At 64.3% G+C, this 57,671-nt stretch carries 46 protein-coding genes, 1 pseudogene and 1 riboswitch (2 of these 48 cut by a window edge); of the genes and pseudogenes, 24 read left to right on the plus strand and 23 right to left on the minus strand.

Annotated features, from left to right (window positions below; translation table 11 throughout):
* A protein-coding gene (locus tag CH266_RS13605; RefSeq protein WP_176457084.1) for a non-ribosomal peptide synthase/polyketide synthase crosses the window boundary here: on the plus strand, positions 1-5,980 show its end. The gene continues 20,774 nt to the left of window position 1, outside the view; 5,980 of the gene's 26,754 nt are visible here — the last part of the coding sequence; its start codon lies off the left edge, out of view; the stop codon is at positions 5,978-5,980.
* A 99-nt stretch (positions 5,981-6,079) separates the two neighbouring features.
* Positions 6,080-6,676, plus strand: coding sequence for a hypothetical protein (locus CH266_RS13610; RefSeq protein WP_032365824.1), 597 nt, complete (start codon positions 6,080-6,082; stop codon positions 6,674-6,676).
* Positions 6,677-6,730: 54 nt separating this feature from the next.
* On the opposite strand, the gene pabB is transcribed toward CH266_RS13610, so the two are convergent.
* The 3 genes from pabB to CH266_RS13625 all read right to left on the minus strand — a co-directional run bounded on the left by pabB (position 6,731) and on the right by CH266_RS13625 (position 9,820).
* The gene (pabB, locus tag CH266_RS13615) at positions 6,731-8,806 is read right to left on the minus strand and encodes an aminodeoxychorismate synthase component I (RefSeq protein WP_032365825.1); all 2,076 of its coding nucleotides are present in this window, start codon (positions 8,804-8,806) and stop codon (positions 6,731-6,733) included.
* Positions 8,807-8,816: 10 nt separating this feature from the next.
* On the minus strand, positions 8,817-9,206 hold the full coding sequence (locus CH266_RS13620) for a chorismate mutase (RefSeq protein ID WP_094715430.1): 390 nt from the start codon (positions 9,204-9,206) through the stop codon (positions 8,817-8,819).
* A 275-nt stretch (positions 9,207-9,481) separates the two neighbouring features.
* Positions 9,482-9,820: an RNA polymerase-binding protein RbpA gene (locus tag CH266_RS13625; RefSeq protein ID WP_027497120.1), complete on the minus strand. Its 339-nt coding sequence runs from the start codon at positions 9,818-9,820 to the stop codon at positions 9,482-9,484.
* Positions 9,821-9,850: 30 nt separating this feature from the next.
* On the opposite strand from CH266_RS13625, the gene CH266_RS25390 reads away from it, so the two are divergent.
* The 4 genes from CH266_RS25390 to CH266_RS13640 all read left to right on the plus strand — a co-directional run bounded on the left by CH266_RS25390 (position 9,851) and on the right by CH266_RS13640 (position 12,769).
* Complete coding sequence (locus tag CH266_RS25390) at positions 9,851-9,991, plus strand: hypothetical protein (protein ID WP_155288453.1); 141 nt, start codon at positions 9,851-9,853, stop codon at positions 9,989-9,991.
* Between the two features lie 6 nt (positions 9,992-9,997).
* On the plus strand, positions 9,998-10,330 hold the full coding sequence (locus tag CH266_RS13630) for a hypothetical protein (RefSeq protein ID WP_027497121.1): 333 nt from the start codon (positions 9,998-10,000) through the stop codon (positions 10,328-10,330).
* A gap of 142 nt (positions 10,331-10,472) precedes the next feature.
* Complete coding sequence (locus CH266_RS13635; RefSeq protein WP_027497122.1) at positions 10,473-10,928, plus strand: tellurite resistance TerB family protein; 456 nt, start codon at positions 10,473-10,475, stop codon at positions 10,926-10,928.
* A 203-nt stretch (positions 10,929-11,131) separates the two neighbouring features.
* Positions 11,132-12,769 carry a cation:proton antiporter family protein gene (locus tag CH266_RS13640; RefSeq protein ID WP_094715431.1) on the plus strand — a complete coding sequence of 546 codons (1,638 nt, stop codon included), beginning with the start codon at positions 11,132-11,134 and terminating at the stop codon, positions 12,767-12,769.
* 51 nt (positions 12,770-12,820) lie between these two features.
* On the opposite strand, the gene CH266_RS13645 is transcribed toward CH266_RS13640, so the two are convergent.
* The 7 genes and pseudogenes from CH266_RS13645 to CH266_RS13675 all read right to left on the minus strand — a co-directional run bounded on the left by CH266_RS13645 (position 12,821) and on the right by CH266_RS13675 (position 20,475).
* Complete coding sequence (locus CH266_RS13645) at positions 12,821-14,419, minus strand: TPM domain-containing protein (RefSeq protein WP_094715432.1); 1,599 nt, start codon at positions 14,417-14,419, stop codon at positions 12,821-12,823.
* Positions 14,420-14,861: 442 nt separating this feature from the next.
* Positions 14,862-15,308, minus strand: coding sequence for a VOC family protein (locus tag CH266_RS13650; protein ID WP_094665152.1), 447 nt, complete (start codon positions 15,306-15,308; stop codon positions 14,862-14,864).
* 139 nt (positions 15,309-15,447) lie between these two features.
* Positions 15,448-16,287 (minus strand): SDR family NAD(P)-dependent oxidoreductase, encoded by an 840-nt coding sequence (locus CH266_RS13655; RefSeq protein WP_094715433.1) that lies wholly within the window; start codon positions 16,285-16,287, stop codon positions 15,448-15,450.
* Entirely contained in the window at positions 16,284-16,628 is a 345-nt protein-coding gene (locus CH266_RS13660) for a nuclear transport factor 2 family protein (RefSeq protein ID WP_032387419.1), read from the minus strand. The genes CH266_RS13655 and CH266_RS13660 overlap by 4 nt, the downstream gene beginning before the upstream one ends.
* A gap of 113 nt (positions 16,629-16,741) precedes the next feature.
* On the minus strand, positions 16,742-17,959 hold the full coding sequence (locus CH266_RS13665; RefSeq protein WP_094715434.1) for a benzoate/H(+) symporter BenE family transporter: 1,218 nt from the start codon (positions 17,957-17,959) through the stop codon (positions 16,742-16,744).
* 15 nt (positions 17,960-17,974) lie between these two features.
* Positions 17,975-18,062, minus strand: a riboswitch (ZMP/ZTP riboswitch).
* A 223-nt stretch (positions 18,063-18,285) separates the two neighbouring features.
* Positions 18,286-19,383: pseudogene (locus CH266_RS13670) on the minus strand (hypothetical protein).
* 147 nt (positions 19,384-19,530) lie between these two features.
* Positions 19,531-20,475: a hypothetical protein gene (locus CH266_RS13675; protein ID WP_032387545.1), complete on the minus strand. Its 945-nt coding sequence runs from the start codon at positions 20,473-20,475 to the stop codon at positions 19,531-19,533.
* 373 nt (positions 20,476-20,848) lie between these two features.
* On the opposite strand from CH266_RS13675, the gene CH266_RS13680 reads away from it, so the two are divergent.
* The gene (locus tag CH266_RS13680) at positions 20,849-23,044 is read left to right on the plus strand and encodes a sensor domain-containing protein (protein WP_094715435.1); all 2,196 of its coding nucleotides are present in this window, start codon (positions 20,849-20,851) and stop codon (positions 23,042-23,044) included.
* Between the two features lie 217 nt (positions 23,045-23,261).
* Entirely contained in the window at positions 23,262-23,669 is a 408-nt protein-coding gene (locus tag CH266_RS13685; protein WP_094715533.1) for a hypothetical protein, read from the plus strand.
* Between the two features lie 215 nt (positions 23,670-23,884).
* Here the strand turns inward: CH266_RS13685 and CH266_RS25185 are convergent, their stop codons facing one another.
* Positions 23,885-24,151 carry a hypothetical protein gene (locus CH266_RS25185; protein WP_141214525.1) on the minus strand — a complete coding sequence of 89 codons (267 nt, stop codon included), beginning with the start codon at positions 24,149-24,151 and terminating at the stop codon, positions 23,885-23,887.
* Positions 24,152-24,245: 94 nt separating this feature from the next.
* Between CH266_RS25185 and helR the strand changes: the two genes are divergently transcribed.
* Positions 24,246-26,408 carry an RNA polymerase recycling motor ATPase HelR gene (helR, locus tag CH266_RS13690; RefSeq protein ID WP_094715436.1) on the plus strand — a complete coding sequence of 721 codons (2,163 nt, stop codon included), beginning with the start codon at positions 24,246-24,248 and terminating at the stop codon, positions 26,406-26,408.
* On the opposite strand, the gene CH266_RS13695 is transcribed toward helR, so the two are convergent.
* The gene (locus CH266_RS13695; protein ID WP_094715437.1) at positions 26,364-27,284 is read right to left on the minus strand and encodes a LysR family transcriptional regulator; all 921 of its coding nucleotides are present in this window, start codon (positions 27,282-27,284) and stop codon (positions 26,364-26,366) included. The two genes, helR and CH266_RS13695, sit on opposite strands and share 45 nt — an antisense overlap.
* Positions 27,285-27,357: 73 nt before the next feature.
* Here CH266_RS13695 and dapA point away from each other — a divergent pair, with 73 nt between their 5' ends.
* From dapA to CH266_RS13720, 5 genes are all read left to right on the plus strand, one after another.
* Positions 27,358-28,302 carry a 4-hydroxy-tetrahydrodipicolinate synthase gene (gene dapA / locus CH266_RS13700; RefSeq protein ID WP_094715534.1) on the plus strand — a complete coding sequence of 315 codons (945 nt, stop codon included), beginning with the start codon at positions 27,358-27,360 and terminating at the stop codon, positions 28,300-28,302.
* A gap of 71 nt (positions 28,303-28,373) precedes the next feature.
* Positions 28,374-30,755, plus strand: coding sequence for an ATP-binding cassette domain-containing protein (locus CH266_RS13705; RefSeq protein WP_094715438.1), 2,382 nt, complete (start codon positions 28,374-28,376; stop codon positions 30,753-30,755).
* Between the two features lie 32 nt (positions 30,756-30,787).
* A complete protein-coding gene (locus CH266_RS13710) occupies positions 30,788-31,348 on the plus strand; it encodes an isochorismatase family protein (RefSeq protein ID WP_027497135.1) in 561 nt (186 codons plus the stop codon).
* A 98-nt stretch (positions 31,349-31,446) separates the two neighbouring features.
* Positions 31,447-32,247: a HugZ family pyridoxamine 5'-phosphate oxidase gene (locus tag CH266_RS13715; RefSeq protein ID WP_094715535.1), complete on the plus strand. Its 801-nt coding sequence runs from the start codon at positions 31,447-31,449 to the stop codon at positions 32,245-32,247.
* A gap of 112 nt (positions 32,248-32,359) precedes the next feature.
* Positions 32,360-33,763, plus strand: coding sequence for an NAD(P)/FAD-dependent oxidoreductase (locus CH266_RS13720; protein WP_032366182.1), 1,404 nt, complete (start codon positions 32,360-32,362; stop codon positions 33,761-33,763).
* Positions 33,764-33,854: 91 nt separating this feature from the next.
* Here CH266_RS13720 and CH266_RS13725 read toward each other — a convergent pair whose 3' ends face one another.
* The 8 genes from CH266_RS13725 to CH266_RS13760 form a co-directional block, all read right to left on the minus strand.
* Complete coding sequence (locus CH266_RS13725) at positions 33,855-34,514, minus strand: urease accessory protein UreD (protein ID WP_094715439.1); 660 nt, start codon at positions 34,512-34,514, stop codon at positions 33,855-33,857.
* A 3-nt stretch (positions 34,515-34,517) separates the two neighbouring features.
* Positions 34,518-35,222, minus strand: a complete 705-nt coding sequence (gene ureG / locus CH266_RS13730; RefSeq protein ID WP_032370566.1) for an urease accessory protein UreG — start codon at positions 35,220-35,222, stop codon at positions 34,518-34,520.
* A 61-nt stretch (positions 35,223-35,283) separates the two neighbouring features.
* The gene (locus CH266_RS13735; protein WP_052060889.1) at positions 35,284-35,973 is read right to left on the minus strand and encodes an urease accessory protein UreF; all 690 of its coding nucleotides are present in this window, start codon (positions 35,971-35,973) and stop codon (positions 35,284-35,286) included.
* Positions 35,973-37,694: an urease subunit alpha gene (locus CH266_RS13740; protein WP_027497140.1), complete on the minus strand. Its 1,722-nt coding sequence runs from the start codon at positions 37,692-37,694 to the stop codon at positions 35,973-35,975. Before CH266_RS13740 ends, CH266_RS13735 begins: the two co-directional genes overlap by 1 nt.
* Entirely contained in the window at positions 37,694-38,326 is a 633-nt protein-coding gene (locus tag CH266_RS13745; protein WP_094715440.1) for an urease subunit gamma, read from the minus strand. Before CH266_RS13745 ends, CH266_RS13740 begins: the two co-directional genes overlap by 1 nt.
* Before the next feature lie 50 nt (positions 38,327-38,376).
* Positions 38,377-39,648, minus strand: coding sequence for a DUF6986 family protein (locus CH266_RS13750; protein WP_094715536.1), 1,272 nt, complete (start codon positions 39,646-39,648; stop codon positions 38,377-38,379).
* Between the two features lie 5 nt (positions 39,649-39,653).
* Positions 39,654-40,115, minus strand: coding sequence for a PaaI family thioesterase (locus CH266_RS13755; RefSeq protein ID WP_027497142.1), 462 nt, complete (start codon positions 40,113-40,115; stop codon positions 39,654-39,656).
* 222 nt (positions 40,116-40,337) lie between these two features.
* On the minus strand, positions 40,338-41,060 hold the full coding sequence (locus CH266_RS13760; RefSeq protein WP_255175916.1) for a hypothetical protein: 723 nt from the start codon (positions 41,058-41,060) through the stop codon (positions 40,338-40,340).
* 222 nt (positions 41,061-41,282) lie between these two features.
* On the opposite strand from CH266_RS13760, the gene CH266_RS13765 reads away from it, so the two are divergent.
* From CH266_RS13765 to CH266_RS13775, 3 genes are read left to right on the plus strand one after another with little or no spacing between them, the layout of a single operon-like run.
* Positions 41,283-42,758: an iron chelate uptake ABC transporter family permease subunit gene (locus CH266_RS13765; RefSeq protein ID WP_094715442.1), complete on the plus strand. Its 1,476-nt coding sequence runs from the start codon at positions 41,283-41,285 to the stop codon at positions 42,756-42,758.
* Positions 42,759-42,805: 47 nt separating this feature from the next.
* Positions 42,806-43,858 carry an iron chelate uptake ABC transporter family permease subunit gene (locus CH266_RS13770; RefSeq protein WP_176457095.1) on the plus strand — a complete coding sequence of 351 codons (1,053 nt, stop codon included), beginning with the start codon at positions 42,806-42,808 and terminating at the stop codon, positions 43,856-43,858.
* Positions 43,855-44,724 carry an ABC transporter ATP-binding protein gene (locus CH266_RS13775; RefSeq protein WP_027497146.1) on the plus strand — a complete coding sequence of 290 codons (870 nt, stop codon included), beginning with the start codon at positions 43,855-43,857 and terminating at the stop codon, positions 44,722-44,724. The genes CH266_RS13770 and CH266_RS13775 overlap by 4 nt, the downstream gene beginning before the upstream one ends.
* A 9-nt stretch (positions 44,725-44,733) precedes the next feature.
* Here the strand turns inward: CH266_RS13775 and CH266_RS13780 are convergent, their stop codons facing one another.
* Together CH266_RS13780 and CH266_RS13785 are read right to left on the minus strand one after the other, a co-directional pair.
* Positions 44,734-47,256: a bifunctional lysylphosphatidylglycerol flippase/synthetase MprF gene (locus tag CH266_RS13780; RefSeq protein ID WP_094715538.1), complete on the minus strand. Its 2,523-nt coding sequence runs from the start codon at positions 47,254-47,256 to the stop codon at positions 44,734-44,736.
* 101 nt (positions 47,257-47,357) lie between these two features.
* Complete coding sequence (locus CH266_RS13785; protein ID WP_094715443.1) at positions 47,358-48,659, minus strand: alpha/beta hydrolase; 1,302 nt, start codon at positions 48,657-48,659, stop codon at positions 47,358-47,360.
* A gap of 194 nt (positions 48,660-48,853) precedes the next feature.
* Here CH266_RS13785 and CH266_RS13790 point away from each other — a divergent pair, with 194 nt between their 5' ends.
* From CH266_RS13790 to gndA, 4 genes are all read left to right on the plus strand, one after another.
* Positions 48,854-49,270, plus strand: coding sequence for a BlaI/MecI/CopY family transcriptional regulator (locus tag CH266_RS13790; protein WP_032366177.1), 417 nt, complete (start codon positions 48,854-48,856; stop codon positions 49,268-49,270).
* A 23-nt stretch (positions 49,271-49,293) separates the two neighbouring features.
* Complete coding sequence (locus tag CH266_RS13795; RefSeq protein ID WP_032370570.1) at positions 49,294-50,250, plus strand: M56 family metallopeptidase; 957 nt, start codon at positions 49,294-49,296, stop codon at positions 50,248-50,250.
* Between the two features lie 281 nt (positions 50,251-50,531).
* A complete protein-coding gene (locus CH266_RS13800; protein ID WP_032370571.1) occupies positions 50,532-52,295 on the plus strand; it encodes a DEAD/DEAH box helicase in 1,764 nt (587 codons plus the stop codon).
* Positions 52,296-52,459: 164 nt separating this feature from the next.
* Entirely contained in the window at positions 52,460-53,911 is a 1,452-nt protein-coding gene (gene gndA, locus CH266_RS13805; RefSeq protein WP_032388365.1) for an NADP-dependent phosphogluconate dehydrogenase, read from the plus strand.
* A 71-nt stretch (positions 53,912-53,982) separates the two neighbouring features.
* On the opposite strand, the gene CH266_RS13810 is transcribed toward gndA, so the two are convergent.
* Positions 53,983-54,510, minus strand: coding sequence for a DUF4262 domain-containing protein (locus CH266_RS13810; protein WP_052060886.1), 528 nt, complete (start codon positions 54,508-54,510; stop codon positions 53,983-53,985).
* 87 nt (positions 54,511-54,597) lie between these two features.
* Between CH266_RS13810 and CH266_RS13815 the strand changes: the two genes are divergently transcribed.
* The 3 genes in view from CH266_RS13815 to CH266_RS13825 are tightly spaced (at most 11 nt apart) and all read left to right on the plus strand, a layout consistent with a single transcriptional unit that may run on beyond the window.
* Positions 54,598-55,926, plus strand: coding sequence for a DEAD/DEAH box helicase (locus CH266_RS13815; protein WP_032370572.1), 1,329 nt, complete (start codon positions 54,598-54,600; stop codon positions 55,924-55,926).
* The gene (locus tag CH266_RS13820) at positions 55,923-56,822 is read left to right on the plus strand and encodes a DMT family transporter (RefSeq protein ID WP_032388364.1); all 900 of its coding nucleotides are present in this window, start codon (positions 55,923-55,925) and stop codon (positions 56,820-56,822) included. Before CH266_RS13815 ends, CH266_RS13820 begins: the two co-directional genes overlap by 4 nt.
* A gap of 11 nt (positions 56,823-56,833) precedes the next feature.
* Positions 56,834-57,671 carry the 5' portion of a GuaB1 family IMP dehydrogenase-related protein gene (locus CH266_RS13825; RefSeq protein ID WP_032366171.1) on the plus strand. Its footprint extends 599 nt past the window's final position, so 838 of the gene's 1,437 nt are visible here — the first part of the coding sequence; the start codon lies at positions 56,834-56,836; its stop codon lies off the right edge, out of view.

A 57,671-nucleotide genomic window follows, 5' to 3' on the forward strand; every position in this document is an offset into this window, starting at 1 on the left:
TGCAGCGCACTACCCGCTGACTCTGGTCTCGTCGGTCGACGAACGCCTGAACCTGAAGGCTAAGTACCTGCCGGAACTGTTCGACGTCGATGCCGTGCACGCCATCGTCGATCGCGTCGAGCGTGTCCTCGACGCCGTGCTCGAGGACGAACAGCAGCCACTGGGACGGCTGCGACTCCTCGGTGACGCCGAGTTCGCCTCGCTGGCACCGGTGTTCGGACCCGATGGACGCTCGGCCCGGCTGCTGCCGGAGATCTTCTCCGACGCTGCCGCGGTGAACCCGGACGCTATCGCACTGCGCAGCACCGACGGCGAAATGACGTACCGGGAGTTGGACCGTCGGTCCAACCGACTCGCTCGAATTCTGCTGGGCCACGGCGTGCGCACCGAGACCTTCGTGGCACTCGGCATCGCACGATCGATCGAATCGGTGCTGACGGTCTGGGCCGTCGCAAAATCCGGCGCGGCATTCGTACCGGTGGATCCCAACTACCCGGCCGATCGCATCGAGCACATGTTGGCCGACTCCGGAGCAACGTTCGGCGTCACCACCCGCGCCCATCTCGACGACCTGCCGTCGACCGTCCCCTGGATCGTCCTCGACGATCTGGCGACGGACGGCCCGAACGCAGTCAGCGACGAGCCGATCGGCGCCACCGAGCGGAACGGACGCATCGCCTTCGAAAGCGCGGCGTACACCATCTACACCTCGGGTTCGACGGGTGTGCCCAAGGGTGTCGTCGTCACGCACTCCGGTCTCGACAACTTCGCAACCGAGCAGCGCGAGCGATACCGAATCACCAAAGACTCACGCACACTGCACGTCTCGTCCCCGAGTTTCGATGCATCCGTGCTCGAGTACCTACTCGCCTTCGGCGTCGGCGCGACGATGATCATCGTGCCGCCCACCGTGTACGGCGGCGACGAACTCGCGGCACTGTTGGCAGCGGAGTCGGTCACCCACGGCTTCATCACCCCGTCGGCTCTGGCGTCGGTCGACCCGAGCGGGCTCGACACGTTCGCCGACGTCGTCGTCGGTGGCGAGGCCGTACCGGCCGAGTTGGTCGCGAAGTGGGCACCGGGCCGGAATCTCTACAACGGTTACGGTCCGACCGAGGCCACGATCATGTCCAACATCAGCACGCCGATGACTGCAGGTGACACCGTCTCGATCGGTGGTCCTGTTCGCGGCGTGTACGAGGTGGTGCTCGATTCACGGCTGCAGCCCGTTCCTGTCGGCGTCGCAGGTGAGCTCTATCTCGCGGGTGTCGGACTCGCCCGCGGTTACCACGATCGATTGGGCCTGACGGCGGAGCGATTCGTCGCCGACCCGTTCGGCGCACCCGGCGCGCGGATGTACCGCACCGGAGACGTGGTGCGGTGGTCGCCGGATCTGACGATCGAATACGTCGGTCGAAGTGATTCGCAGGTCAAGGTTCGCGGCTTCCGCATCGAACTCGGCGAGATCGACGCGGCGCTCGCATCGCATCCGTCCGTGGACTTCGCCGCGACCTTCGGCACTCCGGGCCCGTCGGGAGCGACCGTCCTGGTGTCGTACGTACGAACCACCGAGGGCGCGGCGGACGCGTTCGATACCGGTGTCCTGCGTGACCACCTGGCCGGCATGTTGCCGTCGCACATGGTTCCCGCAGCCATCGTCGTGCTCGACGCCATTCCGCTCACACCGGTCGGAAAACTCGATCGGTCCGCGTTGCCGGTGCCCGAGTTCGGGTCGGCAACGTCGTACCGCGAGCCGAGCACGCCGGCCGAGCTCACCGTGGCCGCCGTGTTCGCCGAGATTCTCGACGTCGATCGGGTCGGTGCCGACGACAGCTTCTTCGAGCTCGGTGGAGACTCGCTCAGCGCCACCCGTGTCATCGCTCGCGTCAACGCCGAACTCGGCACCACGATCGGCGTGCGCACGATCTTCGAGATGCCGACTGTCGCCGGATTGGCGAGCGCGGTCGGCGCAACGTCCACACGGACGCAGCGTCCGAATCTCGTTGCGACACAGCGTCCTGATCACATCCCGCTGTCTCTCGCACAGCAACGCATGTGGTTCATCAACCAGTTCGACACCACCTCGGCGGCGTACAACGTGCCACTGGTCGTCAAGTTGACCGGGCAGCTCGATACTGCGGCCCTCGCCGCGGCAGTCGTCGACGTCCTCGAGCGGCACGAATCGCTGCGGACGACGTTCCCGGACGGACCGGACTTCCCGGTCCAGCTCGTACATCCGGCCGTGGAGGTAGCTCCGGTGGTCGAGCCGGAATCGATCGATGCCGGTGTGCTGACCGACCGGGTGGCGCACCTGGCGGGTCGTGGATTCGACGTGACCACCGAGATTCCGGTGCACGTCGAGCTGTTCCACGTCGTCGGTGCCGATACCGATGCCGAGCCCGTCTTCGTACTGGCGATGGTGGTGCATCACATCGCGGCCGACGGAGCCTCGATGGCACCGCTGGCACGAGACGTGGTGCTCGCGTACTCGGCGCGCACCGCGGGAGGAGCGCCGGGCTGGGAGCCCCTGCCGGTGCAGTACGCCGACTACACGCTGTGGCAGCGTTCGTTGCTCGGTGACGAGAAGGACGAGTCGAGCGTGGCCGCGGCCCAGCTCGAGTACTGGTCGACAGCGCTCGCAGGTCTACCCGATCTGCTGCCGTTGCCCACCGATCGCCCGCGGCCCACCACGCAGGATTTCCGGGGTGGCCGGGTTCGCTTCACCGTCGACGCCGAGATCCATCGGGCACTCGTCGAGATCACCCGCGAGCAGAACGTCAGTATGTTCATGGTGTTGCACGCCGCGTTCGCGGTGGTGCTGGCGCGCCTGAGCGGTACCGACGACATCGCGATCACCACTCCGGTGGCAGGGCGCGGCGACGCGGCACTGGACGATCTCGTCGGCATGTTCGTCAACACCTTGGTGTTGCGCAGCCGGATCGACGACTCCGCCTCGTTCGTGGATCTGCTCACGCAGGTGAAAGCACACGACCTCGACGCCTTCGATCACACCGAGATGCCGTTCGAGCGCATCGTCGAGGTGCTCAATCCCACGCGATCGACGGCGTATGCACCGCTGTCGCAGGTGGCGTTGTCGTTCCAGAACAACGAGAAGGCGTCACTCGAGCTACCGGATCTGCGCGTGGAGGGCTTCGACTTCGACGTCCCCGTGGCCAAGCAGGATCTGCAACTCCTGGTGTCCGAGACCTTCGACGACGACGGGCGACCGACCGGATTCGAGGCAGCGTTCGATTACGCCACCTCGCTGTTCGACGCGTCCACCGTCGATGCGATCGCGGCGCGACTGGTTCGCGTACTCGACGCCGTCGGTACCGATCGACTCACCGCGGTGGGGGATATCGACATTCTCGGTGCCGACGAGAAGCAGGCTCTGGCACCGGCTCGCGGGTCGGCCGACGTCGCGTTGCGAACGTGGCCGGAAATGCTCGCCGCCTCGGTGGCGCTCGACCCGTACGCAGTCGCTGTCACGTATCGGGGCGTGAGTCTGTCCTACGCCGACCTCGACAGTTGGTCGAACCGAATCGCGCGAATGCTCATCGACTACGGCGTCGGACCGGAAACGTTCGTCGCCTTGGCACTGCCTCGGTCCATCGAGTCGGTTCTGTCGGTGTGGGCGGTCGCCAAGACCGGTGCGGCATTCCTGCCGGTCGACCCGAACTACCCGGCCGACCGCATTGCGCACATGCTCGAAGATTCGCGTGCGGCAATGGGATTGACCGACGTCGACAGTCGGCAGTCGCTGCCCGACACCGTGCCGTGGCTCGTCCTGGACGATCCCGAGACGTCATCGGAGCTCTCTCGCTATCCCGTGGCCGCAGTCACCGATGCCGAGCGCACCGCGACCCTGCACCTCGACCACCCGGCGTACCTGATCTACACCTCGGGTTCGACCGGTCGCCCGAAGGGCGTTGCAGTGCGGCACCGGGGCCTGGCCAACCTGCAGGCCGAGGTGATCGATCGATTCCGTCCCACCCGGGATTCGCGGGTGTCGCACATCGCCTCGCCGAGTTTCGATGCCTCGGTGTACGAGCTCACGATGGCGTTCGGCGTCGGTGCCACCGTGGTGATCGTGCCGCCGGGAACGTTCGGCGGCAGCGAACTGGCCGACCTGCTCGAATCGGAACATGTCACACACGCATTCCTGACTCCGGCGGCGTTGTCCTCGATCGACGAAACACGTTTGGGCACGGTCCGCGTCCTCGCCGTCGGCGGCGAGGCCTGCACTCCGGAACTGGTGGCGAAGTGGGCACCGGGCCGCAAGATGTTCAACGGCTACGGTCCGACCGAGACGACCATTCAGGCGAGTGTCGGCGGTCCGTTGATGCCAGGCGGCACGGTGGACGTCGGCCGGCCGGGTACCGGATTCCGGTTCCTCGTGCTCGACGCACGTCTGCGGCCGGTCCCGGCCGGGGTGTCGGGCGAGCTGTACATCGCAGGCCCCGGTACGGCACGCGGTTACCTGCGACGGTTCGGGCTCACGTCCGAACGCTTCGTCGCAGACCCGTTCGGTACCGCCGGTGAGCGGATGTACCGAACCGGTGACGTCGTGCGCTGGGGGAGTACCGGTGTGCTCGAGTTCGTCGGACGCAGCGACTTCCAGGTCAAGGTCCGCGGATTCCGTATCGAGCTCGGCGAGATCGACTCCGCGCTCACCGATCACGACGAGGTCGGCTTCGCGGCGACCATCGGTCACAATGCGGCGTCGGGAGACACGGTTCTCGTGTCCTACGTCCTGCCGGCCGAGGGTGCATCGGTGGACGTCGAGGCATTGCGCGACAGTGTCGCGACCGTTCTTCCGCGCCACATGGTCCCGTCGACCATCATCGAACTCGCCGACATCCCACTCACTCCGGTGGGCAAGCTGGATCGACGCGCGCTCCCGGTGCCGGAACTGACGGTGTCGACGACGCCGTATCGGGCACCGAGTACCGATCTCGAAGCAGCCATCGCCGACGCGTTCGCCGAGGTGTTGGGTGTCGAACGAGTCGGCATGGACGACAACTTCTTCGAGCTCGGTGGCACGTCGCTGGTGGCAACCAAGATCGGCCCGGCCATCGAGAACGCGGTCGGAGTTCGCGTCCCGCTGCAGGCGTTGTTCGTCGATCCGACCCCGGCAGGGCTCGCGGCTCGGGTCGCGTCGGACGTCGATTCGTCCGGTGCGCAACTGGATTCGGTGTTCGGAGTGGTCATCCCACTGCGCAGCACAGGCTCCAAGGAACCGCTGTTCTGCGTCCATCCCGGAATCGGGTTGTCGTGGGGCTATGCGGGCCTGGTGTCCCAGATCGGTGACGACCGTCCCGTGTACGGCCTGCAGTTGCCCAGCATCGTGGAAGGCACGCCGTTCGGCTCGATTCGAGACCTCGCGCACCGGTACGCCGACGAGATTCGGGCTGTCCAGCCGGTCGGTCCGTACCACCTGCTCGGGTGGTCGCTCGGTGGTTCGCTCGCCCATGCGATCGCCGTGGAACTACGCAGCACCGGCAGCGAAGTGCAGACTCTCGCGTTGCTGGACAGCTACGTCGACGGCCATGACGAGACGGCCGACGGTGAGCTGAGCGTCGAGAACCTGCTCGCGGGTCTGGGGCTGGATCTGACTGCTCAGGCGTCGTCCGAGCCGTTGACCTACGAACGTGGTGTCGAACTGCTCGACGAATCCCTGGGGCAGACCACCGGTGTCACGGCGGATCATTTGCGCAGAATCAATGCAGGATTCGAGAACTCGACGCGAATCATGGCCGAGTTCATCCCGGACGTGTTCGACGGAAATGTTTTGTTCTTTTCTGCAACGAAAGGCGCGAGTGACGGAATTGTTCGGTCACCACAGGAATGGCGACCGTACGTGTCAGGAGATATCGTCATCCACGGTGTGGACGTTTTCCACAACGAAATGACCAATCCCGATGCTGTCTCGGTGATCGGTCCGGTTGTCGACGCACATCTGGGCAATACATATCCATAACGTTTGCGAGTGTTCTTCCGTGAAAGAGCACTCGCTCGAATACCATCGGCTTTCGATACTCGAGTGGTCGAATGCGAATCACTACTACCAGGGGACACAGTGAAACTGATCAGAACAGCAACGGTCGCGGTGGCGTTGACCGCAGCCGTAGCCACCGGCGCAGGCCAGGCCGTAGCGGATCCGACGTCGGAGTCGATGAACTACCAGACGTCGGTCAACCCGGATGGAACCGTCAAGACCATCCTCGACGCCGGTCTCTTCCGCGTCGATGCGACGAGCGAGACGGTGTCGATCGTCGACCAGGCCGGCTCCACGGTGGCGTCGATCCCGCTGGAGTACTCCATCAATGGAACCGTCTACTCCATTGCGCCCCTGATCGGTGCCGAAGGTCGGGAACTCACTCTCACCCCGCAGACCGTTCCTGTCGCTGAGGTCGCAGGCGCGAAGACCAAGCAGCAGGCCTTCGACAACATGGTCAACCAGCTCGCCATCGGTTGGAACAACGGCGGCGGCGTCGGCACGGCCATCGGTGCAGGCCTCGGCTTCGCCATCGGCTGCGTCTCGATCTTCCCGAACTTCATCTCGGGCTGCATCATCGGAACCGTGATCGGTACGGTCGCCGGCACGGTCATCGGAATCAACAACGCCAACCCCGAAGCTCAGCCTGCGGTGTTCGAGTACTTCACCACTGCGTAGAGCACGACGGCCACTGGCCGAGGGATGTGGAACAGCGGGTAGAGCGCGTGCGCTCTACCCGCTGTTCGCTGTCCGGCCAGTGAGGGCTCGACGCATCGACACCGCTTTGACCATCGTCTCCTCGAACTCCTCGTCGGGGTCCGAGAGCGCGACGATCGCGCCTCCAACGCCGTACGTGACCTCGTGCTCGGTCGCCACGATCGTGCGAATGACGATCGAGAAATCTGCCGTACCCGTGATCGAGAAGTAGCCGATGGCACCGGAATACACTCCGCGCGGCCCATCTTCGAGCTTGTCGATGATTGCCATCGTGCGAATCTTCGGAGCGCCGGTCATCGAGCCGCCGGGGAACGCCGCTCTGATGCAGTCGGCAGCCGACGCGTCGTCACGCAGCCGGCCACGAACCGTGGAGACCAATTGGTGCACGGGAGCATAGGTTTCGACGTCGAACAGCTTCGGCACGTGTACCGAACCAGGAACGCACACCTGAGCCAGGTCGTTACGCACCAAATCGACGATCATCAGATTCTCGGCCTTGTCCTTCTCGTTCGCGACGAGGTCGGCCTTGAGTGCGTTGTCCTCTTCGGGGGTGGCCCCGCGCGGCCGAGTTCCCTTGATGGGCTTGGACTCCACGATGCGGTCGGCGTCGATACGCAGGAATCGCTCGGGGGAGGCGCTCAGGACCGAGACGTCGGGAAAATTCAAGAAGGCACTGTACGGGGTGGGATTGATTTCCCGCATGTAGGAGTACGTCGCCGCGGGGTCGATGGAACCGGCCACGGTGGCAGTGTTCGTCAGGCAGACCTCGTAGGTTTCACCGGAACGGATTTCGGCGAGGCACTGAGAGATGAGGTCGAGGTAATGCGTGCGATCGTGCCTCAGCCGTGGCTCGAGGGACAGCTCTGCGCCGAGCAACGGAGCACCGGAGGCAGGTATCCCACTGGGCGCGCTCACGGTCTGCGCCTTCTCGGACAGTCCACTCAGCGTTGCGGTGACCGAGTCGAACCACTGCGCGAGGACCGGATCCCCGGGGGTATCGGCCAACCCCATCAAGTACAGGGTGCCGGCCTCGTGGTCGAACACCAACGCCCGATCGGAGAACACCATCGAGGCGTCGGGGGTCGCCGAGGTGTGCACCAGCTGCCCGCCCGTATCGGCCTTGAGTTCGTACCCGAGGTAGCCGACGTAGCCCAGTCCGAATGCAAAGGGAAGATCGTGCCGCGGGGGAGTAGCTCGGCGACGTAGTTGGGCGTCGATATAGTCGAAAAACGTCGAGTGGATATGTTCTCTCGTGCCGTCGGAGCCCTCGACGGTCACCATCGTCTCGGCTACCGAGTACGTCACGTATTCGGCGTGCGGCCCGGAGCAATCGCCCATGACGGTGAATCGGCACTCGGGCTCGAGTGCGGCGCTTCCGTCCAGCCAGAAACTCTTGGTGTCGTGCGCGAACAGCGTCTGGAACACGCGCTCGGAGTCGAAATCGCTGTCGATAGTGCGGGTTTCGATGGTGAACATCGAATCGTGGGTCCCCGCTGCGTTCGCTGCGCTCGACCGCGCTAGCGTCAGATCGCGGAAATTCGCCAGCAGCTCACGCCCGTATTCGGTGCTGATCGACTCGGGGTGGAACTGCACTCCCCACAACGGCTTGCTGTGATGACGAACCGCCATCACCAGACCGTCCGGGGTCCAGGCGACTTCCTCGAAGTCGGCGGGAGTCCGGGTGACGACCAGAGAGTGGTAGCGCACCACGGAATACGGCGAAGGAATCCCCTCGAACAGATCAACCCCGGTGTGCGTGATGTCGGTGATGCGGCCGTGCATCGGTGCGGGGGCCAGATCGACCTCACCGCCGAAGAGGTGGCACATCCCCTGATGGCCGAGGCAGACACCCAGAATCGGGAGACCGGATTCGCTTATCACTCGACCACTGATACCGAAGTCCTGCTCGACGTCCGGGCGGCCGGGACCGGGCGAGATGACGACGTTGTCGAACGCGGCGAAGTCGAGCGAAGACCACGCGACGTCGTTCTTGACCACGGTGGGTGGCCGGCCGTTGACCTCGGCGAGGAGGCTGTACAGGTTGTAGGTGAACGAGTCGTAATTGTCCACCAGGAGAGTTCTGATCGTCATCGACGTACCTCTATCGTTCGCCCTCGAAGCCAGATTCTGGCCCCGGAGAATCGATGATGAGATCCTCGACGCGACACGCCTCGGCAATCATCGACTTGTACAACTCTCCGAGAAAGTCGGGCGACAATCCGTTCGCGGACGCGAACTCACGAGCCCGTTCGGTCACCACGCCCACCCGGCCCGGCTGCATCATGGGAATACCGAATTCGCGTTTGACGTGGGCCACCCGTACGCACACATCGATACGGTCGCGTACGGCTGCGCGCAAGACCTCGTCGATACCGTCCAATTCGCGGCGCAATTCCGCCAACTTCTGTTCGCCGACCGCAACGCGTCCGTCCGATTCGGACGCCGCCGTCCGCGGATCGTCGTGCAGACACTGATCGGAACCCTGGCTCACGAGTTGATGCCCCCTGTTTTCGACGACTACGGTGCTGATGATTATCGGTCGCAGCCGACATTTGTTACCGCGATCATCGCAGACTCGGTAACCGACTACATGCGATGTTCGATGGTGTCATCTCGAGCCGATTTCGCGCCACTCAAACTCGAAGAAAACGGGCGCTGAACGACAATAATCACACGACTCGCCCGAAAAAAATCTTTGAGTTTCCAACCCATCGAAAAAATGCACCGCCGGATTGTTTCCAATCGGGCGGTGCATCGGTCAGGGGATCAGGCTCCGCGTCGCTTGACCTTCAGCAGATCGAGGCGCTCCTTCAACAACTCTTCCAGTTCATCCACCGAACGGCGCTCGAGGAGCATGTCCCAGTGGGTACGGGGAGGCTTGACCTTCTTCGCCTCGGGCGCGGTGCCCTCGATCAGAGAACCCTCGAGCCCGTTGCGGCACGCCCACGTACCGGGAATCTCGGCGTCGTCGGCGAACGGGACGTCGAATTCCTCACCGTTGTCGCAGCGATAGCGAGCCACGCGGCGGGGTGCCAAATCGTGATCACGATCGGTCTCGTAGCTGACGGCTCCCAGTCGACTACCTCGAAGTACACGATCTGCCATAGTGAAGTCCTCTCCATCGATAGTAGGTATGTGCGCCGATTCCACCGGCCGGTTTCGGCGCGGCCGAGCTTCGTCGTCCACCCACTGATCTACAACGTCGTCGAGCGTCCGTTCGTTCCCGGCTCGCCCGCGCAGATCAAGGCATCTTACCTCGCCGGCAAAGTAGGCTGAGCGACCATGTCCGTGAAAACCCGTCGCAACCAGACGTGCGAGTGGTGCGGACGTCCCATCGACGATGTCGGCACCGGCCGCAAACGACGGTACTGCCGACAATCGTGCAGACAACGCGCGTACGAGCAGCGCAGTGCCGTCAAGGGGACGTCCATTCCCGTCGACGCCGTCGTGCTGACCGCCGAAGAAGCATCGGCCGTTGCGGATCGCGCATTCGAACTGCGCTGCGCGGCCGAGGACGTCAGCACCGCAGTGGCAGAAGGTGCCGCCGCCGACGAACTGCAGCGCCTGTGCATCGAGCTCGTGGCTAAAGCACACGATGCAGAGCGACTGCGCTGAGTATTTCCGAGGCTCCTCGCTGGTCGTCCTTCGTGCGGCGCGACGGTCGACGACATCGCTCCCGTCGTTGTTCACCGACTCCGTGGACAATGGGCGACGCACGCGCGTCTTGCGCGGACGCAAAGACACACAGAGGAGCTCCATGGCGTTCTGGGATCAACTCAAGTCCAAAGCACAGGAATTGAACGGGCAGCTGCAAACCAAGACCAGCCAGTTCAAGAACAAGGAGTTCGCCAACGGCAGCATGGCGATGTGCGCTCTCATCGCCGCCGCGGACGGCACGATCGATCCGGCCGAGCGGCAGAAGACGGCAGCGCTGATCGCCGGAAACGAAGCCCTCCGCGTCTTCGAGTCCGATGAGCTCCGCCAGAAGTTCGACTGGTACTGCGACAAGCTGCAGGGTGACTTCGACTTCGGAAAGGTCGAGGCCACCGCGACGATCGGCAAGTTGAAGTCCAAGCCGGACCAGGCCCGTGCCGTGATCCAGATCGGCATCATCATCGGCGGTGCCGACGGGCATTTCGACGACCACGAAAAGGCCGCCGTTCGCAACGCATGCTTCGCAGTGGGAATCGACCCGGCCGAGTTCGAGCTCTGACCCGCTCCGACGTGGGCATCGAGACCGGATAAGGTCTGCGGCGGCCGACGACGCTTCGACGGCGTCGGTCGCCGTTGTCGTCCCTGGATTCCATCTGTCCTGCAATTTCCTACTCCGCGGGTTACTTTGCTCGTTCCGGCTGGGTGCACAGACGTCGTCGACGCGGCAGCGGACCGATCGATCCGTGACCGAGGAGACCGAGCATGACTGTTGCCGCGATTTATCTCGTCATCGCATTCGGGCTCGGCGGACTCGCGATGGCGGTGCGACTTCCTCCGTTGGTCGGCTTTCTGGCGGCTGGGTTCGTCATCAACGCTCTCGATGTCGGTGAGGTGCCGCAGCTGGACCTGCTCGCCGACTTGGGGGTGACGCTGCTGTTGTTCGCCATCGGCCTCAAGCTCGATCTCCGCATTCTGTTGCGCCGCGAGGTCTGGCTCACCACGTCGGTCCATCTCGCGATCAGCGTCGCGCTCGGAACCACGGTGTTGTGGTTGGCCGCCGTGGCCGGCCTGGCCATGCTGTCCGGGCAAAGCCTGACGACCATCGCACTCCTGGCCTTCGCCATGTCGTTCTCGAGCACCGTGTTCGTCGTCAAGGTACTCGAGGAGCGGGGAGAGTCGCATGCGCTCTACGGCCGCGTCGCCATCGGCGTCCTCGTCATGCAGGACATCGTTGCCGTCGTCTTCCTGACGGTCACGAGCGGCACTCTGCCCAGCCCATGGGCCTTCACCCTCGTCCTGCTGTGGCCGCTCACGCGAATTCTTCGGAGAATCTGGAGCGGGCTGGGGCACGGCGAGATGCAGTCGTTGTTCGGCATCGTGATGGCTCTGGTTCCGGGGTACGCACTGTTCTCCACGCTCGGCCTCAAAGGTGACCTCGGTGCCTTGATCATCGGTGTCCTGTTGGCGTCGCATTCCGCGTCGTCCGAACTCGCACGGTCTCTGTTCCACCTCAAGGAACTTCTGTTGGTGGGCTTCTTCGTCTCGATAGGTCTGTCCGGATTACCCGATGTGCCCAGTCTCGTTGTCGCTCTGCTGATGATGCTCGTTCTGCCGCTCAAATCCGTGCTCTACGTAGCGCTGTTCGCCGCGATGAAACTTCGGTATCGAACGGCCCTGCTCGCAGGACTGAGTCTGATGAACTACTCGGAGTTCGGTCTGATCGTCGTCTCCGTCGGAGTGACGACCGGGCTGCTGGAACCCACGTGGCTGGTCGAGATGTCGATCGCGGTGGCTCTGAGTTTTGTGGTGTCCGCGCTTGTCAACGGCCGCGGCCACCTGATGGTCGAGAAGATGGCGAGCCGGCTGCCCGTCCAGGACGAGCAGAGCCTCCACCCCGAGGAACGCCCCGGTGATGCCGGCGACGCCGAAATCGTCGTCATCGGCATGGGGCGTGTGGGGTTCGCGGCCTACCAGCGACTGAACGAGCACTACCGATTGGACGTCGTCGGAGTCGACTACGACGGCCCGCGCATCCGTCGACTGGCCGAGCAGGGACTGCGTGTCATCGAGGGCGATGCCACCGACCTCGACTTCTGGCACCGACTACGCAGATCGGATTCCGTCCGGATCGCGGTGCTCGCCATGCCGCGGCACGGTGCGAACGTCACTGCACTGGCGTGTCTGCGAGAGTCCGGCTTCGGCGGAACAGTGGCGGCGGTCGCACGGTACGACGACGAGGTGCAGTGGGCAAAAGACCAGGGCGTCGATATCGCCTTCAACGTCTACGCCGGCGCGGGATTGGAACTGGCCGACCAAGTGGGGCATTCGACCCCGGAATACATCGATGATCGCACCGACTCCGAGACCGACGAGCCGCGTACACCGGACAACACCGGATAGGTCGGCGGTGCGAGTGATGGAGGCGCTCGCCGGAAACGAATGGGGGAGTCGTCAGGTACTGCCTGCCGCTCCGCCTCCTCCACCTGCACCTCCACCGGACGCAACGGATCCGCTATTGCTGGAGACGAACACACCGGAGAACGCAGACCAGGGGAGGACCACCGGAACACCCGCCGCATAGTCGGCATCCGCGGGTGATGTGAAGGCTCGTAGCGGCGTGTCACTCCCGGGGTCGGTTGCGGCCTCGAGTCGTTTCCGAAAGAACGGGGCCAAGCCGAACGCAACGATGTCCGGCAGAGCTACGTTCAGATCGACCGACTCGTCGTTGTCCTTGGCGGCCTGCTTCAGTCCGTCGCGGTACGCCTCCCAGGGGCGAGAGGCGTCCAGGCCCGCGACCGAGAAGCGTGAGTAGGCGATCGCCGTCCACAGTCCTGCAACGAAGAGAAGCCCTGACAACACCACCGCGAGCCACATCGTCGGTGCACCCGACGTCGCGACGGTAATTCCTCCGATCGCGAGAGCCCCGCCGAGTACGCCCAGACCGGCCAACGCTGTCCGGCGTCGACCTGAGCCGTCGGCAACGAATCCGCTGTCCCGCAGTGTTTTCTCCACGAGTTCTCTGGTAGCACCGGGGCCTCGAGCGATCTTCTTCAACTCGTCGCCGGGTACGACATCGTCCTCGGCTCGTTCGGCGAGCATCGACCAGACCGCCTGTTGAACCTCGCCGCGGGCACGGGTTCGGTCGACAAGCCTGATCTTGACTGTCCCTTTGTCAACCTTTCCCGGCTTCTTGTCCTGCTCGAAGGTGAGCGCATCGGCGCAGGCAAGCGCCAGTACGGTCCCCGGTACGCCGCTGGGCTGCGCGCTGCGGTGCACCAGGGCGGTCGCGTACGCTGCATCAGTGGTCTGGTCCGGTCGAACCGTCGTCGGATATTCTTGGGAGACAGTCGGTTTCGCACGGCCGCGAAACACCGTTCCCACCAGAAGCAGCCCGAGAAGCGCGATCACCGAACCGGCCCACGGCAGCCAGGTCGAGCCTGGACCGTCGGCGAATCTGTCCAAGGCAGTCACCGGCGGACCGGTGCGAATGTCGGACGCCAGGCGATCTATGCCCGCGGTCAGGCTTCCTGCGACGTCACCATCTCGCAGCGGCGGAATCAGTGCGTCCTCGATGATGGCCTCTTGTTCGTCCCGCGGAACGTTACCGTCGTCGTACGTGGAGCCGACGAAGATGCCCGCGCGAGCCTCGTCGACCTTTCCCGGCTCCCGGTTGATCAGTATTGCGCCTGCAGAGTCCTGGTCGACGCCCGTCAGGGACACCCATCCCTGTTGCAGGTCTTCGACCTGATCCAACGTGTCGTCGGGGTCCGCGTCGAGCTCACGCACGTACGCGATCACGTCCGCACCGGTGTCGGACTTCAAGTTCTCCAACTGACGTTGGATGTCCGCGGTCTGCGCCGGATTCAGGGAAAAACCCGTTCGGTCGTAGACACGCTGACCCGAGGTCAAACCCTCGAAGCCGGCGTCTCCGCCGGACGGATCGTCGGAGCAGCCAACGAGGCCGAACGATGCAATGAGGGCCATCAGTACGGCTGCAGCAACTCGGCGGTGGAAGTTCCGGCGACGGGATGTCTCGAGAAAGGCGTCCATCGAACGAACTTTAACCAGAGTTCGTATCCGGTAGCCAGCACATTCGGCCGACGCGGCAGTCGATATCCAGACTGGTCTCCCTCACCGTTGTTTCGTCACAGTGACGAAACAACGGTGAGGGAAGAGCAGAGAAGGAGAGGGTGTCGTCCGGTCCGCAGTGCGCCGATCCCATGACAGCGGGCAGTCAGCGGGCCGGCTGCGACAACTGTTCACCGGATGCCCGTCACATTTCCCGCAGGCATTTCGATACCACCGGGACGCGTCGCGTCGACGCAGACTTCGGACAACGAAGAGCTTCAGCCGAATCGACTGCGTCGAGCAAAGTTGTTGGGCTGCAGCGAACTACAGTCGATCCCAGCGAACTGCAGGTCGACAGTTTGCCGATAATCAACATTATGTCAGGTAATGTTCTGAACGTTCGATCGACCTGGGTAATCGGTGGTCACTGCGGCGGCTCCATGAATTCGATCGTCTCTCCGTGTGGACCCACCGCGTACATCACGCGGGTGCCCACCTTTGCCCCGCCGGCAATAGGTTGAGGAGTTCCCTGCGCCGTCCACCCGAAGTCCGTGATTCGCGTCAGGACCGCGTCGATGTTGTCGACCTCGAAGGCAAGATGCGCGAAACCAGGATCGTGGGGTCGAGAGGATCCCTGCTCTCCCTGGACGTTGCGATATTCCAGCAGTTCGATCGTCTGACCCGCAACGGATACCACCGCCATCCGGACTGTAGCCCCGTGCGCTCCGGTGACCTCTCCCAGAAACTCTCCACCCATCTCGCCGGTGCGTTCGAGGACCGCGCCGAGACCATCGATCCAGAACCGAAGGGCGTCATCGAGGGAACCGACGGCGAAGCCGACGTGGTCGGAGCGAAGGATTCTGAACGACATGCCAGGAGCCTACGCCTGGCATGTTTCACGAATTGCGCTTCTGTTCGGCTCTCATCAGTCCGCCTTCGACGATCAACCGCCGGATCTCACCGGTCCCCTCGTGCAGCCGCGGCAGAATCAGCGAGCTCCACCAACTCGGTTACTCCGGAAAATCCGCGCTCCGAGAAAGCCTTTCGTTCGACCGGATGTCGCCCAAGTTTTGTTCCAGCGCACCGATCACGGCATCGTACCCGCTGTTGCCCAGGATCAGTCGGCGTGGCGGCGGGTCCTGAGCCATCGCTTCGATCACCGCACGGGCACCACGATACGGATCGCCCGGCTGCACCCCGTTCATGTCGACGAAATCGGCACGAACCTGTTCCAGCATGTCGTGGTAATCCGGAATCGCTTCCGCGACAGGCTCGTCGGCGAATCCAGCGTAGGCGTTGGTGCGGAAAGCCCCTGGTTCGACCGCCAACACGGAGATGCCGTGCTCGGCAACCTCCTGGCGCAGAGCGTCGGTGACGGCTTCGATCGCGTATTTCGTAGCGCTGTAGTAGCCGAATCCGACCGCCGCCAGAAGTCCGGCCACTGAGGATACGTTGACGATCCACCCACTTCTGCGGGTGCGCATTCCTGGTAGCACGGCTCGCGTAACGGACATTACTGCAAAGAAATTCAGCTCGAACATTGCCCGGATCGAGGCTTCGTCCATTCCCTCGATCGATCCGTACCAGCCGCGACCGGCGTTGTTGACCAGCACGTCGATACCGCCGAAATGCTCTTCGGCCGTTCGTACCGCCTGCAGTACCTGTGCCGCGTCCGTGACATCCATGGGCACGACGAGAACGCGGTCACCGTACTGATCGGCCCACGACGCCAGTTCCCCTGGACGCCGCACCGTGAGTACCACGCGGTCCCCCGCGCCCAAAGCCACCTCGGCGTACGCCATGCCGAAGCCGCCTGGTGTGCCACCGGTGATGAACCATCGCTTGCTCATGGCTCGATCACCAACCGGTTGATCAGCGCGCCGTCCAGAGTGAAACGGTAGTGCAGGTCGACGACTCCCCCGGGAAAATTGCCTTCCAGGTGCTGCGTGACGTCGGCGGTCGTGCCGGTCGCGGTCGCTCCCGTGAACTCCGATGTGTAGGTGTACTCACTCTCATTGACCGAGGCGGTCAGCCAGGCCTCGATCTCGTCGCGGCCAGAGTGATCATGACCCTCATCGGTCACGACGGCATCTGCGGTGAACACGGTGATCGCGCGAGCGCCCTGTCGGGCGTCGAGGGCGGTCATGAACTTCTTCACGTTGTCCGGGAGTGCATCCCATTCTGTGGTCATGACACCACGGTGATGCCTCCCCCAGGGGGAAGGTCAATACCGGATCGGCACACTGGTGTCCCTGACCGACACTCGCCCCGGCGCCCCGTCGACTCACGCTGTTACCGAGGACGTCAAGCGGCGGACCGTGGCTTGCCCAGCAGCAAGCGTGCAGCCAGCCCGGCCACGAGCGCCCAGAAGGCAGCGCTGACACCGACGATGACTGTGCCGGACGCGGCGGTCACAAAAGTGATGACGACAGGGATTCGCTCTACCGGATCAGCGAACGCGGCGGTCAACGACGCGGCGAGTGTCCCGAGTAGGGCGAGTCCGGCGACCGCGGCAATGACACCGACGGGGGCAAGTGCAACGAGTGTGCCGAACGACGCCGACGCCACGCCGAGCAACATCAAGACGATTCCCGCAGTCAGACTTGCAATCCATCGGCGAGTGCGGTCCACACCCGCGTCCGGCCCGGCAGCCAGGGCGGCGCTGATTGCCGCCAGGTTGATCGCATGCCCGCCGGCGGTAGCGCCGAGCAGGGTGCCTGCGCCGGTCACAAGCATCGATCGCCGCCACGGAACCTGGTAGCCGAGACCGGCCATGACCGCTACACCCGGGACGTTCTGTGAAGCCATGGTCACGAGGTACAGCGGAAGTGCGATCCCGACGACACCCGCGACAGTGAACGTCGGCGACGTGAAATGGACCCGAGGTAGCAGGTCCGCCGGGCCCACCGTGGTTTCGCCGGCTGCCACCGTGATCCCGATGACGACTGCGGCGGCAAGAAAGGCGAGGGGCGCGGCCCAACGGGGCGAGAACCGAAGTGCAACAAGCCAAGTCAGGACAACCGGGGCGACCGCGATCGGGTTCACAGCCAACCCGGTGACCGGGCCGAGACAGAGCTGCAGGAGGACCCCGGCGAGCATGGCTTGGGCAAGCGAGGTGGGGATGCGGGTGACCAGCGCCGCGAGCTGGGGTACCAAACCGGTGAGGACGATCAGCACCCCCGTGACAAGGAACGCCCCCACCGCGGCGGGCCAACCGCCATCGACGGTGCCAGTGGTCGCGAGCAGGGCCGCGCCGGGGGTGGACCAGGCGGCGGTGATCGGCAGCCGAGTCTGCCAGGACAGGACGATGCAGGCCAGACCCATGACGACGCTGACAGCGAGCAGGCCGCTGGCGGCCTGCTCGTAGTTTGCTCCTACCGCTGTCAGGCCGCTGAGGACTACAACGAACGAACTGGTGAACCCGACCAAGGCCGAGACCACGCCTGCCGTGATCGGTGGCACCAGTCCACCCGTCTTACGTGTATCAGAATCGGCGGTATCACGCGGTGGGGTGTGGCTCATGGTTCTCCTCGGCTCGGTGGGAGCCCAGGCGCGCGGCAGACGTCAACAGACGAGGCCGCTTCCCGATGGTGATCCATCCCCAGCGCCAGTCACGGCCCGACCACAGGGTAGACCGAAACTACGGACCATCGGTACCGGAACAACCGTGACCGCTTCATCCCATGGAGCAACCCGACGCGCACCACCCGAACCATCTTCGGTGCCATTGATGCTTTCGCCCGGTATCGAAAAGACTCTGCGCGTTGCGAACCCGGGCAGTCCTCGATGGTCGGCCGACGAAATCCGTGCCGCCGCCGAAGAGGGCCACGGTTCTATCGGTCGCAGTGTCATTCCGGGTCGTTCGAGCGTGCCTGCGTCTCTTCGATGCGTTGCCTCTGCCGCACACCGTATGCGGCTTCGGTGACTGCGCGATCGTCTTCGAGGCCCGAACCGAGCGCCCCACCGATGGTCGCAATGGACGCGAGTAGCCAAGCGAGACTGAGGTAATCGGAAAAGCCGACCGCGTGTCCGAGGGTGCTGGACAGCAGTCCCGGATGAAGTGTGAGACACGCGGTCCCCAGCAGCATTCAGAACAGGGCTATGTGGAGGACGACAACGCCGATCACCAACGTCACGGCTGTCGCTGCGTTGTACAGCACAGATCTGTCTCGCTCTTCGGGTGATTTCGGCCGCTCCCACAATTCGTGATCGAGAATCAGCCACAGAACCATCGCCGCAATGGAGAGAATCGTCGCCGCGCACATTCGCCATGGGCCCATTGTGTCGGCGAACAACCAAATCGTGCTGGTAGCCAGCGCGAACGCTCCGGTGGCAAAAGCTCCGACCAGCACTTTCGACAGCCCTGTCACGAGCCGCCACGGCCGGTTCGCCCGCACCATCCCCGACAACAGCCGCAACCGTCGAAGTCCCGACGGTGCGAAGAAGCGTGTTCCGCCCTCGATGTTCTCGCTGGGAAACCGCGATGGTGCGCCGGGTGGGGCTAGTTCCGGTTCACCCACGGCACAGGCGATTGCCAGTTCGGTCACCGTGCGGACGCGGTCCTCGATACGCACACCACCCACCGCTGCAACGGAGATGAGTGCGAATAATCGTTCGGCGCTGACGTCGGCCACCACCGGCATGGTGTCTTCTCGCCGTGGCAGATCAGTGAGGTACACGACGATTTCTGCGTCCTCAGAAGACGGATCGACAGCGTCGATAACGTCCGCCAAGTCCGCTTGCTCTCCAGAGAGGTACGGCTTACTGCGTACTCGCGACGTCCATCTGCGTTCGCGGTGGTCTCTGCTTCGTAAGTGTTGCGGTAGGTGCGCAGCCACCCGGTGTGCGAGCGCAGTGGGTTTGCCGGGATCAGCGATCAATAACACCGAAGCCGGTTCGCCTGCGGAACCCGCTCGATCCACCTGGTTGTGGTCGATCCCCGACACCGCATTATTCTAACCAGTCAGGTCCGATCCGGGAACCCTCTGGCTCGAGAATTCCTGAGGCTCGGCGAATTCGGCATCGGTTCACCAAACCGATGTCCGCACAGAGGTTTTCGCTGCTCACTCGGTCGACGGCTCACGCGCGGATTGTCACGATGTCTCCACTCCGGACCATCTCATGATTCGCAGGGCGCGCAGGGTATTCCACCTATTCGGACGCCCATCGCCATTCTCGATCGGAAAGTGGACCGCACCGGCGTGAGTTCTGTCCAGCAGCCAAGTGCCGTCGTCACACTGTCTCGACCGGATGTGTTCGATTGCCGCCGTCAATCTCGGGTCGACGAAAGATCCAGCGGTTCGGAAGTAGTCGACTCCACGAAGCAGGTCGTAATGCCACCAGGTCGGAAAGGAGAAAAGCAACCAGTTCGGTTCGACGAGCTCCCCCGTGCTCACCCTCCTGGCCAGCCGGCGTTCCAGAAGGTACTCCTCGCCTCGGTGGCGTGCGGCACTCGACGCGGGAGTGCCGCCCGTGGCTCGTTCGTGCTCGAGCAACCCTTCGAGCACACAGATCGTCGAGTGAAAAGACCCGCGAGTCGATCCGTACTCCGCCTCGCAGTTCCAGCCACCGTCGGCGAGCTGATCTTTCACCAATCTGGTCACGATCGCGTCGACGTCGACTCCGAAATATGCACCCACGGCGACAGTCCTCCCGTTGATGCAGGGCTCGACTTCACCGTCGAAGAACCGTTGGCCTGCGTGTTCCCACCGGCAATTCCGGCGCACCGCCTCGATGGCGGTCCGTACTTCACCGGCGTACGGGTCGACACCCATCTCGCGCATCAACGTCAACGAATGAAGCGTCGAAGTCCATGGCTGCCCTCCTGAGAAATCGCCGTCGAAACCCGATGGGAAGCAAGCACCTCCGGCCCACAGGCCGTTCGGGTCGCGCGCGGCAAGCAAACGCGCGCCCCAGCCTTCGTACACAATTCGATTGCGCTCACTCGCCACATCAGCAGGGGGCGCGTCGTGCAGATCGCGCAGTACCTGCCATCGAATCGCTGGATCCGAATCGAGCAGCCACTCGTCCATGACCATGAAGGCGAGGCTAGCAATGAAACCGACCTTTTCGGCGCTGTGTGCGGACGGGTCATCGGGCATTCTCTACGTTCCGAATTTCTGCAAAATTGCCGAGACAATTGGTGAAGACATCCGACTCGCCTGCACGTGATTCTCGGGGAGGGTCCGAGTCGGAAAATGTATTGCTGGCCCAGTTGTTTTTCGGCCCCATCGAAGCTCGCGTTCTCCGTGGCGGAGAAGTCTCTGACCGCAACCGTTGTCGACTGTCCGAAGGCGGCGTGCTTCTGACAATTGGGTTACTGCCCGCTCGTGTTCGAACCCATCGAACTCGGTGGCCGAATAACATTGGCCCGAGCCGCTCGAACACCGAGCGACGCAGATCGGAGGGCCGATGTTCGATGCTGCCGACGATGTGATGTCGCTTCGGCAATTTCTGGAGCGATCGCCGGACTTCGTTGCACTCGCCGACCTGACGGGCACAGTTCTCCACATCAACCCAGCAGGCTTGGAACTCATCGGCGTGTCCGACTGGGCCGAGGCATCGACACTGCCGGCTTTGGATTTTCTCACTGCGGACGGCCGTGAGCGCGCCGAGGAGATCGGTACGGCGCTGCGTTCCGAGGGAAGGTGGGACGGCTACTGCGAACTACGCCATCACGGGACCGGTGCAGGTATTCCGGTCGTGGTCTCGGCATACGTCGTTCACACCCCGGACGGCCGACCTGACGTCGTCGCCTCGATCATCCGGCATCGGCACACCGTCGAACAACGTAGTGCCCGGATGGCGGCCGATGCCGTAACCGCCAGCCGACACGCACAGGAGCAAAAAGCCCTGGCCGACCTCAGTCGGTTCGCAGTCGTCGCCGAGCTGTCGGAGCTGTTGACTGCAGCCACCGACACTGCCGCCACGTTGATGGGTGTGGGAAATTCCGCCATCGCGCACCTCGAGAATTCCACCGATCCTTACTTGACCATGGATGCCGCGAGCGGTTCGCTCGGTATTCGTCGGGACGTTCCTTCCGGCGACGGCTCCATGACCGGGTACGCACTCGCTCACGAACAGCCAGTGATTTGCAGCAACCGCGGCGACGAAAGCCGGTTTCGTACAGACACGATGGCGGAGCTCGGACTGCGCAGCGGTGTGGCAGTACCGATCATGACTGCGGTTGGAGACGCCTGGGGAGTCCTCTCGATCCACAGTGTGGAAGCACGGCTGTATCGCGAACAGGAAGTCTCGTTCCTCAGCTCCGTCGCGGGTATCGTCTCCGCGGCACTTCGACGAATGGAACTGGAAAGCCAACTCCGACGGCGCAGCACCCACGACGCACTCACCGGGTTGCCCAATCGCACTTTCGCCTACGACGTCCTCGACACCGCTCTGGCTCGGGCACGCTTTCAGTCCGATACTTTGGCCCTCCTTCTGCTGGATATCGACGACTTCAAAATCATCAACGACAGCCTGGGCCACGACGCCGGAGACAGGGCGCTGGTGAAATTCGTGGAGCGACTGGTGTCCGCAACGAGCGCGACCGACACCATTGCTCGTCTCGGCGGGGACGAATTCCTGATCATCTGCGAAGGGGTGCGCACTGTGGAACGAGCGGAGGAGATCGCGCGACACATCGCCCGCACCATCGCGAAACCATTCGCTGCCGAGGACGTCCCCATCCCCCTCAGTGCCAGCATCGGTGTCGCTGTCTCCGACTCGAATTCGACAAGGCATGAGCTGATTCACCGGGCAGATCTGGCAATGTACCGCGCCAAGGACAGCGGAACCGGTGGCCATGCAGTTTTCGACCCGGGAGACCTGTACGACGCCGACCGGATCAGATCGCTGTCGGTCGACCTGCGCGCGGCGTTGAGCTCGAACGAACTCACCATGGCATACCAACCTCTGGTGGACATCTCGACGCGTGAGGTCGTTGCAGTCGAGGCGCTCGCCCGCTGGAATCATCATGATCTAGGGCCTGTCGAGCCTACCGAATTCGTCGCAGTCGCCGAAAGAACAGGTCTCGCAACACCATTGGGCGCATGGGCGCTCCGCGTCGCGTGCAGCGACGCAGTGCGGTGGCGCGCATTCTCCGACGTCGTGGTGCGCGTCAATGTCAGTGCGCTCCAACTGCGAGACCACGAGTTTCCGGCGCAGGTCGCCACTGTCCTGGCTGACACCGGCCTACCACCGAACGCATTGGGTCTGGAAGTGACCGAAACAGTGTGGGTCGCAGACACCGAACGAGTGGCGAATACCGTTGCGGCGCTGCACGCAATGGGCGTGTCCTTGCTCCTCGACGATATGGGCAAAGGGCACAGTTCCATGTCGTATCTGGACCGGTACCCGATGTTCGAGAGCTTCAAGATCGACAAGTCATACGTGGCCCGGTTGCCCGCCGTCCGCGCCAGGGCAATAATCTCGGCGATCGTTGCACTCGCCCGCGCGTTCGACGTCACAGTCGTCGGCGAAGGCGTCGAAACCGAAGAACAACTCGAAGCACTCGCCGCAACAGGATGCGACGTAGCTCAGGGATTCCTGCTCGGACGTCCGATGAGCGCCGCAGCAATCACCGATCTGCTGCTCTCTTCTGAGTGAACCCCCGTCACTTCGCTTCGTGATAGCGTGCCGAATCAGAGCTACTCGCATAGCCACCCCAGCTGCAGAAGGCACCCGCGCCGCCTCCGACAGCGCTTCAGGGGCAAGGTCCGCCCGGATCTGCGATGAAGAATGTTCAGTTACGTCACGCCGTGTTCATGATTTCCGACCGGTGCAACGGCGCGCGGGGCTGGTGCACAATGCGATTGGAACTCTCATGACCAGGAACCACGTCGAAAAGCACGCAGCTCGGGCTTACGCCGCGGCTCACGGAGTCACGTATCGGCAGGGCCTTGCGGCGGTGCGCGCGAACTGCACCATCGTGCTGCCCTACGCGCAGCGACTGTTGATCGAAGCGATCGAGGGCTGCGGAATCCGCCACTGGTCCAACGTCCACGATTGGGACGGCTGCGGCCGAGCGAGCATCACCGACCTCGGTGGTGAGCGATTCGTGCTCACGCCCGATGTTGTCGTACCGGTCATTCGTGAACACCTCGACGCGCACCCCAATCTCGAACCCCTGCACATCGACAGCTACTTCGCCGACGAAGCAGTACAACGAACCCTGTTCGGCGGCGTCATCTACCGACTCGACCTCCACCGCGGTGGTGGGCTGACCGTCTGATCGTTTGTTACGCGTCGTGCACGCCGATCCGTGAGTACGAGAAGTAGGCCGGGAATTCCGGCGACGGTCCATGGCACTACCGCCCCGACAGTCGGAACCACCTGAAGCACTCCCAGTCCGCAGAAGTCCGATGAGTGTCCGCACACGATCGCGTCGTAGGGGGTTGCCACGAAGGAAATGGTCAGCGCCGTGGTGAGGAACGCCAGGACCCCGGTCTAGATGGCCGCCGCGAGCGCCTTCGGGGACGCACACAATCCGGTCCAACCCCACGCGAGAAGCGCTACGCAACATGTCAGGCCGATCAGAGCGACAGCAGCGCCGACCTCACCGCCGTGACCGTCGACCCGTACGCCGGTCACAAAACCGAGCTGAACGGCTCCGCCGGCCAATACGCCCGTGCCGATCAAGGGAAGTAATCCACGCAGAACACGCAACGGGCGTCTGCGGCGTGATGCGGAGAAGAAGATCCGCCCTCTTTCCACTTTCAATGTATAGCTCACCCGGGGTCTTGCGGCAAGACCCCGTCGAGGGTTCAGAATGGCTCGCTGCACACCCGCACCATCGGATCGGAGTCCCGTGAAATCAGTGCCGCCCCATGCCTTCGACCTTCCAGACAGACTCGCACCGAAGCGCCAACCCACGCTCATCGGTCATGACCGACAGCACTTTTCGGCAATCACCGCCAGCATCGAGAAGTCACGTTCCGACACGATCGCTCGATTGAACGCCATCCAGAAGTCATCCGGGCGGATGGGGCAGGAGGTGATGGAACGTGATTTCGAGATTCACCGATTGAACGGGCGACTGCGCCAACTGCGTCGTTACGGTGCCGATCTGTGTCTGGGGAGGTTCGTCCCCATCGACTCGGACCAACCGGTGTACGTGGGGCGTACCGGCTTGCTCGGCGATGCGGGCGAGCAACTGCTCGTCGACTGGCGCTCCCCCGCTGCCGAGCCGTTCTTCGGTGCAACCCATGCCAACCCGATGGGGCTGAAAAGCCGTCGCCGCTATCGGTGGACGAACGGCAGCATCACCGACTACTGGGACGAAGTGTTCGATCCCACGTCTCTGGACGACAACGCCGCGCTGGACGATCAGTCCGCGTTCATCGCCAGTCTGGGTGCCGAGCGCTCACCTCGGATGCGTGACGTACTGGGCACGATCCAGGCGGATCAAGATGCGGTCATTCGAGCCGATGCGCACGGGGCACTGGTGGTCGACGGCGGACCGGGAACCGGGAAAACTGTTGTTGCCCTTCACCGCACCGCGTACCTGCTGTACGCAGACTCACGGATAGGACACAACCGCGGCAGAGTACTGTTCATCGGTCCGCATCAGCCCTACCTCGCGTACGTCTCGGGCGTACTCCCCAGTCTCGGCGAGGAGGGAGTACAAACATGCACCCTGCGAGACCTCGTCGCAGAGGGGACACATGCTCTCGACGACACCGATCCTGTTGCGGCGCGGCTCAAGGAAGACCTCGACGTCGACGCGGTGATCGAGGCGGCTGTTGCCTTCTACGAACAACCACCGAACCACGACGTCACAGTCGAGACAGATTGGGGCACATTCATATTGACGCCGAACGACTGGGTGGAGGCATTCGGTGCGCCAGATCCCGGTACGCCGCACAACGAGGCTCGCGAGCCGATCTGGGATCTACTGACGACCATCGTGACCGATCGCTGTGCCGCACAAGGATCGCACGAAGAGTTCCGGCAGTCGCTGCAGCTGAACGAGGATCTGCGTGACGTCCTGGAACGCTCGTGGACGATCGTCGATGCCGCAGACCTCGTGGCGGACCTGTGGACCGTTCCCGCATACCTGCGCACATGCGCACCCTGGCTCGACGCGGACGACATTCGAGCACTTCGACGCGCTGATGCGACACGCTGGACTGTGGCCGACCTACCGCTGCTCGACGCGGCACGGGCGCGACTCGGCGATCCGAAACATGCTCTACGACAACGACGTCGATCGCTATCTGCTGCGATCGAACGCTCGCGAATGGACAGTGTCGTCGACGAGTTGATGGCGGTCGACGACGACGAGATGATGGCCGCGCAATTCCGTCAGGAGATAATTCGGGATGCACTCGTCGATTCGTCCGGCTTCGAGGACCATCCGACGGATCCGCTGGCGGGTCCCTTCGCGCACATCGTGATCGACGAGGCTCAGGAGTTGACCGATGCGCAGTGGCAGATGGTGATTCGGCGATGCCCTGCTGGGAGTTTCACCATCGTCGGAGACCGAGCGCAGTCTCGTCGGGGCTTTACCGAGACGTGGCCGGATCGGCTCGAACGAGTAGGTATCGACGAGGTGACCGTCGCCGCTCTCGGCGTGAATTACCGGACGCCGCAAGAAATTATGGACGTGGCCGAGCCGGTGATCCGGGCGGCGCTGCCCGACGCCAACGTTCCCACGTCGATACGCAGTACCGGCGTGCCGGTCGAATACGGTGACGTCGCATCGCTTTCGACGGTTCTCGCCGATTGGCTCGGTTCGACGACCGGCGGAACCGCATGCGTGATCGGTGATCCTACTTTTCCGCAGTCCGATCGAATCAGCTCGCTGACACCGCAGCTCGCCAAAGGTCTGGAATTCGATCTGGTCGTTCTGATCGACCCGGATTTGTTCGGCTCCGGCGTCGCAGGTGCTGTCGACACGTATGTGGCGATGACACGAGCCACAGGTCTACTCGTCGTCTTGACCACGTCGCAGCGCGAGCGAATCGAGTAGATCCAGCACGGCGTGGATCGCCGGACTCGCATCGGCGCTGCGCCTCCACGCGGCATGCACTTCTCGCTTGGGGGCGCGCGCCAGCGGGACCGCCACGAGCGTCGGGCCCAGAGGCGGTCGCGCGAGACGGGGAATCAGTGCCAGCACATTGTCTGCCTCCACCAGGGAAAGCTGAGTGGAGAAGTCGTCGACGAGGTGCCGAACGTCGATCTCGCTCGACGTGTCCGCGAACAATCGACGAAACCACTGGTGGCACACGGTGCCCGCCGGACTCGTCACCCACGGGTACTTCGCGAGGCCTACCGGTGTCAGTGGAGACTCCCCTGCGGCGAGGGGGTGGGTTCGATTCATGACGACATCGCCGTGGTCGGTGTGAATGGATCGCCGAACGATCGAGCGAGGAGCCACTGCGGGAACTCCGTCGGCGTCGTGCACCAGCGCCAGGTCTGCTGCTCCCGAATGCACACTGTGCAGCGCCTCATCCGGGTCCTCCTCCCCGATCTGCACGGTGAGGTCGGAATAGTGAGCGCTCGAGGTCGCGAGTGCAGGTGCGAGCAGACCGCGGATCGCAGTGGAGAATCCAACCACTCGTACCACCCCGCGCGCGGCACCCTCGTCTGCCGATCTCGCCGACTCCAGACACCGCTCGAGGGCGTGGAACACCTCGTCCGCGGATTCGACCACTGCCCGTCCGGCCGGCGTGAGCACAACACCTCTGCCCGCCTGCGCAAGTACCGGCGTTCCGACCTGGCGTTCGAGCCGTTTGATCTGCTGAGAGACGGCCGACGCGGTGTAGCCGAGCTCGTCGGCCGCTTTCGTCAGCGTGCCCAGGGCGGCAACTGCACGCAGCGCGTGGAGTGCATTGATATCGATCATGAAGCAAAGGTACGCAATACTGCCGAAATTACATCGCTGGACCGAGACGATCATGTGGGCTCACACTCGGACGATGAACATGTCCACTCCTTCGGCCACGTCGACGTTCGGCACCAACCTGGTTGCCATGTGCACACCGATGAACGCCGATGGGCAGGTGAGCCGCACCGGCACCGACGCCTTGCTGGCCCACTTGCTCGCGACCGGTTGCGACGGCGTCGTCGTCGCCGGCACCACCGGGGAGGCACCGACTCTCACGCCGCGTGAGCAGGCCGATCTGATCACGGCGACGCGCGAATTCTCGGGCCACGCCCTGCGTGTGATCGCGGGTGTCGGCACCAACGACACCTCCGCCGGGATCGAGTCGGCGCGACGTGCCGCCGATGCGGGGGCCGACGCATTGCTCGTCACCGCCCCCTACTATTCGCGCCCCACGCAGGCCGGCGTCGCCGATCACATCGTCGCCATCGCCGATGCCGGAGCCCTTCCGGTCATGGTGTACGACGTGCCGGCTCGGACCGGTGTGCCGATCGACGCGTCGACCCTGGTCGACCTCTCGCGGCATACCTCGATCACGGCGGTCAAGGACGCGAAAGGCGACCTGTACGAGGCGATGAACGTCATGGCTGAAACCGACCTGGCCTATTACTGCGGTATCGACGAATTGACCCTGCCCTATCTGTGCTGCGGTGCAACGGGTTCGGTGAGTGTGGTCGGCAATGTCGTCGCCGACCGCTACGCCGACCTCTTCGACGCGGTCCGTGCCGGAGATCTGACTCGCGCGAACGCGGTACAGCGATCGCTGCTACCTCTCGTCGAGGCCGTCATGCGCACCACCCAGGGAGCGATCATGGCCAAGGCGGCCTTGGTCGCCATCGGTGTGCTGGTCGACGCCACGGTGCGGCGACCGTTGCTCGAATCGTCCGCCGCAGATCTGCAGCGTCTGACCCACGCGTTGGCGGTGACAGGAATCGATCAGGAATCGAGAAGCATGCGCGTTCCGATACGACTACCGTGATCGCACACATACCTCGGTGCAATCGACCTTCTCGGTTTCGGTTGCCGTGACGATCAGGAGACACCGCGAGCATGGCGACGACCAAGGTCACGCAGAAATCGGCAGCGCACGCCGCCGACAGTCACGATCTGATTCGAGTACAGGGCGCGCGGCAGAACAATCTCGCCGACATCAGCGTCGAACTTCCCAAGCGACGCCTCACGGTGTTCACCGGTGTCTCCGGGTCCGGAAAGAGCTCCCTCGTCTTCAGCACCATCGCGGCCGAATCCCAGCGCATGATCAACGAGACCTACAGCGCCTTCGTTCAGGGCTTCATGCCGACTCTCGCGCGGCCCGACGTCGATGTGATGGACGGGCTCACGACGGCCATCATCGTCGATCAACAGCGAATGGGTGCCAATCCCCACTCCACCGTCGGAACCGCCACCGACGCCTATGCCATGCTTCGCATTCTATTCAGCAGAGTGGGGAAGCCGTATATCGGCTCTGCACAGGCTTTTTCGTTCAACGTGGCATCGGTCTCCGGTGCAGGTGCTTACAAGGTGGACAAGGGAGGTCGTCAGACCACCGAAAAGAAGTCCTTCTCCGTCACCGGTGGAATGTGCCCGCGCTGCGAGGGACGCGGCTCGATCAGCGACTTCGACTTGAATGCCCTGTACGACGCGAGCAAGTCCCTCAACGAGAGCGCCATCACGATTCCCGGCTACAGCATGGAAGGCTGGTACGGCAGAATCTTTCGCGGCTGCGGTTACTTCGACCCCGACAAACCCATCGCGAAATACACGAAGAAAGAGCTCGACGATCTGCTGTATCGAGAGCCCACGAAGATCAAGGTCGAGGGCATCAATCTGACCTATTCGGGCCTGATCCCTCAGATCCAGAAGTCGTTCCTCTCTAAGGACGTCGACGCGATGCAGCCGCATATCCGGGCGTTCGTGGAGCGTGCGATCACGTTCACCACGTGTCCCGAATGCGACGGAACGCGGCTCAACGAGGGTGCACGATCGTCGAAGATCAAGGGCATCAACATCGCCGACGCCTGCTCGATGCAGATCAGCGATCTGGCCACGTGGGTCGCAGGCCTGAAGGAACCGTCGGTCGCACCGCTGCTGACGACGCTGAGCGAGACCCTGGACTCGTTCGTGGAGATCGGCCTCGGCTACCTGAGCCTGAATCGGCCGTCGGGCACACTGTCGGGCGGAGAAGCGCAGCGCACGAAGATGATTCGACATCTCGGCTCGTCGTTGACCGACGTCACCTACGTGTTCGACGAGCCGACGACGGGTCTTCACCCCCACGACATCGAACGGATGAACGACCTTCTTCTGCAGTTGCGGGACAAGGGAAACACCGTTCTCGTCGTGGAGCACAAGCCGGAAACGATCGCCATCGCCGACCATGTCGTCGACCTGGGGCCCGGTGCCGGCAGTGCGGGTGGGCACGTCTGCTTCGAGGGCACCGTCGACCAACTGAGGCAGAGCGATACGGTCACCGGCCGCCATTTCGACGACCGCGCGAGTCTCAAGGATTCGGTTCGCGAGTTCTCGGAGGTGCTCGAGATTCGAGGGGCGGATTCGCACAATCTGCGAGACGTGGACGTCGACGTTCCACTCGGCGTGCTGGTCGTTGTCACCGGAGTGGCGGGCTCCGGTAAGAGCTCGCTGATTCACGGGTCGCTTTCGGGCACCGACGATGTGGTCTCGGTCGATCAAGGTGCCATCCGCGGATCGAGGCGAAGCAACCCCGCGACCTACACGGGTCTGCTCGAACCCATCCGCAAAGCCTTCGCGAAGGAGAATGCGGTCAAACCCGCTCTGTTCAGCTCCAATTCGGAGGGTGCCTGCCCGACGTGCAATGGGGCGGGAGTCATCTACAGCGACCTCGCCATGATGGCCGGCGTTGCTACGACGTGTGAGGTGTGCGAGGGCAAACGGTTTCAAGCTTCGGTACTCGAGTACCATTTCGGCGGCCGAAACATCGACGAGGTGCTGTCCATGTCGGTGGCCGAGGCCGAGGATTTCTTCTCCGACGGACCGGCGAAACTGCTTGCAGCACAAAAGATTCTGCAACGGCTGAATGACGTCGGACTCGGCTACCTGAAGATCGGCCAGCCGCTGACGACTCTCTCGGGCGGCGAACGGCAACGACTCAAGCTCGCGACACACATGGCCGAGAAGGGTGGGGTGTACGTACTCGACGAGCCGACCACCGGGCTACACCTCGCCGATGTGGACAAACTGCTCGGGTTGCTCGACCGCCTGGTCGATTCGGGTAAGTCGGTGATCGTCATCGAGCACCATCAGGCCGTCATGGCCCACGCCGACTGGATCATCGACCTCGGCCCAGGAGCCGGGCACGACGGCGGCCTCGTGGTGTTCGAGGGCACCCCCGCAGATCTGGTGGCGGACGGATCCACCCTGACCGCGAAGCACCTGGCCGCGTACGTCGGATAGCTGACCAGAACCGAACACTCGATGGAGACGACGTGACCACCCTGCCCGACCGCCCTGCAACTGCACTGTTGATCGTCGACGTCCAGAACGACGTCATGGCCGCCGCCCACGATCGCACTCGCGTCGTCGACAACATGGTGCGACTGGTCTCACGAGCGCGAAAGACCGACACACCGGTGATCTGGGTGCAGCATTCCTCGGACCACGAGCTCGTGTCCGGCAGCCCGGGCTGGCAACTCGTGGAGGAACTTCCGATCGACGCCGGAGACGCATTGGTGCACAAGAAGCATGGAGACGCCTTCGAGGACACGTCCTTGGAGGAGGTGCTCGCCGGTGCCAGCGTCGGTCGTGTGGTGGTTGCCGGCGCGCAAACGGACTTCTGTGTGCGATCGACTCTGCACGGAGCTCTGATTCGTGGGTACGACGTGACCTTGGTCAGCGACGCCCACACGACGGAGAACCTGCCGGACCCCGCCCTGCCTACAGCGCAGCAGGTCATCGCGCACACGAACATGTACTGGGACAACCAGACCGCACCCGGTCGAACCGCATCGGCCGTCGCCACCGAGGACGTCGCGTTCGTCGGCCGCTAGCCTGACGCTCCTATTGTTGCTCTGTTCGACTCGTGCTGACGGCAACCCGGTCACGCACGCACACCATCTCGTTCCGGGACGAACGTAGACTGCCGCCCATGGCACTCGATCACGGCGATCCCGGCGACGCCCCGTCCGTTCCCCCTCCCCTGTCTCCGGTGGTCGCGGACCGTCGTCCGTCGGCGGCCGAGGAGGCGCGCACGATCGCTGCGTCCACCAATATTGCGACGCTGGCCAGCCTGACCGCCGACGGCGATCCATGGGCGTCGTTCGTGACATACGGCTTGCTCGACGGAGCACCCGTGCTGTGCGTGTCGCGGATGGCGGAGCATGGTCGAAATCTCGACGGTGATCCACGAGCGAGTCTGTCGATCGTTGCACCCCAGTCACAGACGGACCCGCTGGCCTCGGGCCGCATCACGCTGGCCGGGGTGGTCGAGCGACCGGCAGGAGCCGAGCTCACTGCCGCACGACAAGCGCATCTCGACGCGGTGCCGGCCGCCAAGTACTACGTGGATTACAGCGACTTCACGCTCTGGGTCATGCGAGTGCATCGGGTGCGATGGGTCGGCGGGTACGGCCGAATGGATTCGGCGACGGCCGACGCGTACTCCGCGGCGTCCCCGGATCCCGTGTCTCCGTCCTCGGCCTACGCCGTCGAGCACCTCAACGCGGACCATGCGGCGTCTCTGTTGGCGATGGCGCGGAAGCTCGGTGGCTACCCGGACGCGACCTCGGCGACGTGTACCGCCGCAGATCGCTACGGCCTCGATCTGAACGTGCACACACCCCGCGGTGTGGCCTACACCAGAGTCGGTTACTCCGAGCCCATCGATTCCGCGGACCAGCTGCGCGCTGCAACGGTGGAACTGGCCAGGAGGTCGGCTACTGCCCCGTAGTTCTTCGTGACAGTGAGAGCTGCACCTCGACCGGTAGCTGGGCCCTTGGCGAGACGCTCCGCCCCGGGGCGACTACCGTTGTGGCTACATCGCAACGTCTAGGGAGCAGGTAATGAGCATCCAACCGGTCGAATCGAAGCGCCACCGTGTCGTCGTCATCGGTTCCGGGTTCGGAGGTCTGTTCGGCGTCAAGGCGCTCAAGAAGGCCGACGTCGACATCACCCTCGTCGCAAAGACGACCCACCACCTATTCCAGCCGCTGCTCTACCAGGTGGCCACAGGCATTCTGTCCGTCGGTGAGATCGCTCCCACTACCCGCGTCATTCTGCGCAAGCAGAAGAACGCCGAGGTGTTGCTGGGCGACGTGCTGAACATCGACCTCGAGGCCAAGACGGTCACGTCCAAGTTACTCGAGCGCGTCACCGTCACCCCGTTCGACAGCCTGATCGTGGCCGCCGGTGCCCAGCAGTCGTACTTCGGTAACGACCATTTCGCCGAGTTCGCGCCCGGCATGAAGACAATCGACGATGCACTCGAACTGCGCGGACGCATCCTCGGAGCCTTCGAGCAGGCGGAACTCTCCGACGACCAGGAGGAGAAGGACCGCCTGATGACGTTCGTCGTCGTCGGAGCAGGTCCGACGGGTGTCGAACTCGCAGGGCAGATCGCAGAACTCGCCGACCGCACCCTCGACGGAGCGTTCCGCAACATCGATCCCCGCGACGCGCGCGTCATCCTGCTGGACGCCGCACCGGCCGTCCTTCCCCCGATGGGCGAGAAACTCGGCCGCAAGGCAGCCGAACGGCTCGAGAAGCTCGGTGTCGAGATCCAGCTCAACGCGATGGTCACCGACGTCGACAACGACGGCCTGACCGTCAAGGAAAAAGACGGAACGACGCGTCGTATCGAGGCTCAGTGCAAGGTCTGGTCCGCGGGCGTGCAGGGCAGCCCGCTCGGCAAGCAGCTGGCCGACCAGTCGGGTTCGGAGACGGACCGCGCCGGCCGAGTTCTGGTGGAACCGGATCTGACTGTCAAGGGTCATCCGAACGTCTTCGTCATCGGCGACTTGATGTCGGTCAAGGACGTTCCCGGCATGGCACAGGGTGCGATCCAGGGTGCCACCTACGCAGCCAAGCTGATCAAGGCATCGGTCAAGGGGCAGGACGACCCCACCCAGCGAGCACCCTTCAAGTACTTCGACAAGGGCTCCATGGCCACGGTGTCGCGATTCAATGCGGTGGCCAAGGTCGGCAAGCTGGAGTTCGGTGGCTTCATCGCATGGCTCATGTGGCTCGCCCTCCACCTGTACTACCTGGTGGGGTACCGCAGCCGTATCACCACGGTCATTTCCTGGTTCGTCACGTTCCTCGGTAGAGGCCGTGCTCAGATGGCATCGACGGAGCAGCAGGTGTTCGCGCGGCTTGCCATCGAACAACTGAACTCTCTCGAGAAAGCGGGCGACGTGAACAAGCGGACGGCCGAGGTCGAAGAGGAACGCGAAAAAGCAGCGGGTTGATCCACGCAGCACCCTCAAGGTAAGTGAAGCAGAAAGGGCTCCGTCCGACGCGCATCGTCGGACGGAGCCCTTTCTTTCTGCCCCGCCCGATCTATCGGGTCGGCTGAAGGCGATGACCGACGGAGGTACTCAGCGAGCCACCCCCGGCCAAGGCCAAGCGCACGGTGCCGCCCGCCAGATCGACCTCGGAATCCCGACTGTCCGGATAGCGAAGCGTGCTGGACATCGACATCGGTGCCGACAAGCCGTCGTGCGCCACCGTCCCCTCCCCCAGTTCCACCCGGTGGCGCAACAGCGGCCGGCCTCCCACATCGCAGTGCATCGAACTCGCCCACTGTCCCGCCACCTCGTCGAGCCTGCCGATCTGTACGCGCTCACGCAGCCACAGATCCGAGTCTTGTTCCAGTTCGATGACATTGAGCACCGTGTGAGAGGCATCGGAGACGACGACCATCGGCTCGGGGTCGAAGACGAGTGACGCCCCCGCCCCCAGCTCGACATGCCATTGCGCCGACGAATGACGTTGTGCTGCACCGGGCATCGCCAAGGACGCTGCCACACTGCGCACATCCAGACGAGCGCCGGCAGCCACCGAGATCCTGACGCTGATGGTGTCTCCGCCGAGAGGCGTGGCCGCGGTGCCGATCAGGTGGACGGTGTCGGGCCCCGTTTGCCTACCTGCGAGTCCGCCGACCGATGTGATGCGGGGACTGCGTCGACGACTCGCGTCGATGCGGAGCTCGGTGTGCATCGTTCAGTGCGCGTGGTCGTGTGCGTCGGCGTCGGCGATGACCTTCAATTGCTCACGCACCCAGCCGAGCACCGTCGTTGCGGCGGGATCGTCCGTGAGAGAGATCAGGGCCGTGGGACGACCCTCGCGCACCTGCGCGGCGTCGCGCTCCATGACACCCAGATCCGCACCGACGTACGGCGCGAGATCGGTCTTGTTGACGACGAGCAGGTCGGAGAACGTCACGCCGGGACCACCCTTACGAGGCACCTTGTCTCCTCCCGCGACGTCGACGACAAAAATTTGGACGTCGATCAAACCGGACGAAAACGTGGCGGTGAGATTGTCGCCGCCGGACTCCACCAGAATCAGGTCGAGAGGGGGGTTGTTCTCGATCAGGTCGTCGATCGCGTCGAGATTGGCGGTGATGTCGTCGCGTATCGCGGTATGCGGACAGCCGCCGGTCTGCACGGCCGTGATGCGCTCGTCCGGCAACACTGCGTGCCGCCGCAAGAAGTCGGCATCCTCGGTGGTGTAGATGTCGTTGGTGAGCACGGCCAGAGACAGCTCGTCGCGGAGCTGGCGGCACAAGGCGGCCACCAAGGCGGTCTTACCCGAACCGACGGGTCCGCCGATTCCCACACGCAAAGCATCGCCTGCGACCCGTGTGCGCTTGGGTCGGTCCAACCCGTGGTCGTGGGGCTCACCGTCGATCAGGTGCGGGGGCATGACATCTCCTTCGGTCGAGAAAACGGTACTGCGGTCGAGAACCGTGTCGGCGGTCGTGAATTCAGGATACGAACAATGGGCGATCGCGGACCGCGTGGGCTTCCGCGAACATATCCAGCAGCGGATCGGACAGCTCCATCAGAACCGGGAGCGACGCACACGCGGCGTCGGCCACTTCATCGCAGAAGTCCCCCAACCGAATGGTGCACGAGGCAACCTCGGCGGGGTCGAGCGCAAGCAGACGTTGCGCCGCGATCGCCGAGCCGGTCATGGTGATGTACACCTGCACAGCCGCGGTGTCGGCGACGGACAGATCTGCTGCGAGTCCCACGTGCCCGGCCGCGACGGCCAGATGCGGCCGGCGGCCGATGGACTGCCAATCGTGATGCGGCCATGCCGATTTGGCCAATCTGAGCAGCCCCCGACCCTGAGCTCGCGACGCAGCTCGCACTGCCGGCGACGGCGTCCGGGCATCGCACTCGGCGTCGGCCGCATCCGTGTCCAACGAGCCGAGAACAACCGCACCCGCGATGGACGCCGCCGTGGCTCCCGACGTCCGAATTCGCCGACGCAGAAATGCTTCGAGGGTATCGATGTCGCGCACGAAACCCGACGCGATCGCTTCTTCGACTCCCCCGGAATGGACGTGCCCACCGGTGGGAAGTCGCGAATCTGCAAGCGAGAGAAGGGTTGTGACCTGTCGACGTGCAGCGTACGACGACGCAGTCGACGAGAGGGATCCAAGCGCCATCAGAAGAGGAAATACCGTTGCGCCATCGGCAATTCGGACGCCGGTTGTTCCTTCCACACCTCGCCGTCGATACGCACGGTGAAGGTGTCCGGATCGACTTCGATCTCCGGAAGCGAATCGTTGAGCGGCATATCGGCTTTCCTGATCCCGCGCACGTTCGCAACCGGAACGAGACGGCGATCGCACGCGAGGCGATCGGCCAGACCGTCCTCGATCGCTTGTGGCGCAACGAAATGCAGCGACGTCGCAGCGGCTGCCTTGGGTGACGCTCCGAACATCGGCCGCGGCAGCTCGGGTTGCGGCGTAGGAATGGATGCATTGGCATCGCCCATCGCGGCCCACGCGATCATGCCGCCCTTGATGACCATGTGCGGACGCACACCGAAGAAGGCCGGATCCCACAACACCAGATCGGCGAGCTTGCCCGTTTCGATCGACCCGATCTCCGCATCGAGACCGTGGGCCACGGCCGGACAGATCGTGTACTTCGCGACGTATCGCCTGACCCGATTGTTGTCGGCACCGTTGTCCCCGGGCAGGTATCCGCGCCGCGCCTTCATGACGTGAGCTGTCTGCCAGGTTCGCAGCACCACCTCACCGATACGTCCCATGGCCTGGGCGTCGCTGCCGATCATCGAGATCGCTCCCATGTCGTGCAGCAAGTCCTCGGCCGCGATGGTCGACGGCCGAATGCGGCTCTCGGCGAACGCCAGATCCTCCGGAATGCTCGGACTGAGGTGATGGCACACCATCAACATGTCGAGATGCTCGTCCAACGTGTTCACGGTGTGCGGACGCGTCGGGTTGGTCGAGCTGGGCAGTACGTGTGCTTGCGCGGCAACGGTGATGATGTCGGGAGCGTGTCCGCCGCCTGCACCTTCGGTGTGATAAGCGTGTATTCCACGGCCGTTGATCGCAGCGAGGGTGGTCTCGACGAATCCGGCCTCGTTGAGGGTGTCGGAGTGAAGAGCCGCTTGAACTCCCGCCTCGTCGCACACTCGCAGGCACGCGTCGATCGCGGCGGGAGTCGACCCCCAATCCTCGTGCAACTTGAATCCCGAAGCGCCGCCGCGCAACTGCTCCCACATCGAATCGGGATTGACCGTGTTGCCTTTGCCGAGCAGCACGATGTTCATCGGCCAGTCGTCGAGCGATTCGAGCATCCTGGACAGATGCCAGGCACCCGGGGTGACGGTGGTTGCCTTGCTCCCTTCGGCGGGGCCGGTACCACCCGCGATCACCGTGGTGATGCCGCCGCCGAGGGCTTCTTCCTTGATCTGCGGGCAGATGAGGTGCACATGGCAATCGATGCCGCCGGCCGTGACGATCTTTCCGTTGCCCGCGATGATCTCGGTCGACGGTCCGATCACGAGATCCGGATGAACGCCGGTCATGGTGTCGGGATTGCCGGCCTTTCCGAGCGCAACGATCCGACCGTCGCGAATACCGAGGTCTGCCTTGATGATTCCCCAGTAATCGACGACGACGACTCCGGTGATGACGGTATCCGGGGCACCGTCTGCCCGGGTGGCGCGTGACTGGCCCATCGACTCACGGATCACTTTGCCGCCGCCGAACACCGCTTCCTCGCCGGCCTTGCCCGGACCACCACTTCGGTCCTCGGTGATCTCGATCAGAAGGTCGGTGTCGGCCAACCGAATCCGATCACCCGTCGTGGGGCCGAACAACTGGGCGTATCGACTGCGACTCATACGCGCCATCAGCTGTCCAACTTTCCTGGAGGTGTCATGCTCAAGCCGTATACCTCGCGGGTCCCACCGAGGGGCACGAGTTGCACCGTCTGCTCGATGCCCGGCTCGAAGCGCACGGCAGTGCCGGCCGGAATGTCGAGCCGACACCCGTAGGCGCGATCGCGATCGAACTGCAGGGCGGCGTTCGCTTGAGGAAGATGCACGTGACTTCCCACCTGCACCGGTCGATCGCCGCCGTTCACCACCGTCAACGTGATCGATTCGGCGCCGTCGTTGATCTCGATATCTCCTGCGACGGTGAAGATCTCACCCGGAACCAGATGGCCGTCTCCGCGCTCGGGCGAGATCGGCTCGTGCACCGTGATCAGTTTCGTTCCGTCGGGAAACGTCGCTTCCACCATCACCTCGGGAAGCAGTTCGGGCACACCACTCAGTACGTCGTCGGCCGTGAGCACTTCCCGGCCCGACGCCATCAGCTCGGCCACGGACTTTCCGTCACGAGCACCCTCGAGGAGGTGATCGGTGATGACCGCGATCGCCTCGGGGTGATTGAGTTTCAGGCCGCGAGCACGGCGCCGCCGCGCGAGTGCGGCGGCGTAGCTGACGAGCAGTCGATCCTGCTCGTGCGGAGACAACCGCATGTAGGTTCTCCGTCCGATCGGTGATGATGCTCGGCAATTCTGACACGCAGTCAGCCCAGAGGCACGGTGACCGACCGATCGAGCAGACCCCGCAGGACATTTCGGTCGACAGAAGGGGCCACGTCCTGCAGTTCGGTGACCCCGAACGCGCCCGCGTCCAGGCCGCGTACCAAGACGCCCGCGAGAGCCTGCGCCGTCGCCGGCTCGTCCATCACATCTCCGCCGCGACGATCGAGGTAGTTGCCCAGTCGAGCTGCGGCGACGGGCATCGCGTGACGAAAGAATTCGAACGTGGCCAACCACCGCGTCACGAGATGACCGGGGTGCATGTCCCACCCCTGGTAGAAGCCCCGCTCGAGGGATCTGGTCACCAGATCGAAGTGGCGCCGCGCCGACGCTGCCACTTGTTCGGAGCTACCGGTCGGAACCACCTGGGTCGACCCGTCGCACACCCACACGCCTGTCTGTGCTGCCGCAACCAACATGACGTTCTTGGCATGGTCTGCCACCGGATGAGCCAGAGATTGCTGCGCCGATGTGATTCCACACGCCGCGCTGTAGTCGTAGGTGCCGTAGTGGAGCGACGTGCAGCGACCATCCGCGCGGGCTATCGCACGCGCCAACGTCGTCGTACCGTCGGCACCGATCACGGCCTGCGGGCTTTCGATCTGCAACTCGAAACGGAGTGCCCGATCGGGAAGACCGTGAGCCCGCTCGAGTTCTCCGCACAACGCGACCACGGCCGAAACCTGCTCGACCGCGCGGAGTTTGGGCACTGTGAACACGAAACCGTCGGGCACTCCCCCGGCCCCGTCCAGGACGAGTTCCAGGGTTCGAATGCCACGCCGACGCTCATGAGCGGCAAGGCCTTTCGCACGGATGCCCAGCCACGACGGGCCCGCCGTGTCGCGTGCCAGCGCAGCCAACGCTGCACCTGCTGCCGCGGCGTGACGATCCTCGACGGCGTCGGAGCGCCACCCGTAGCCGTCCTCGAAATCGAACCTGAGGTCCTGGATCGGTGCTGCGTTCAGCCGGTCCCGTACCACCGGTAGAGCATCGGTGGTGCCGAGGCCGGCGAAGGCCTCGGGATGCGCATCGAGCAGGCCGAGGGCTGCGGTTCCCCATGCGGCCGGGATGTTCTCGGACGCCTCGGAGGCCGGGACGTAGACAGTGTGGGAGGGCTGCCCGCCTATTCGGTCTCCCGGATAGTGCTGCGCCAGATCGGCATCGATGGGCTCGAAGAGTGCTTCGATGCGGGCGAACGCGTCGTCGGTCAGCGCTCCGCCGGCGGAAGGGGGAACGACATCGTCGTGTCCGGTCATGGGCTTCACTGTCCCAGACGTGCTGTGTTTTCGATATTCGCCAGCCGCACTTTGCCCTGTGCCACCAGGCGACCGCCCTCGTCGGAGATGTCGACCTGCCAGAGTTGCTGGGTGCGGCCTCGATGGATCGGATGTCCGTGCGCGGCAAGAGAGCCCGAGCGCGTTGCTCGCAGGAAGTCCGTGCTGTTGTTCACCCCGACGACATGACCGCGCGAACCGAACCAGGCCGATCCACCGATGCTGGCAACCGATTCCACCACGGCGCACAGAACACCACCGTGCATGATCCCGGCCGGCTGGTGCAGTTGCGGGGTGACATCCCACTCTGCGCGAACGACGTCGCCGGTCACTTCTCGGTAGGTCAGTCCGACCACGCCGTCGAATCCGCGTCCGCAGAGTTCGGTCAACTGTTCCGGGGTGAGGGTCTCGAAGGGGCTCGCTTCGGTGGTGCCGTTCGAATCGGTCATTGCTCCGCTTCCGGTCGCGTACTGAGAATGTTCGCCGACTGCAGTCGACCCATGACCAGAAATACACGACACTCCGCCCGAGAAAATCGGTGGGCCTCTCGTTCGAGTCGAACGAGAGGCCCACCGTGGCAAGGACCGGGAGACACTGCAGCCCTCAGGTCTCCGGCGCGGTCCGTTGGTATGAAATTAGCATAGGCATACCTCAGTTCGGACGCAAGGCCTTCAGGAGGCGCGTAGGCGCTGCCGGCCCGGGACTCCGACTCGCGATCGCACGGGCGCGCCGGCAGCGACCATCGCGTCGAGCAATAACTGGCCTCGCCGCGTTCCGGCGGAGGGGCCGGCCCCGGCCAAGATCGGGACGTACGTCGACGCACCGAGGATCGCGTCACCCACCAGCGCCCAGAAGACGCGAGCATCCAGAGGAGCCCGCTCACTGATCGCGCGATAGACAGACCCGAGAGACGTCAGGCACCGATGCGCGGTCCAGACGAGAAGAGCCTGTTCACAGGGCAACGTCACGGTTCCGGGCTCGCCGGCTGCCGGATCCTCCGGCAGCACTCGCAAGATGGGCGACGCAACACCCGCCCAATCGATTCCCCCGTCGCTGTCCATATGGATCCACAAGTTCTCGATGCCCGGATCCCAGGCACGCGCTTCGAGCACGAGCAGTGCTGCAACCCGCCCGACCACCGCATGAATCAGCGCAGTCGCCACCTGCACCGCCGCAGCGCGCGGCACTTCGAGATCCTCGAGCGAACGGCGGTACATCTGCTCGACGCGACCGTCGTCGAGACCGACCGACAGCTGCCACCAACGCCGCTTGCCCTCGTCGGCCATGGCGGCCACCGCGTACATCCTCGGATAGTCGGGATTGAGCGCGCGCAGAGTGGAACACGACTCGGCCAACAGAGCGTGCCCACCGGATCGGTCCGAGAATCGGTGCACATCGGCCCAGCCCGTGAATGCCGCAGTTGCAACTGACACCTGAACGCTCCTTCTGTTCGTGACCGGTGAACTCGCCCCACCGTCGACCAATGAATGTAGGTTAGCCTAACCAGATCCGGCTGCCGAGTCAGGCACCGCTACCCTTACCTCGTGTCGCACGCCGAGCAAGGGTTCCGTAACCTAAACCGTGTCCCTTCGATCCAGCGAGGAGTCACGACCCCAGTGACCACAGCTCCGCTACTCGGCCCCCACGGCTCGCGTCGCTCGCCCGACGAGCGATACGGGACCGAGGACGTGCCCACCGGGCCCGCACCGCGGAGTACACGCATCGCAGCCGCGGGGATCGACGCGCTGATCGTGCTCGTGCCGTTGTTCATCGGGTGGTCGATCGTCGACGCCCTTCGCGACGACAACGGCGGTGGCCAGGCCGACCGTGTCGTGTTCGGAGCCATTTCTGTTTCGGTGGCCGTCGCCTTGTTCGTCTGGAACCGCGGCTACCGCGATGGCAACGAGGGGCAGAGCACAGGTAGACGGTGGATGAGTCTGACGCTCCGCGACACCGACACCACCGGCCCGGTCGGTGTCCGTCGAGCTCTCCGTCGCCAGTTCGGTCTCGGCCGGTCCAGTTCGGAGGTCGTGCGCGAGAAGACCGCTGCAGCGGATGATTTCGAGCCCATTCCCAAGGATGGTTCGGTTGCCGCCATTCGCCGACGCAGATTGCTCGGCCTGGCAGTGCTGGTCGTCGCTCTGGCCGCCGGCATCTTTGCGAGCATCGCCATCGGTGCCCGACCACTGACGTTCGCCGAGATCGCCCATGCATTGATCGATTCGAACGGCACGGACACCGACATCATCGTGCGGACCTTGCGTGTCCCCCGAACGGTGCTGGCGTTGGTGGTCGGCGTCGCGCTCGGTATCGCAGGTGCCCTCATCCAGGGACATACGCGCAACCCGCTGGCCGATGCCAGCTTGCTCGGCCTCAATTCCGGGGCTGCGTTCTTCGTCGTCATGGCCATCTACCTGTTCCGGTTCACCTCTCCGAGCCAGTACCTGTGGTTCGCGTTCGCGGGTTCGGCAGTGGCGAGCGTCGTGGTGTTCGGTCTGTCGTCCATCGGGTCGGGCAGATCGAGTCCGATCAACCTCGCCCTGGCGGGCGCGGGTGTCGCGTTCTTCCTCTCCGCGATGACGAATGCCGTCGTGTTGCTCGACCAGACGAGCCTCGACGGCTACCGCTTCTGGGTGGTCGGATCGGTCGCCGGTCGGGGGCTCGACGTGCTGTGGCAGGTTCTCCCCTTCCTGATTCTCGGTGTGCTGATCGCACTCGCCAGCACCCCGGGCCTGAACGTCATGAGCCTGGGCGAGGACGTAGCGCGATCCCTCGGAACCAACATCGCGGTCACCCGAACCGTCGGAATCCTGGCCATCACTCTGCTGACCGGAGCGGCAACGGCCGCTTGCGGGCCCATTGCCTTCGTCGGCCTCGTCGTTCCGCACATCGCCCGAGCGGTGACCGGACCCGACTACCGCTGGCTCGTGCCCTACGCGGGCCTCATGGGCGGCGTGATGCTGATGATCGCCGACGTCATCGGACGCGTTGTGGTGCGCCCGGGCGAGTTGCAGGTGGGCATCGTCCTCGCACTCTTCGGCGCGCCGTTCTTCATCGCACTGGTACGCCGTAGAAAGTTGGCGAGTCTGTGACCGCCGAGATCCGGTCCCCCGAACCCTCCACGGCCGGTCCCGGCACCGTGCCCGCACGGCCCGCCGTTCGCCTGGGGCGGGTGTCCCTCGTCCGCCGTCCACTGATGGTCGTCACCACCCTCCTCGTGGCTGCCGCCTTGATGCTGGTCATGTGTGTCAACATCGGCCGCGGCGACTTTCCGCTGTCGATCCCCCAGGTGCTCGACGTCCTGCTCGGCGGCGGAACGCGGATCGAACGGTTCATCGTCATGGACCTGCGCCTGCCCCGATCGTTGACGGGCTTGCTCGTCGGAGCGGCCCTGGGAATTTCCGGTGCGATCACGCAATCCATCTCTCGAAACGCACTCGCCAGTCCCGATATTCTCGGCATCACCGCCGGTGCCAGTGCTGCAGCCGTCGCGCTGATCGTCCTGGGCGGCGGCGGTACCTTCAGCGGTCTGCTCGCCACCCTCGGGCTGCCACTGGCAGCGCTGATCGGCGGAGTACTCACCGCAATAGCGATCTACTCACTCGCCTGGCGGAAAGGCGTCGACGGCTTTCGCTTCATTCTGGTGGGAATCGCCGTCAACGCCATGCTCACGGCCGTCATCGGGTGGTTGCTGATCAGCGCCGACATCAACGACGTGTCGCGCGCGCAGGTCTGGCTCAACGGTTCTCTCAACGGAGCCAACTGGTCGACGGTGTGGCCGGTCGCAGTCGCCGTCGTCATCGTCGGGGGCGCAACCATCGTGTCGACGTTCACGCTGGGAGCACTGCGTCTGGGTGACGACAATGCACGATCGCTCGGAGTGCGGTTGCAGCACAGCCAAGCCGTGATGTTGCTCGCCGCCGTCGCACTCGCTGCCGTTGCCACGGCTGCAGCCGGACCGATCGCGTTCGTCGCACTGGCAGCCCCGCAGATCGCGGTACGGCTCCTTCGAACCCCGGGACCGCCGATCATCGCCTCGGCACTACTGGGCGGACTGCTGGTAGTGGCGAGTGATCTCATCGCGCGGACGATCCTGCCGGTGGAACTGCCGGTCGGCATCGTCACCTCGGCACTCGGTGGACCGTTCCTTCTGTACCTTCTCGTGCGCAGTAATCGAAAGGCTTCCGTATGACAATCAGCCACGCCTCGCGTTTGGTCGCAGACGATCTCAGCCTCGGTTACGGCGACCGGACCATCATCGAGCACCTCGACCTCGCGATTCACACCGGAGTGATCACCACCGTCATCGGCCCGAACGGCTGCGGCAAGTCGACCCTGTTGCGATCGCTCGGACGCCTGCTCAAGCCCAAGGCCGGAAGCGTGATGCTCGACGGCCGGGCGATCTCCTCGATGAAGACCAAAGAGGTTGCCCGAACCCTGGGCATGCTGCCGCAGGCACCTACTGCTCCGGAAGGACTGACCGTCGCCGATCTGGTCTCGCGCGGTCGTCACCCCCATCAGTCGTGGATCAGGCAGTGGAGCTCGGACGACGAGGCAGAAGTGGCCAACGCACTCGAACTCACCGGCGTCGGCGACCTCGCCGACCGTCCCGTCGACGAGCTGTCCGGTGGTCAACGGCAACGCGCCTGGATCTCGATGGCACTGGCGCAAGGCACCGACATCCTGCTGTTGGACGAGCCGACCACCTACCTCGACCTCGCCCACTCCATCGAGGTACTCGACCTCGTCGATCGCCTGCACGAGGAGCTCGGCCGCACCATCGTCATGGTGTTGCACGATCTCAACCTCGCACTGCGATACAGCGACCAGTTGATCGTCATGAAGCAAGGAACCATCGTCACGTCCGGTCGCCCTCAGGACGTCATCTCGGAGGAACTACTGCTCGACGTGTTCGGACTCGAGGCAGCCGTGATCGACGATCCCATGTCGGATCGCCCGCTGATCGTTCCGATCGGAACTCGCCACGTGTACGGGTCGGTCGGTGGTCCGGTGAAATCGGACAGGCGTTCCGGGACTCCGGACTCGCGGGCCGTCTAGCGCAGACCGTCACCGCTCGATCATCGTTCGGACGAGCTTGAAGCCCTGACCGATGGACACGTCGGGCAGGTAGGCCCGGCCGATTGCGTTGCCGATACTGGGCAGGGCGGCAGGATCGGCGAACGTCATGTGCATCGGCTCGTAGCGCGGCTGGAATTTGGATTTGAATGCCAGCAGAGACCGGAACCCGTAGACAGGTTCGAGTGTGCGCCCGAGTACATCGAGCAACCGTTCGAGCAAGCCGGACAGCGTCGACTGCTCGACGCTGGACACGTGCTCGGGCTGCTTCTCGTCGACTTTGGCCAGAGGTGCACCGGACAGGCTCAGGAACCTGGCCCCCTCCTGCTCGAGGAGCAGGGCGGCAGAGGCGATGAGAAACTCCATTGTCGGCCGAAAACCTTCCGACCGTCTCCGCATGAAATCGAGCGTCCAACCGACGATGACGCCGTCCTCGTAGACGGGCATCCACGACGTGACCCCGTGCACGGTTCGATGTTCGTCGACGGCAATCAGGCATCGCACGTTCTCGTCGTCGACCTCCTCGAGACCGCCGAGGGTGAAGCCCATCTCCGGCATCCCCTTGTCTGCCACCCACTCCTCGGATATCGCGGTGATCTGATCGGTGATGGCCAGTGGAGCGGTGGGAAACCGAATCCACTCCGCGACGACGCCTGCCTTCTTCGCTCGATTGAGCGCAGTACGAACATCCTGGAACCGCTTGCCGGTGAACGCGATCCCGTCCAGATCGAGCACGGTCTCCTCACCGACCTGGATACCGCCCCATCCCAGAGAATCGGTGATACGCCGGACGGCCGGGGTGACGGAGTAGAAACACGGAATCCACCCGTTCTTCGACGCGAACTCGGCAAACTCGACGACGTTGTCTCGCAACGATGCTCGCGGCCCGACAGGGTCACCGGTGGTCAAAGCCACGCCGGAAATGACGCGATACGCCACGTAGCTGCGGCCGTCGGCGCTGAACCAGTACTTGTTCCCGCGCCAGGTCGTCATCCACGACAGCGCCGAGCCGCTGCTCGACATCAGCACGCTGCGAGCCCGTTCGGTGGCATCGGTCTCCGGGCCGTACACCGGTGTGAGGAAGGTGCTGATCGTGAGCGCACACACCACGACCCAGAACACGACGCCGGTCCACTCGAACAGCAAGGTGGTCGGGGTGCTCTGGGGTAGAAGGGCGGGCTCGAGCCACTGCAGATAGACCGGCGGAACCAGCCTCTGCGGGAAATCGACCAGCAATCCGCCGAAGGACGGCGAGTCGGCGAAACCGCCGCGACCGAGATAGCCACCGATCGAGTAGATCAGGCCGAGTCCTACTACGGCGGCCACGACGGACGCGGCCCAGCGTCGGTACGTGCCAGCCGGTGCCGACACGTCGAAGAACTTCCGAGTGACGATCAGGACCAGCAGGACGATCAGGGGCAGAAGGAAGGGCACGGCAGTGCGGTAGGCCGTGGGAGATTCCAGCCCGTAGAACAACGATTCGTCGTCACCGGCTTCGAGGAATCGGATGGCGTAGTTCGCCACCGACAGCGCGAGCAGAACCACCTGCGAGATCACTGCCATCGCCCACGCGAACCGTCGACCGCGGCGCAAACCGTCACTGACCACCAACAGGAACAGCGACGGCATGATACTCAGGATCGTCGGTCCGACTCCGCCCAGCCTGAGGTCGAGCAGCCCGCGGCGGCATTCCACCGGATCGGTCGTGGCATCGGCGCAGATCTCACGAACCTCGGCAGCTGTGTACGGCACACCGCGAACCACGTCGCGAAGCACCGCGAACGGCCCCACAGCATTGGGGCTCAAGGCCGCCAGCACCGGACCCAGGGCACTGGCGGCGACGATCAGCGCGACCAGGACACGTCCTTCACGCTGCGTTCCCGCCAATCTCGGACCGCGCGCCGACCGGCCGACGATCCACGGGCCCACGATCAGACCGATCACCGCTGCCGCCAACCGAACGACGTCCTGCAGATGACCGCCGAACAAGGCCAGGGTCACCAGAAGGGTCAGCAGTCCGACGCGAATCCGCCTGCGCCACAGCGTGTCCATCCGCGACGTGGCAACCAGCACAACGCCACAGACCCATGTCGTCGGGCCCACGGCCGTACCTACGTGGAGGCGGAAACCCCAATCCTCGTCGACGGTCTTCGCCAGCACGGCCAGGCCCAGCCCGAACAACGACCCCGCAACCTGCGTCACGAATGCGGCTACCGCGAACCGACGGGAACCGATACGACGTTCGATCGGGGCAGCAGCGAGGAGCACCGCAACGGTCGCCACCACGCAGCCCGCAATATTCGGCGCTGCCAGACCAGATGTCAGCGGCGTCCAGAGATGCCAGTGCTCGAACGGGACGATGCCTACCGCGAAGTACCTGTCGACCTGACCATGGCCGTCCGACACGACGGCATACATCCCCGAAAGCCAGACCACGGCGAGCAGGGTGAAGCTGACCGGGGCACCCACGGCACCGAACAGGATCAGCGACCACAATCGCCGCGACTGCCGCATCGTCGCCGAGGCGGCGGATCTCACGACGGCCACCTTCTCGGACATCCACGTCGGTGCCGCAGCATCGATCGCTTCCGTCGAACTCCCCGACTCGTCGGTGTTCACGCCGTCAGTCCTGTTCTCGTAGCCAGCCACGGCAGTTCTCGACGTAAGCCTTCGGACCACACCGCGAAGCTGTGTCCCCCTGGTACCTCCACGTACTGCACATCCATTCCAGCGGCCTTCGCCGCGTCGTACATCTCCTGCTGGCCCGGTTGGTAATCCTTGTCCTCGGACCCCACGACGAAAATACCGGCAGAGTCCGGGTATCGACGCGATTTCAGCAGGTCGAGAGGGTTGATCGCGGTGAACGCTGCGGCGTTGCCGCCGAACGCCTGCTGCACGGTTCGATCTCGATCGCCGAGGGTCGGCTCGCGCTGACCCGACAGGTCGAGAAACGTGGGATAGACCTCGGGATGATTGGTGGCCATCTGTATCGAGCACGTTCCGCCGTAGGACAATCCGCCGATCGCCCAATGAGCACGGTTGCGATCCACCTGCAGGGAGTTGTCGATCCAATCGGGAACGTCACGTGCGAGGTACGTGGCCGCGTTGCCGAGTGTCGAATCCACGCAGAGCGGATTGGCGATCGACGAGCCGGTGCCGTCGGCCACGACCACCACCGGTGCCAGACCGGCATGATCACGCGCGAAGTTGTCCATGGTCTCGGCGAGCTTGCCCCCGTTGAACCAGTCTTCGGGTGCGCCGGGCTGGCCGGCGAGCAGTACGAGGACAGGAAGGAGCGGACGGGGATCGGCGAAGTAGGCCGGCGGTAGGTAGATCTGGGCGTCTCGCGCCGTGAAGTTCGACGCGGTGGCAGGAATGGTGGCGGAGGTGACGCGGCCGGCGGAAGGCAGGTCGGCAGGTGCGGACCAGGCAGCTTCCAGGGGCGTGCCGGTGACGGTGTCGGAGACCGGAGGCGGCACGTCCGAGAACGCTATGCGCTCGGCCGACTCGACACCGAGCGCATTTCCCACGGTCGGATACGCATCGAATTCGAGGTTGACGTGCAGAGCAGACGTTGCCACCACGAGTACCGCCGCCAGCACCGACACCACTGTGCCGACCACGCCGCGGGCAGCGATCGACCGTGGTACGAGTGCGAACAGGGCAGCCACACCCACCCCGATCCACACGTAGATCGACATGTCGATCGGATCGGGGAACGGACGCCATACTTTTTCGACCACTACGTAACCGATGGCCGTGACGACGATCGCCGCGGTGGCAGCGATCGGCAGCGCACGCCTGGCGTACCGACGCGACCTCGAGACCAGCAACCACAGTCCGCCGGCGGCGCCGAGCACGGACACGATCACCGGCAGTGGCCCATCGAGCAACGACAGTGAATCGAACCACTTCACGCGAGGTCTCCACTCATCTTTCCGACTCGGCCCAGCGGCACCAACTCACGACAGAGTATGCCCACGGACCCGCTCACAGTCACGACCCGCCGACGCCACTCGACCGCGGCTATGACCGAGACCACAGCACTCGGACGGTAGTTACTACTACGAGTAGTACGCATCCGCGTCGGACTGGCCGTAGACTCGGAGGAATGGCTGGCCTTGGTGAATTGGAACGCGCAGTAATGGACCATCTGTGGGAATCGACGGAGCCGCAGACCGTTCGTCAGGTCCACGAGGCCCTTGCGACTCATCGTGAACTCGCGTACACGACCGTGATGACGGTCCTGCAGCGTCTGGCGAAGAAAAGTTTGGTCGTCCAGCAGCGCGACGACCGAGCTCACCGCTACGCCCCGGTCCATGGTCGCGACGAGTTGGTCGCGAGCCTGATGGTCGACGCGTTGTCCCAGGCCCCCGCCTCCGGCGGTCGTGCAGCTGCCCTCGTGCACTTCGTCGGGCAGGTCGGAGCAGATGAGGCCGCCGCCCTCCGTGAAGCACTCGCGGCGCTGGAAGTGGCACAATCGACGACAGAGTCACCTTCTGCTGCAGAAGGCCGTCCGACGGACTGAGGCTCCTCGTAGTAAGTGAGGACATGAACTCCACCACTGCGCTGGTATTCGCGATACTCGCGCTGATCCTGGCTGGACCTGTGCCGGCGATGCTCGCCCGCGCGAGCTGGCCGTACCGGTCGCCTCGCGCTGCTCTGGTGCTGTGGCAGGCCATCGCCCTCGCGGCCGTGTTGTCGGCCTTCAGTTCCGGCCTCGCAATCGGCGGATTGCTGCTCGTGCCGGGCCCCGACGGCCGTCCGACCACGGCTCCGACCGACGAGATCGACGCCTTGGGCCTGCCTCTGTGGACCTTGTACGTGGTGGTGCTCGCGATCACTCTGGGCATCGGAGCGAAACTGATGTTCTCGGTGGCTCAGGTGGCGGTGCGTACCCGCCGTCGCCGCTCCCGTCATCGCATGTTGGTCGATCTGCTCGACCGGACCGACAAGAGCGACAATCCGTTCAGGGGCCTGCGTGATGCAGACATCCGGGTTCTGGACGCGGCGGAACCGATTGCGTATTGCCTGCCCGGACTACGGCAGCGGGTGGTGCTGAGCCGCGGAACGCTTGCCAGCCTCTCCGAAGCGGAAGTGACCGCGATCCTCAGCCACGAGCGATCACACCTACGATCCCGGCACGACCTCGTGCTGGAAGCGTTCACCGCGGTCAACGAGGCGTTCCCCAGAATTGTTCGTAGCAAGTCCGCCCTGAGCAGCGTTCAGTTGTTGGTCGAACTGCTGGCCGATGACACGGCGGTCAAGGTCACCGGACCCACCCCTCTCGCGCGCGCACTCGTGACGTGTGCCGGATCCACCGCACCGCGGGGTGCCATGGCAGCCGGCGGACCGCACACACTCATTCGCGTCCAGCGGTTGAGCGGGCCGGGCAGCGACGTCCGGGTCGCCGCTGTGGCATATCTGGCCGCCGTCGTCATACTCGTGCTGCCGACCATCTACGTCGCGATGCCGTGGCTCGAAGAGCTGAGCAAACTCCTCGGCTGATCGAGCGCCGCCACGTCAGGGGGGTCACGCAGGTCACACCCATCCGGGTGAACAAATGGCGGTACGTCCCGTACAGTAGAACTCGGTCGCCATCGCGACCAAGCAATCGAAATGGCACAAACAGCCCCACTTTATGCAGGTTCGACCTGCGTACCGATGGCCAGGTGACAGTGCCCTGGCTCGTATCAATGTGTTCTGGCTGTTTTTCGTGTTTCCCTTCTCGTCGGGTCTCTCAGCTTCGGGCTTATTGGCGTGCCCGCAATCCGGAGAGGCTTTACTGCGTGACCAACGCTGTTTCCAATACCACCGTTTCCCCCGAGTCCGACTCGACGGCCGTACCGACGCCCGCAGCGGCACCGGCGTTCACATTCGCCGAGCTCGGTCTGCCCGAGGCAGTCGTCGCGGCTCTCGCTCGTAACTCGATCACCGTGCCGTCCCCCATCCAGGAAAAGGCGCTTCCCGACGCCATCGCCGGCAAGAACGTCCTCGGTCGCGCGCAGACAGGTTCGGGCAAGACCCTCGCCTTCGGCCTGCCGATCCTGCAGCGCCTGTCGCTGCACACCGATCGACCGGCCGCCAAGCGCCCGCGTTCGCTCGTACTGGTTCCCACCCGCGAACTCGCGTTCCAGGTTGTCGAGTCGCTCGCTCCCTACGCCAACGCACAGGGCCTCCGGGTCATGCCTGCTGTCGGCGGAACCCCGTTCAACAAGCAGGTCGAGCAGCTTCGCCGCGGAGTCGACGTACTGGTCGCCACTCCGGGACGACTGGCAGATCACCTGCGTCAGGGCACCTGCATCCTCGACTCCATCGAGATCACCGCACTCGACGAGGCCGATCAGATGGCCGACATGGGCTTCCTGCCCGAGGTGCGCGCCGTACTCGCCGATACACCCGCAGACGGCCAGCGGATGCTGTTCTCGGCCACCCTCGACCGCGAGGTCCAGTCACTGGTTCGCCAGTTCCTGCCCGACCACGTCGAGCACTCCACCCAGGACGGCAAGGCCAGCGTCCGAACCATGGACCACTACGTCCTCATGGTCGACCGCGGCCAGAAGGATCTGGTGCTCTCGGAGATCGGTGCCCGTGAAGGCGGCCGCACCATCATGTTCGCACGCACCAAGCTGGGCTGCGACGGCATCACCGATCGCCTGCGCGCCCTCGGCATCGCTGCAGAGTCGCTGCACGGCGGCAAGGCACAGAACCAGCGCACCCGAGTGCTCGAGCGATTCAAGAACGGTCGTACCCCTGTGCTCGTGGCCACCGACGTCGCGGCCCGCGGAATTCACGTCGACGGAATCGACCTGGTCGTACACGTCGATCCGCCCGCTGACCACAAGGACTACCTGCACCGCGCCGGCCGCACGGCACGCGCCGGAGAAAAGGGCACCGTCGTCGCGATCGTGCTCCCCAATCAGCGTCGTCAGGTTCTGCGTTTGACCGGGATGGCCGGCGTCAAGGCCACCGCGGTCAACGTCTCCCCCGGTTCGGCCGAACTCAACAGCATCACCGGAGCCAAGAAGCCGACCGGTGAGCCGTTGCGTGCCGAATCCACCCCGCGTGATCGCAACAGCCGCCCGCGCACCGGTGGCTACCAGGGATCCAACCCCCGCAGCGGTGGCTACCAGGGTTCCAACCCGCGCAGCGAAGGCGGCTACCAGGGTGACCGTCCCCGCACGGGATACCAGGGATCGAGCCCTCGCACCGGCGGCTACCAGGGATCCAACCCGCGCAGCGAAGGCGGCTACCAGGGTGACCGTCCCCGCACCGGCTACCAGGGATCGAGCCCTCGCACCGGCGGCTACCAGGGATCCAACCCGCGCAGCGAAGGCGGCTACCAAGGTGACCGCCCGCGTCGCTCCGACTCGAGCTCGTACCGCGGCTCAGAGGGTCGCGGTTACGAAGGTCGCGGGTCGGACAACCGTGGCTCGGACAACCGTCGTCCCGCATCCGCCCCGCGCCAGGACGAGAACCGGTCGGGTGGGTTCCGTAGCCGCACCGAGCGTCGTTCGTACGACGGTTTCGACGGGCCTGCACGCAGCCACTGATCGATCGTTCGAGGCGAAGCCCTGATTCGACGGGCTTCGTCGCTCGAACCCCGAGGTGCCGCATTCTTCGCGAATGCGGCACCTTTTTCGTCGTGTCGGCCTGCGTCGCACCCGACCCAGGGGGTTGGCTCGCGCGAAATCGCGCGGCAAGGAAAGCTGTCTGTATGACCTCAGCAGCAAAAGAGACAGAACTGGCTCAGATCGGAGTCACCGGACTCGCCGTCATGGGCTCCAACATCGCGCGTAACTTCGCCCACCACGGGCACACTGTCGCGTTGCACAACCGCAGTATCGCTAAAACCGACGCGTTGATCGCCGAGCACGGTACCGAGGGCAACTTCATCCGTACCGAGACCATCGAGGAGTTCGTGGCCGCGTTGGCGAAGCCGCGGCGCGTGCTCATCATGGTGAAGGCAGGCGACCCGACAGATGCGGTGATCGAGGAACTCGCCGGTGTGATGGAGGAAGGCGACATCATCATCGACGGCGGCAACGCGCTCTACACCGACACGATCCGCCGCGAGGCGGCCATGAAGGACCGCGGTCTGCTCTTCGTCGGTGCCGGTATTTCCGGCGGCGAAGAGGGCGCGCTCAACGGCCCGTCGATCATGCCGGGTGGTCCGGCCGAGTCCTACAAGGCACTGGGACCGTTGCTCGAGTCCATCGCTGCGCAGGTGGACGGCACGCCGTGCTGCACGCACATCGGGCCCGACGGCTCCGGCCACTTCGTCAAGATGGTGCACAACGGCATCGAATACGCCGATATGCAGCTCATCGGCGAGGCGTACAACCTCTTTCGCGACGCGCTCGGGTACTCGCCTGCGCAGGTTGCAGACGTCTTCACCGAGTGGAACAAGGGCGATCTGGAGAGCTACCTCGTCGAGATCACTGCGGAGGTCCTTCGCCAGGTCGACGCGAAGACCGGGCAGCCACTGGTCGATGTGATCGTCGATGCTGCCGAGCAGAAGGGCACCGGTCGATGGACCGTCAAGGCGGCACTCGATCTCGGAGTGCCCGTGACCGGGATCGCCGAGGCAGTGTTCGCACGGGCTCTGTCGGGATCGCGGGCCCAGCGCAAGGCCGCTGTCGGCCTCGCATCGGGATCACTGGCCGACAAGCCGACCGATGCCGAGCAGTTCACCCACGACATCAGCCGGGCGCTGTACGCGTCGAAGATCGTCGCCTACGCACAGGGCTTCGATCAGATCGCGGCGGGTAGCGCCGAATACGATTGGAATCTGCATCCGGGCGATCTCGCCACGATCTGGCGTGGTGGCTGCATCATTCGGGCGCGATTCCTGAACCGCATCAAGGACGCGTACGACGACAACGCCGAACTACCGAGCCTCATCCTGGCGCCGTACTTCCGTGACGCCATCGAGAACGCGATCGACAGTTGGCGGCGCGTCGTCATCACGGCTGCGTCGCTCGGCATCCCGGTGCCTGCGTTCGCATCCTCGCTCTCGTACTACGACGCGCTGCGCGCCGAGCGTCTGCCTGCGGCCTTGACACAGGGACAGCGCGACTTCTTCGGTGCGCACACCTACGAGCGCACCGATTCCGAGGGCAAGTTCCACACTCTGTGGAGTGGAGATCGCTCCGAGATCGAAGCCTGACATCGGTCCCTCGCCGGTGGCACCGCGCGTACTTTCGTGCGGTGCCGCCGGTGTGATCGGTATCCGCTCGCTCAGAAGGGCACCGGCCCGAGTATCGGCTGCACCACCGTCGACGGAATTCCCTCCCACGGCAGTGCACCTTCGAGGTCCCTCCAGACGGCTTGTACGGCGCTGAAGCGTCCCGTGCCGTACACGTCGGAGGCGACGTACAGGATGTCCGCACAATCCGGTACGTCGATGGCCAGAAGATCGAATCCTGCTGCTGCACAACCGATTCCGGATTCGATGTCCAACATCCCCGACGCCACCGAAGTCCCCAGCGCGTTCAGGATCATCGAGGATTCACGTGGCCCGCGTCCCGTCACGACGATTTCGGGACTGCCCAGGTCGGTGAGACCGACCGTGTAGCAGAACGCGGGATGAATGCCGTCTCGATCGACCTCCGATTCCACGTACTGCAGCGCCCACCCGAATGTCTCGATCGTTGCCCTCACATCATCGATGTAATTGTCGACACCGAACCCTCGGCACATCTTGCACATGACTCCCCCACCTTCGCCGTGCAACCGCCCCTGCGGAGATTGCGTCTCGAACGCCATTCGAACTCACGTTCTAGGGCAAGTATTGCGTGCGGTACCGACAAGAACGGTCGAACGCGTCGTCGATCCGGCGGTAAGGTCAGCTCCATGCCGGGTCAATCCACTCGATCGTTCGCAGACCTCGGTCTCCCCGTCGTTCTGGTGCACTCCCTCAGGAATGCAGGTGCTCGCGACCCGTTTCCCATTCAGGTCGCGGCGATCCCCGATGCCCTTGCCGGACGGGACGTCCTCGGGCGCGCACCCACGGGCTCGGGTAAAACCCTGGCGTTCTCACTGCCGATTCTCGTCCACCTCGCCGGCAAGCGAAGCGCACCTGCGGCACCGCGCGGGTTGATTCTCGCCCCCACGCGGGAACTGGCACTGCAGATTCGTGAAGTACTCGACATCCACGGTGCCACCTTCGGACTTCGTACCGTCGGCGTCGTCGGAGGTGTTCCGCTCGAACGCAACGTCCGAGATATTCAGCGCGGAGTCGACATCGTGGTCGCGACTCCCGGCCGGCTCATCGATCTCCTCCAGCGACGCTCGATCACACTCGAGCATGTCGAGGTCACCGTCATCGACGAGGCAGATCGCATGGTGGACATGGGTTTCCTGCCTCAGGTCGATTCACTGCTCGCTGTCACCCCGGAACACGGTCAGAGGATGCTGTTCTCCGCGACGCTGGACGGGGAGGTCGACGGGCTGGTCGAGAAGTTTCTGAAAGACCCCGCTGTGCACTCCACTGCGGCAGCCGTCAGCGAACCCGACATGACCCATTTCGTCTTCCGAATCGACGCGGCCCGAAAGACCGAAGTCGCTGCCGCACTTGCCAACCGCGACGGTAAGACACTTCTGTTCCTACGGACCACCCATGCCGTCGATCGACTCACCGACGAGTGCCTCGCACTGGGTGTGCCGGTATCGTCGTTGCACGGCAACAAGACTCAGGCGCATCGCACCCGATCGCTCGCGGCCTTCGGCGAGGGCACGTCCGTGGCTCTCATCGCAACCGACGTGGCAGCCCGCGGTGTTCATGTCGACGACGTGACTCTCGTCGTTCACGTCGATCCCCCGGTCGATTTCAAGGATTACCTGCACCGCGCCGGACGCACTGCACGTGCCGGTGCCCGCGGAACCGTCGTGACGCTGGCAACGGACGACCAGTTGGATCGCGTCCGATCGATGGCCGACGAGGCCGGCGTTGCCGCCACGGTCATCGATACCGATCTGGACCAGTCCGCGTGGCGTCGACCGACGGGCGCACGCACCCCGATCGGTCGACCGCTACCTGCCCCGGTACCGACGACGAGCGGTGCTGCGGCCGACACCCGAACTGCGCGCGGTGCGGGCCGGACGGGTACGCCGGGCAGGCGTGGGCGGAGCGATGGCACCGGGAGCCGGCGGGGTGGCGGCAGCAGAGGACGACGCGGGTGACCGCGTCCTGGCCGGCGGTCGTACTCGCACTGATTTCGGCGTTCCTGTTCGCTTGCGCGTCGGTCGCGCAACAGAGCGCGGCCGCGTCCGTCCCCGAAGGTGAATCCCTAGTTTCGGCACTGGTGCGTAGCCCGCGGTGGTGGGTGGGCGTCCTCGGAGACGGCGGTGGCTATGCGGTTCAGATCGCGGCGCTGTGGGTCGGCTCGGTGCTGGTCGTTCAACCTCTGCTGGTGACAGCACTGCTGTTCGCTCTCCCGATGTCGGCAAAGCTGGTCGGCAGAACACTGCCTGCCACCACCTGGGCGCTCGCCGTGGCGATGGCCGCGGCACTTGCCGTCTTCATCGTGGTGGGCGATCCGAGCGAGGGCAATACCGACGCCCCTTTCGTGCAGTGGCTCGTTCCATTGATCGTGGTGGCCGTCGTTGTCGGCTGCGCCGCCGCGGGCGGATTGCTGCTCACCTCGCCGGGAGTTCGGGCACTACTGCTCGGTGCAGCGGGAGGTTTGTTGTTCGGCCTGGCGGCTGCGCTGACCAAGAACGTCACCGACCTCGTCGACGGTAACCCGGTCGAGGCGCTGACGGCCTGGCAGACCTACACGCTGATCGGATCCGGCGTCGTCGGTTTCTACCTGCAGCAGCGTGCATTCCAGGTGGGTCCGCTGTCGGCGTCGATGCCGGCAGTGACGATCTGTGAACCACTCGGCGCGGCGTTCGTCGGAGTCACTGTCCTGAACGAGCGAATCAGAACCGAGGGCGCAGCCCTGACGGTCATCGTCGTAGCCGTGGCCGTCATGATCGTCACGACGGTCCTGCTGTCGCGTACGCAGGCCGCGAACGCGTCCGAACCGACCGCTCGGGACGGGGCGTCGAACCCAGGAAGTCCATCCGACCGGTAGTCTCGATCAACGTGCAGTTCCTCGATGGTCACCAGCCGCCCTACGATCTCACCTACGACGACGTCTTCCTCGTCCCGAACCGGACCGATGTCACTTCTCGTTTCGACGTGGACCTCAGCACGGTCGACGGGTCGGGAACGACCATTCCGATCGTGGTGTCGAACATGACCGCAGTATCGGGTCGGCGGATGGCCGAGACCGTCGCACGACGCGGTGCCATTGCCGTCATTCCGCAGGACCTGCCCACCGAGGCCGTGGCCGAAACGGTCGCATTCGTCAAGAGCAGAGATCTCGTTGCCGACACACCGGTCGTTCTCGGCCCCAACGCCTCGGTCTCCGATGCGCTCGCCCTGGTGCACAAGCGCGCTCATGGATCCGTCGTGATCGTCGAGCACGGCAAGCCCGTCGGTGTCGTCACCGAGAGCGCCTGCGCGGACGTCGATCGCTTCGCTCGGCTCAGCTCGGTGGCCGCGACCGACTTCGTGCGGGTGGCCCGCAACGCCTCACCCAAAGAGGTCTTCGAGATGATGGAGGCCGCCCACGCCCAGCTCGCGATCGTCGTCGAGGACGACGGTTCGTTGGCCGGTGTGGTGACGAACACCGGTGCCGTCCGCACCGGCATCTACGCCCCTGCCGTCGACGCGTCGGGACGGCTGCGGATCGCTGCCGCGGTCGGCATCAACGGCGACGTGGCGAAGAAGGCGACGGCACTGGTCGAGGCCGGTGCCGACGTCCTGGTGATGGATACCGCCCACGGGCACCAACAGAAGATGCTCGAAGCGTTGGCCGAAGTGCGTTCGCTCGATCTCGGCGTACCGCTCGCCGCCGGCAACGTCGTCTCCGCTCAGG

The sequence above is a fragment of the Rhodococcus sp. 06-1474-1B genome, assembly GCF_002258885.1.
Classification (GTDB): domain Bacteria; phylum Actinomycetota; class Actinomycetes; order Mycobacteriales; family Mycobacteriaceae; genus Rhodococcoides; species Rhodococcoides fascians.

Excerpts from the sequence above, each read along its gene's own strand:
- pabB (WP_032365825.1), bottom strand. The coding sequence starts at position 8,806 with ATGACGATCAGAACTCTCCTGGTGGACAATTACGACTCGTTCACCTAC.
- CH266_RS13625 (WP_027497120.1), bottom strand. The coding sequence starts at position 9,820 with ATGGCAGATCGTGTACTTCGAGGTAGTCGACTGGGAGCCGTCAGCTAC.
- CH266_RS13630 (WP_027497121.1), top strand. The coding sequence starts at position 9,998 with ATGTCCGTGAAAACCCGTCGCAACCAGACGTGCGAGTGGTGCGGACGT.
- CH266_RS13635 (WP_027497122.1), top strand. The coding sequence starts at position 10,473 with ATGGCGTTCTGGGATCAACTCAAGTCCAAAGCACAGGAATTGAACGGG.
- CH266_RS13640 (WP_094715431.1), top strand. The coding sequence starts at position 11,132 with ATGACTGTTGCCGCGATTTATCTCGTCATCGCATTCGGGCTCGGCGGA.
- CH266_RS13645 (WP_094715432.1), bottom strand. The coding sequence starts at position 14,419 with ATGGACGCCTTTCTCGAGACATCCCGTCGCCGGAACTTCCACCGCCGA.
- CH266_RS13650 (WP_094665152.1), bottom strand. The coding sequence starts at position 15,308 with ATGTCGTTCAGAATCCTTCGCTCCGACCACGTCGGCTTCGCCGTCGGT.
- CH266_RS13655 (WP_094715433.1), bottom strand. The coding sequence starts at position 16,287 with ATGAGCAAGCGATGGTTCATCACCGGTGGCACACCAGGCGGCTTCGGC.
- CH266_RS13660 (WP_032387419.1), bottom strand. The coding sequence starts at position 16,628 with ATGACCACAGAATGGGATGCACTCCCGGACAACGTGAAGAAGTTCATG.
- CH266_RS13665 (WP_094715434.1), bottom strand. The coding sequence starts at position 17,959 with ATGAGCCACACCCCACCGCGTGATACCGCCGATTCTGATACACGTAAG.
- CH266_RS13675 (WP_032387545.1), bottom strand. The coding sequence starts at position 20,475 with ATGGTCATGGACGAGTGGCTGCTCGATTCGGATCCAGCGATTCGATGG.
- CH266_RS13680 (WP_094715435.1), top strand. The coding sequence starts at position 20,849 with ATGTTCGATGCTGCCGACGATGTGATGTCGCTTCGGCAATTTCTGGAG.
- CH266_RS13685 (WP_094715533.1), top strand. The coding sequence starts at position 23,262 with ATGACCAGGAACCACGTCGAAAAGCACGCAGCTCGGGCTTACGCCGCG.
- CH266_RS13695 (WP_094715437.1), bottom strand. The coding sequence starts at position 27,284 with ATGATCGATATCAATGCACTCCACGCGCTGCGTGCAGTTGCCGCCCTG.
- dapA (WP_094715534.1), top strand. The coding sequence starts at position 27,358 with ATGAACATGTCCACTCCTTCGGCCACGTCGACGTTCGGCACCAACCTG.
- CH266_RS13705 (WP_094715438.1), top strand. The coding sequence starts at position 28,374 with ATGGCGACGACCAAGGTCACGCAGAAATCGGCAGCGCACGCCGCCGAC.
- CH266_RS13715 (WP_094715535.1), top strand. The coding sequence starts at position 31,447 with ATGGCACTCGATCACGGCGATCCCGGCGACGCCCCGTCCGTTCCCCCT.
- CH266_RS13720 (WP_032366182.1), top strand. The coding sequence starts at position 32,360 with ATGAGCATCCAACCGGTCGAATCGAAGCGCCACCGTGTCGTCGTCATC.
- CH266_RS13725 (WP_094715439.1), bottom strand. The coding sequence starts at position 34,514 with ATGCACACCGAGCTCCGCATCGACGCGAGTCGTCGACGCAGTCCCCGC.
- ureG (WP_032370566.1), bottom strand. The coding sequence starts at position 35,222 with ATGCCCCCGCACCTGATCGACGGTGAGCCCCACGACCACGGGTTGGAC.
- CH266_RS13735 (WP_052060889.1), bottom strand. The coding sequence starts at position 35,973 with ATGGCGCTTGGATCCCTCTCGTCGACTGCGTCGTCGTACGCTGCACGT.
- CH266_RS13740 (WP_027497140.1), bottom strand. The coding sequence starts at position 37,694 with ATGGCGCGTATGAGTCGCAGTCGATACGCCCAGTTGTTCGGCCCCACG.
- CH266_RS13745 (WP_094715440.1), bottom strand. The coding sequence starts at position 38,326 with ATGCGGTTGTCTCCGCACGAGCAGGATCGACTGCTCGTCAGCTACGCC.
- CH266_RS13750 (WP_094715536.1), bottom strand. The coding sequence starts at position 39,648 with ATGACCGGACACGACGATGTCGTTCCCCCTTCCGCCGGCGGAGCGCTG.
- CH266_RS13755 (WP_027497142.1), bottom strand. The coding sequence starts at position 40,115 with ATGACCGATTCGAACGGCACCACCGAAGCGAGCCCCTTCGAGACCCTC.
- CH266_RS13775 (WP_027497146.1), top strand. The coding sequence starts at position 43,855 with ATGACAATCAGCCACGCCTCGCGTTTGGTCGCAGACGATCTCAGCCTC.
- CH266_RS13780 (WP_094715538.1), bottom strand. The coding sequence starts at position 47,256 with ATGCGGCAGTCGCGGCGATTGTGGTCGCTGATCCTGTTCGGTGCCGTG.
- CH266_RS13790 (WP_032366177.1), top strand. The coding sequence starts at position 48,854 with ATGGCTGGCCTTGGTGAATTGGAACGCGCAGTAATGGACCATCTGTGG.
- CH266_RS13795 (WP_032370570.1), top strand. The coding sequence starts at position 49,294 with ATGAACTCCACCACTGCGCTGGTATTCGCGATACTCGCGCTGATCCTG.
- gndA (WP_032388365.1), top strand. The coding sequence starts at position 52,460 with ATGACCTCAGCAGCAAAAGAGACAGAACTGGCTCAGATCGGAGTCACC.
- CH266_RS13810 (WP_052060886.1), bottom strand. The coding sequence starts at position 54,510 with ATGGCGTTCGAGACGCAATCTCCGCAGGGGCGGTTGCACGGCGAAGGT.
- CH266_RS13815 (WP_032370572.1), top strand. The coding sequence starts at position 54,598 with ATGCCGGGTCAATCCACTCGATCGTTCGCAGACCTCGGTCTCCCCGTC.